The organism is Pseudomonas sp. NCIMB 10586, from assembly GCF_023127895.1.
GTDB classification, from domain to species: domain Bacteria; phylum Pseudomonadota; class Gammaproteobacteria; order Pseudomonadales; family Pseudomonadaceae; genus Aquipseudomonas; species Aquipseudomonas synxantha_A.
This window is the reverse complement of record NZ_SPKQ01000007.1, coordinates 55,960-111,996: the sequence shown is the minus strand read 5'-3', so window position 1 is coordinate 111,996 and position 56,037 is coordinate 55,960. Positions and strand designations below refer to the sequence as shown.

The window sequence follows — 56,037 nt, the reverse complement described above, 5'->3', positions numbered from 1 at the left end:
GCTCGTTGGGGCGAAAGGGTTTGCTGACGTAATCATCTGCGCCGCTGTTCAATGCGGTGACGATATCGCTCTCGGCATCGCGACTGGTGAGCATGATTACCGCGGGGGGCGATTCCATGTGTTCGCGGGTCCAGCGCAACAAGGCAATGCCCGAGATATCCGGTAGTTGCCAGTCCAGGATCAGCAGGTCAAAGGTTTCCCGCCGCAGTTGGCGCAGCAGGTCTTCGCCGCGCTCAAAGAAATGCAGCGACCATGGCTGTTCCGCAGTGCTGGGAATCTGTCGCAGTGTCTGTTCCACCCGTCGCAACTCGGCGGGCTCGTCATCCAGTATTGCGACTCGCATGGGGGTCCTTCCTACAAAAAATACGACTGCTTTAATGAGTGGCGACTGTGCAAAGCCAGCCTCTGAATCTGAACAATTATGGGCGGATTCTACGATCCTTGTATCTCTCGATACGCTGATAAGATCCCGTGATGCTCAAAGCAAAGATACCGGCTCCTGTCTGTGAGGAAAAGGACTCGCTCATACCCCTGCCCTGCAACAAGGTGAGGTATGGTTTGTTGCACGGTTCTGGGTAAAGTCCTCAACTGAGACCGAAATAAGCTTCACTGGTTTCAGAACACTGTTGAACGTCACCACATGGAAGGGAGCGGGCCTATGACACCTTTATCCGATGACCATCAATGCCTTCGCATACTTTCGGCGGTAGCCCTGTGAAACTATGGCGCAAAGCCGAGAAACGCCAACCCTCCCAGGCACAGCTGTTATTCCACGGGTTGGTCCGTGAATGGTTGTTGATCGGGCTGGTGTTACTGCCCTTTACCGTTTACCTGTCCTTGAGCCCGGGCCTGGCACTGAATAACCCTCTCTACGACAGCCTGCGCCGCCTGACACCTTTACCGGTGGATCCACGGATTCTGCTGGTCACCATTGATGCGCCCAGCCTGGAAGTACTCGGCCCATGGCCGTGGCCGCGCAGTGTGCATGCAGATCTGATTGAACGCCTTAGCGCCGCCCAGCCGGCAGGCATTCTGTTTGACGTAGTCTTCAGCGAACCTAGCAAGGGGGCCGATGGACGACGGTTGGCTGATGCGGTCTGCAATGCTGGCAATGTACTGCTGCCCATCGTCGGTGATAGCAGCGTAAGTCCCAGCCTGCCAGGAGAGCCGCTGTCACCGTTGCTCAAGTGCGCCAAGGGCGTGGGGCATATCAACGTCGAAGCGGATAGCGACGGCATCGTACGCAGCGTGTATCTGCGTGAAGGCCCACCGGGAAGCACGCTCCCTCAATTGGCATGGCTGGCGTTCGCGCTGAGTGAGCAAGCACCGGTAATGCCGGGCCTTGCCCAGGAGCCCAGCAGCCAGCAGTGGCATCAAGAGCATGAAATCCGCGTGCCTTTCACCTCGGAAGATGACCACTTTCCCAGCGTGTCCTACCTCAGCGTATTACGCGGCGAGGTAGCTCCCGAGACACTGCGCGGCCGGCTGATTCTGATAGGTGCCACGGCGTATGGAATGGCCGATCGTTTTGTGACACCGCTCTCCTCCACCGTCGGCACGACCGCAGGAGTGGAGATCCAGGCCGATATCCTCAATGGTCTGTTGCAGGGACGCAGCATTGTCGACCTGCCCGGATGGCTTGCCGCCCTGTTGGCGACATCCCTGGTGACCTTGCTGCTGGGCCTTCTGCTGTATCGCCCTCGCTACGCCCTGTGGATGACCCTGGGTGGCATGACCGCGGCGCTGGTGGGCTCATGGGCATTGCTGCGCCTTGGGCATTGGTGGTCTCCCGCCGCGTGTTTGATCGGGCTGTTACTCAGCTATCTCATCTGGAACTGGCGGCGCCTGAGCGTCATCCTGGCCTACTTTGGTTGGGAACTGGCGCGGCTGGATAACGAGCCCAAGGTGCTGCCGGAGCGTCGTCGTGCGCCCGCCAGCAAGGGTGATGTGTTGCAGGGGCGGATCTTTGCCCTTGAGCAGGCAGTCAGTCGTACGCGTGATACGCGGCGCTTTATGGCTGACGGGTTGGAGTGCCTGCCGGTGGCTACGCTGATAACCGACCCACAGGGCAATATTCTGTTGGCCAACCGTGTAGCCCGTGATGTGTTCGGTAACGACCTAGTCAATTCAAACCTCATCGAACAACTCGCCGATCTGGGTTATCCCCCGCTGCATAACGGCGTACGCCCTGCCCTGTCAGCACTGGAATTGGTTGAGTTCCGCGATATCCACCAGCGCAGTCTGCGGATGGAGCTTGCGCCCTTGCTTCCGGCCGAAGGTGACTTCGCCCTCGGCTGGTTGTTGAGCCTGACGGACCTGAGCAAGGAGCGAGAAGCCCAGCAGCATCGCGAGACCATGCTGCGTTTCCTCTCCCACGACCTACGCGCACCCCATTCGGCGATCCTCGCCCTGCTGGATGTGCATAACGGCGAATCGCCAGTCTTTGCCCAGGTCGAGCAACAGGTCCGACGGGCCTTGAGCCTTACCGAATCCTTTGTGCAATTGGCCAAGGCCGAGGCTGACGGTTACCAGTTCCAGCCTACCTTGTTCGCCATGCTGGTGATGGACGCCTTTGATCAAGTGGCGGTGATTGCGCAACTCAAGGGCATCCACCTGGTCCACGACCTGGATGAGGCGGATGAAGCCATGATCCATGCCGATCAATCACTGCTCACCCGTGCGTTGTTCAACGTGCTGGAGAATGCGATCAAATACTCCCCTTCCGGCACTACCGTCAGGTTAAGACACGGCAGTGCACAGGGGTGGTTGGAATGCCGCATCAGCGATCAGGGGCCGGGGATTGCCCCCGAGGATTTACCGGAACTGTTCAGCCAATACCGGCGTTTCGATTCGGCCCAGGGCAGTGACGGTCTTGGACTGGGGCTGACGATGGTTAAGGCCGTGGTGGAACGGCACGGTGGACGCATCGTTTGTGAAAGTGAGCTGGGCAAGGGCTCGACATTCATCCTGTTATTGCCGCAGTTGGAAGACTAAAAAACCGACTTTTCTGCTGTGCATAAAAAACCGGTCACAAGGACCGGTTTTTTTATGAAGAAAAAACTTATGCACGTTTTTCGAGATTTTATGATCTTCAGAAATATGCAGCTAAATCAGAAGGTTATGAATCAAAAAAGCCAATTCGCCAACAAAGCGTGCACAGGTTATCCACAGATCCTCAAATCGCCGGGGTCTCGACTACCAAGGGCTCAGGAGGCAGGGAACTCATGGCTCGCTGCTGTGCTTCATTCCATGCAGCGGCGCGGTCGTTCAGTGCAGCAATCGCACGCGGCCCCTCGCCTTCTGCGTACATCGGCTCGCCTATAACCACGGTGATGGTGCCAGCGCGTTTGGCCCAGCCGGTCTTCGGCCAGAACTTGCCGGCATTGTGGGCAATGGGCAGCACCGGCAGGTTGGCGTTGACCGCCAATGCCGTACCGCCCCGTGAGAACTTACCTACGGTGCCGTAGGGCACACGCGTACCTTCGGGGAAGATCAGTACCCAGACGCCGTCCTTGAGCAACTCGTCGCCCTTCTTGGCCACGTGCTTGAGCGCCGCCTTGGGGTTGTCACGGTCAATGGCGATCGGGCGCAACATGGCCATGGCCCAGCCAAAGAACGGTACGTACAACAGTTCACGCTTAAGCACCTGGCTCAGGGGCGAGAAGTACGCGGAAAGAAAGAAGGTTTCCCAAGTGCTTTGGTGGTTCGACAAAATCACGCAGGGTTGGTCCGGGACGTTTTCTGCGCCCTTGACCTCAAAACGGATGTTCAGGAACACCTTGCTCAGCCACAACGCGCAACGGCACCAATAAACGTTGATGAAGCGATAACGCGCCTTGAACGGCAGGAAGGGGGCAATAAAAAAGCTCAGGGTGCACCAGAGAAACGAACTGGTGCCCAGCAGCAGGTAAAAGAAAAAGGTTCTGATGGCCTGCAAGATCGACATGGCGGCATTTACCGTTGCGGGACACGGCCCGCCTGTTAAAAGCGCACTCCCGAACAATCCTTGGTCAGGAAGTCGAGGGCGGCTAGTTGTTAATAAGTTCTGCGGCAACCGCCGCCAGATCGTCAAAAATCAAAGTGCCTACCGGCAGGTTTTTCGCCTGGGTCTTTTCGCCTTTTCCGGTCTTTACCAAAACTGGCTGAGAGTCGACGGCTTTGGCCGCCTCCAGGTCACCGAGGCTGTCCCCGACGAACCATATCCCAGCCAAGGGCACCTTGTAATGTTCTGCAATAGTTTTCAACATGCCAGGCTTGGGCTTGCGGCAATCGCAGCCCTCATCCGGCCCGTGAGGGCAGTAAACCACCAGCCCCACCTCACCTCCCTGTTCGGCCACCAACGTGCGCAAGCGCGCGTGCATGGCGTTCAGGGTGGCGATGTCGTAGTAACCGCGGGCGATGCCGGACTGGTTGGTGGCGATGGCCACCGTCCAGCCGGCTTTGCTCAACTGCGCGATGGCCTCGATCGAGCCGGGCAAGGGGATCCACTCCTGTACCGACTTGATGTAAGCGTCGGAGTCGTAGTTGATCACCCCGTCCCGATCGAGAATCAGCAGTTTCAACATGATCAACCCAATACGGAAATGTCAGCGATATTGATGAACAGGCCACGCAGACGCGCGAGCATGGCGTAACGGTTTTTCCGCACACCGGCATCGTCGGCATTGATCATCACCGCTTCGAAGAACGCGTCTACCGGCTCACGCAGAGACGCCAGGCGCGCCAACGCTTCAGCGTAGTTACGCTCCGCGATCAGCGGTTTCACAGCGTTCTCGGCCTTGGCGATGGCCGAGTTCAGCGAGAACTCCTTGGCATCGGCAAACAGGCTTGGGTCAACGTCGGCATTGCCGAGGTTGTCGGCCTTGCTCAGCAGGTTCGACACACGCTTGTTCACGGCCGCCAGGGCATCGGCTTCCGGCAGCTTGCGGAACGCTTGTACGGCTTGTACGCGCTGGTCGAAGTCCAGTGCCGAACCCGGTTGCAGGGCACGTACCGACAGGTAGACGGAAACGTCCACGCCTTCGTCTTCGTAACGCGCACGCAGGCGGTCGAACACGAACTCCAGCACTTGCTCGGCCAGGCCGGCTTGCTTGACCTTGGTCCCGAATTGGCCGACGGCGAACACCACGGCCTGGGTCAGGTCGAGATCCAGCTTCTTGTCGATCAGGATTCGCAGCACGCCCAATGCCGCACGGCGCAGGGCATACGGGTCTTTGCTACCGGTGGGCAACATACCGATACCGAAGATACCCACCAGCGTATCGAGCTTGTCGGCGATGGCCACGGCCGCACCCGTCAGGGTGGTCGGCAATTCTGCACCGGCACCGCGTGGCATGTACTGCTCGTTCAGGGCCAGGGCGACGTCGTCCGGCTCGCCGTCGTTGAGGGCGTAGTAGTAACCGGCGACACCTTGCATCTCAGGGAACTCGCCAACCATCTCGGTGGCCAGGTCGCACTTGGACAGCAAGCCGGCACGGGCGGCCCAGGCTGCGTCGCCGCCGATGCGTGGTGCAATGTAGGCCGCCAGCTTGGAAACCCGCACGGCCTTGTCGTAGACACTGCCGAGTTTTTCCTGGAACACCACGTTTTGCAGGCGCAGGTTGAAGTCTTCGAGCTTCTGTTTCTTATCTTGCTTGAAGAAGAACTCGGCATCGGTCAGGCGCGGGCGAACGACTTTCTCGTTACCGGCGATGATCTGCTGCGGGTCCTTGCTTTCGATGTTGGCCACGGTGATAAAGCGCGGGAGCAACTTACCGTCTGCGTCCAGCAGGCAGAAATACTTCTGGTTGTCCTGCATGGTGGTGATCAACGCTTCTTGTGGCACGTCGAGGAAACGCTCTTCGAACGAGCACACCAGCGGCACCGGCCACTCCACCAGAGCGGTCACTTCGTCCAGCAGGCTTGGCGGCACGATGGCGGTGCCTTCCTGCAGGCGGGCCAATTCTTCGGTGCGCTTGCTGATCAGCTCGCGACGCTCATTGGCATCGGCCAATACGTAAGCGGCGCGCAGGTCGTTGAGGTAGTTGGCCGGCGAAGTGATGCGCACGCTTTCGGGATGATGGAAGCGGTGACCACGGGAATCACGACCAGCCTTCTGGGCGAGGATGGTGCAATCAATGACCTGGTCACCGAGCAGCATTACCAGCCATTGGGTCGGACGTACGAACTCTTCCTTGCGCGCACCCCAGCGCATGCGCTTGGGGATAGGCAGGTCGTTCAGGGAGTCTTCAACGATGGTCGGCAGCAGGCTGGCGGTCGGCTTGCCGGTGATGACCTGGCTGAAACGCAGTTTCGGGCCGCTCTGGTCGATCTCGCTCAGCTCTACGCCACATTTCTTGGCAAAGCCAAGGGCGGCTTGTGTCGGGTTGCCGTCGGCATCGAAAGCTGCCTGGCGCGGTGGGCCGTCCAGGTTGATGTTGCGGTCCGGCTGCTGGGTTTCCAGCGCGGTCAGCAGCACAGCCAGGCGGCGCGGCGCGGCGTAGACTTTTTTGGCTTCAAACTTCAGGCCGGCAGTCTGCAGGCCTTTTTCGATACCGGCCAGGAATGCATCGGCCAGGGTATTGAGTGCCTTGGGTGGCAGCTCTTCGGTGCCCAGTTCAACCAGGAAATCTTGAGCACTCATTGTGCAGCCTCCAGCTTAGCCAACACTTCATCACGCAGGTCAGGGGTTGCCATCGGGAAGCCCAGCTTGGCGCGAGCCAGCAAATAGGCTTGGGCGACGGAACGTGCCAGCGTGCGCACACGCAGGATGTATTGCTGGCGCGCAGTTACCGAGATGGCACGGCGGGCGTCCAGCAGGTTGAAGGTATGGGACGCCTTCAACACCATTTCATAGCTTGGCAACGGCAGCGGCTGGTCGAGTTCGATCAGGCGCTTGGCTTCGCTTTCATAGAAGTCGAACAGTTCGAACAGCTTCTCGACGTTGGCGTGTTCGAAGTTGTAGGTGGACTGCTCCACTTCGTTCTGGTGGAACACATCGCCGTAGGTCACTTTGCCGAACGGGCCGTCAGCCCATACCAGGTCGTAGACCGAATCCACGCCTTGCAGGTACATGGCCAGACGCTCCAGGCCGTAGGTGATCTCGCCGGTCACCGGGTAGCATTCGATGCCGCCGGCTTGCTGGAAGTAAGTGAACTGCGTCACTTCCATGCCATTGAGCCAGACTTCCCAGCCCAGGCCCCAGGCGCCCAGAGTTGGCGATTCCCAGTTGTCTTCGACGAAACGGATGTCGTGCACCAGTGGGTCCAGGCCCACATGCTTGAGCGAGCCCAGGTACAGTTCCTGGAAGTTGTCCGGGTTGGGCTTCAATACCACCTGGAACTGGTAGTAGTGCTGCAGACGGTTCGGGTTTTCGCCGTAGCGGCCGTCAGTCGGGCGACGACTGGGCTGCACATAAGCGGCGTTCCAGGTTTCCGGGCCGATGGCCCGCAGGAATGTAGCGGTGTGGAAAGTGCCGGCGCCTACTTCCATATCGTAGGGCTGAAGTACCACACAACCTTGCTCGGCCCAGTATTGCTGGAGGGCGAGGATCAAGTCTTGGAAGGTACGCACGGCTGGCGTAGGCTGGCTCACGAAATTCACCTGTTACTTGGGCTGCGATTTAAAGAGCGGGAGTATACCCGATTCGGCCCCGCCACCACTCCCTGGAGCCTTATGCCACGCTGCTTTTGGTGTTCTGAAGATCCGCTGTACATGGCTTATCACGATCAAGAGTGGGGAACGCCGCTGCGCGATGCGCAGGGTTTGTTCGAGTTGCTTTTGCTCGAAGGGTTCCAGGCGGGTCTGTCCTGGATCACTGTTTTACGCAAACGCGAGCATTATCGAAAGGTCTTGTTCGGCTTTGATGCGCAGCGTCTGGCGCGGTTAAGCGATGAAGAAATCGAGGCGCTGATGCAGGATCCGGGCATCGTGCGCAATCGCTTGAAGCTCAATGCTACCCGGCGCAACGCCGCGGCCTGGCTGGCGCTGGAAGACCCGGTGGGGTTGCTGTGGTCATTTGTCGGCGGCAAACCCAAGGTCAATCACTTCAAGGATCGCAGCGACGTCCCGGCCATTACACCCGAGGCTGAAGCCATGAGCCGCGCCTTGAAAAAAGCCGGTTTCACCTTCGTCGGGCCGACCATCTGCTACGCCTTCATGCAGGCCTCGGGCATGGTCATGGACCACACTCAGGACTGTGACCGTTACGCGGACTTGGTCAACGCCGGTTAGAATGCCGGTTTTGCGCACCACACACGATCAGGAGTGACCTGTGGAAAAGTTTAAAGGCGCCTTGCTGGTAGGCGCTCTCCGGTTGTTTGCCCTGCTGCCCTGGCGCGCCGTCCAAGCCGTTGGCACGGGCATCGGCTGGATCATGTGGAAAACCCCCAACCGTTCCCGCGACACCGTGCGGATCAACCTCTCCAAATGCTTCCCGGACATGGACCCGGCCGAGCGCGAGCGCCTGGTGGGCCGCAGCCTGATGGACATCGGCAAGTCCCTGACCGAAAGTGCTTGCGCGTGGATCTGGCCAGCCCAGCGCTCCATCGACCTGGTGCGGGAAGTCGAGGGCCTGGAAGTGTTGCACCAAGCCCTGGCCTCGGGCAAAGGCGTGGTGGGTATCACCAGTCATCTGGGCAACTGGGAAGTGCTGAACCACTTCTATTGCAGCCAGTGCAAACCGATCATTTTCTATCGCCCGCCCAAGCTCAAGGCGGTGGACGAACTGCTGCGCAAACAACGCGTGCAATTGGGCAACCGCGTGGCGGCGTCGACCAAGGAAGGCATTCTCAGCGTGATCAAGGAAGTGCGCAAAGGCGGCCAGGTAGGCATTCCTGCCGACCCGGAACCAGCCGAGTCCGCCGGCATCTTCGTACCGTTTTTCGCCACCCAGGCCCTCACCAGCAAATTCGTGCCGAACATGCTCGCGGGCCACAAGGCTGTTGGCGTATTCCTGCACGCGTTGCGCCTGCCGGACGGCTCAGGCTACAAAGTGATCCTGGAAGCGGCGCCGGAAGACATGTACAGCACCGACACCGCCACCTCCTGCGCGGCGATGAGCAAAGTGGTGGAGCGCTATGTCGGCGCCTACCCGAGCCAGTACATGTGGAGCATGAAGCGCTTCAAGAAGCGCCCGCCGGGTGAGGCGCGGTGGTACTGATTCACACCTGACTCAAGACCGATATAGAAACAATGTGGGAGGGGGCTTGCTCCCGATAGCGGTGGTTCAGTCAAATATGCATTGGCTGACACACTGGCATCGGGAGCAAGCCCCCTCCCACATTTAGTCCTGTATCAAGCCTGTCGATCGAGTTTCTTCAGGAACACGGTCATCTCTTTTTCGGCCTGCTTGTCGCCGTGGGCCTGGGCCGCTTCAATGCCTTTTTCCCACGCCTGTCGTGCTGAGGCACTGTCACCCTGCGCCTGGTGCGCCTTGCCCAACAGCTTCCACGCCGCCGAATACTTCGGATCGAACTCGAGGCACTTGCCCAGATGCTCGGCGGCTTTGGCGTTGTCTTTCAAGTCCAGATAACCCTTGCCCAAGCCGAAACGCAGCAGCGAATTATCCACACCCTTGGCGAGCATTTTTTCCAGGGATTCGAGCATGTCGGTCACTCCGTTTGATCAGAAAAAGCTCAAGCCCACGTGGAACAGCTTCTCTACATCGCGGATATGTTTTTTATCCACAAGGAACAAAATCACATGGTCTGCGGTGGCGATCACCGTGTCGTCGTGGGCGATGATCACTTCTTCATCGCGGATGATTGCGCCAATGGTGGTACCCGGCGGCAGGCCGATATCGCGGATGGCCTTGCCAATCACCTTGCTCGACTTCGAATCACCGTGGGCAATCGCCTCGATGGCTTCCGCCGCACCCCGGCGCAGGGAGTGCACGCTGACAATATCGCCACGCCGCACGTGGGCGAGCAAGGTACCGATGGTCGCCAGTTGGGGGCTGATGGCGATGTCGATATCGCCGCCCTGGATCAGGTCCACATAGGCCGGGTTGTTGATGATGGTCATCACCTTCTTCGCCCCCAGCCGCTTGGCCAGCAACGACGACATGATGTTGGCTTCGTCATCGTTGGTCAGGGCGAGGAAGATATCGGCGTCGGCGATGTTTTCTTCCATCAGCAGGTCGCGGTCCGAGGCGCTGCCTTGCAGTACGACAGTGCTGTCGAGGGTGTCGGACAAATGCCGGCAACGCGTCGGGCTCATCTCGATGATCTTCACCTGGTAGCGGCTTTCGATGGCCTCGGCCAACCGCTCGCCGATCTGCCCGCCGCCTGCGATGACGATGCGTTTGTAGCTCTCGTCGAGCCTGCGCATTTCGCTCATGACCGCACGAATATTCGCCTTGGCGGCGATGAAAAACACTTCGTCGTCGGCCTCGATCACCGTGTCGCCCTGGGGCAGGATCGGCCGGTCACGACGGAAAATCGCGGCCACGCGGGTTTCCACGTTTGGCATGTGCTCACGCAGCTGGCGCAGTTGCTGGCCAACCAACGGCCCGCCGTAGTACGCCTTTACCGCCACCAGTTGCGCCTTGCCCTCGGCGAAGTCGATCACCTGCAAGGCGCCAGGGATTTCGATCAGGCGCTTGATGTAGTGGGTGACCACCTGTTCCGGGCTGATCAATACGTCCACCGGAATGGCGTCATTATCGAACAGGCCGGCGCGAGTCAGGTAGGCCGCTTCGCGCACCCGGGCGATCTTGGTTGGGGTGTGGAACAACGTATGAGCGACCTGGCACGCGACCATGTTGGTCTCGTCGCTGTTGGTCACCGCCACAAGCATGTCGGCATCGTCGGCACCCGCCTGACGCAGCACCGTTGGAAACGACGCCCGGCCTTGTACCGTGCGAATGTCCAGGCGGTCGCCCAGGTTGCGCAGGCGCTCGGCATCGGTGTCGACCACGGTGATGTCGTTGGCTTCGCCGGCCAAGTGTTCGGCCAGCGTGCCTCCGACCTGCCCTGCCCCAAGGATGATGATTTTCATCCGGTCACTCCCTTAAACCCATTCAGCCGCGTGCGGCGGCGATCTTGATCAGTTTGGCGTAGTAGAAGCCATCGTGCCCGCCTTCCTGCGCGAGCAGTTGGCGGCCGTGGGGCTGCTTGATGCCGGCGCTGGTAGCGAGGTCCAGTTCGCGCGCGCCGCTGGTGCGGGCGAGGAAGGCTTGGATGACCTCAGTATTTTCGGTGGGTAGCGTGGAGCAGGTGGCGTACAGCAGGATGCCGCCGACTTCCAGGGTTGGCCACAGGGCGTCAAGCAATTCGCCTTGCAGCACCGCGAGGGCGGCGATGTCGTCGGGCTGGCGGGTCAGCTTGATGTCCGGGTGCCGACGGATCACGCCGGTGGCGGAGCAAGGTGCGTCCAGCAGGATGCGCTGGAATGGCTTGCCGTCCCACCAGGTCGCTGTGTCGCGGCCGTCGGCGGCGATCAGGTCGGCGCTGAGGCCCAGGCGTGCAAGGTTTTCCCGCACGCGCACCAGGCGTTTGGCTTCAAGATCCACAGCCACTACACCGGCCAGGTCTTTTTCAACCTCAAGGATGTGACAGGTCTTACCGCCTGGCGCGCAGCAGGCGTCGAGTACGCGCTGGCCGGGGGCCAAATCGAGCAGGTCGGCCGCCAATTGCGCGGCCTCGTCCTGCACACTGATCCAGCCTTCGGCAAAGCCCGGCAGGCTGCGTACATCGGTGGCGGCTTCCAGCACGATGCCGTCGGTGCTGTACACGCACGGGGTGGCGTTGATGGCCGCGTCGGCCAGTAATTGCAGGTACGCGTCACGGCTGTGGTGGCGGCGGTTGACCCGCAGGATCATCGGCGGGTGCGCGTTGTTGGCCGCGCAGATAGCCTCCCATTGCTCGGGCCAGAAGGCTTTCAGGGATTTTTGCAGCCAGCGCGGGTGGGCGGTGCGCACCACCGGATCATGTTCCAGCTCGGCCAGCAGTGCTTCGCTTTCACGCTGGGCCCGGCGCAGTACGGCATTGAGCAGGGCCTTGGCCCAGGGCTTTTTCAGCTTGTCGGCGCAACCGACGGTTTCACCGATGGCGGCGTGGGCCGGTACGCGGGTGTAGAGCAATTGATACAGGCCCACCAGCAACAGCGCCTCGACATCAGCGTCTGCCGCCTTGAACGGTTTTTGCAGCAGCTTGGCTGCCAGTGCCGACAACCTTGGCTGCCAGCGGGCGGTGCCAAAGGCCAGGTCTTGGGTGAAACCGCGATCCCGGTCTTCGACCTTATCCAGTTGTGTCGGCAATGAACTGTTCAGCGAAGCTTTGCCGTTGAGCACGGCGGCGAGTGCCTTGGCGGCGGCCAGACGTGGGTTCATTGAGCGGCCACCCCGAGGATCGTGCCCAAGGCAAATTTCTCACGGCGGCTATTGAACAAATCGCTGAAGTTCAGCGCTTTGCCGCCGGGCAATTGCAGACGTGTCAGGCACAGCGCCTGCTCACCGCAAGCGACCAACAGCCCGTCTTTGCTGGCGCCGATAATCTCGCCGGGGGCGCCTTTGCCGTCGGCCAGGGTCGCGTTCAACACCTTCAAGGCTTCGCCGTTCAGGGTGCTATGGCAGATTGGCCATGGGTTGAAGGCACGTACCAGGCGCTCCAGCTCCACGGCCGGGCGGCTCCAGTCGAGGCGCGCTTCGTCTTTGTTCAATTTGTGCGCGTAGGTGGCCAGGCTGTCGTCCTGTACCTCGCCTTCCAGGGTGCCTGCTGTGAGGCCGGCGATGGCCTGGATCACGGCAGGTGGGCCCATTTCGGCAAGGCGGTCGTGCAGGCTGCCACCGGTGTCTTGCGCGGTGATCGGGGTGGTGACCTTGAGCAGCATCGGTCCGGTGTCCAGGCCCGCCTCCATGCGCATCACGGTCACGCCGCTTTCGCTGTCGCCCGCCTCCACGGCGCGCTGGATCGGCGCCGCACCACGCCAGCGAGGCAGCAGCGAAGCATGGCTGTTGATGCAACCCAGGCGCGGGATATCCAGCACCGCCTGGGGCAGGATCAAACCGTAGGCCACCACCACCAGCAGGTCCGGTTTCAGCGCGGCCAGTTCGGCCTGGGCTTCGGCGTTACGCAGGGTCGGCGGTTGCAGCACCGCTATGTTGTGTTCAAGCGCCAATAGCTTGACCGGGCTCGGCATCAGTTTTTGCCCGCGACCGGCCGGGCGATCCGGCTGGGTGTACACCGCGACGATGTCATAAGGGCTGGCAAGCAGCGCCTTGAGGTGTTCGGCGGCGAATTCAGGGGTGCCGGCAAAAACAATGCGCAATGGCTCGGTCATGGGAGTTCTCGGTTAAAAACAGTCACAAAAGAAAAAGGCTTGCCGCAGCAAGCCTTTGGAAGAAGGGCATCAAGCTTGCTGGCGATGCTTTTTTTCCAGCTTCTTCTTGATCCGGTCCCGCTTGAGCGTGGACAGGTAATCGACAAACAGCTTGCCGTTAAGGTGGTCGCATTCATGTTGGATGCACACTGCCAACAGACCTTCGGCAATCAGCTCAAAAGGCTTGCCGTCACGGTCCAGGGCCTTGATCTTCACGCGCAGCGGGCGTTCGACGTTCTCGTAGAACTCCGGCACCGACAGGCAGCCTTCCTGGTATTCGCCCATCTCATCGGTCAGCGGTTCGAACTCGGGGTTGATGTACACCCGGGGTTCGCTGCGATCTTCCGACAGGTCCATGACCACGACACGCAGATGCACGTTGACCTGGGTAGCGGCGAGGCCAATGCCCGGAGCTTCATACATTGTTTCAAACATGTCATCGACCAACTGACGAACCTTGTCGTCCACTACGGCCACCGGCTTGGCGATCGTGCGCAGGCGCGAGTCGGGAAATTCGAGGATGTTCAAAATAGCCATAAGCGTAATTGCTGCACATGTGAGGTAAAGACCAATCGGCGGTGGGATGGACCCACACGGCCGGTGTGAAACGCTCAGAAGCCACGAGGGCCAAGGCATTTCACGCGAACGCACATAATAAAGGAGATTCACCCCATGAGGAAATCGCTACTCGTCTTGCTGCTGTGGGCCCCCGTCGCCATGGCGTTGATTCCCAAGCCCACTGAACGCTTGGATCACGCGACGCAACAGGCCATCCAGCACTTTTTACTGCATAACCGGATTGTCGATACGCCCCAGGACCTGGACAACGCGCCTTATATCGTCGCAGCGCAAGGCGGTCGCGTGCTGGGGGCCAACGGTGAGCGCGTGCATGCTCGCGGTCAGCTGGACCCGGCCCAGCCAAGCTACGGAATCTTTCGTCGAGGCAAGGTCTACACCGACCCAGGCACCCAGGAGCTACTGGGCATCAATGCCGACGATATCGGCACCGCACGCTTTGTACTCGCCGACGACCTCACCACCCTGGCGGTGCAGCGGGTTACCCAGGAAATCCGTCCAGGTGACCGCTTGCTTGGTGCCCAACGTCCGGTCGCGCTGAACACCCTGGAGTCAGCCAAATCCACGGCTTTCATCGCAGGGCACATCATCGACATCCCCAGGGGCGTCACTCAGATTGGTGTTCTGGACGCCGTGACCCTGAACAAGGGCCGCCGCGACGGATTGATCGAAGGCCAGTTACTGACGGTGATCAAGGCGGGTGCCACGGTGCGAGACGTCCTTACCGGCACGCCAACACAACTCCCGGAAGAACGGGCCGGCACTCTTCTGGTGTTTCGCACCTATGAAAAACTCAGCTACGCCTTGGTGCTCAGTGCTTCACGCGCGCTGGCTGTAAAGGATCGTTTCGAGACCCGTCAACAAGCGCAATAAATAGCCTGCTAAATAAGTTACCAACAGAGTTATCCACAGCTTGTTCCGGTCAAGGATGATCAAATGAATCCGATAAACAGTAGCGAAATTTCTCCGGCAGAGCTGGAAGCCCGACTACGCTTGCACAGGCTGCCAGAACTGGGTCCCAAGCGTTTTCACGTATTGATCCAAGCGTTCGGCTGCGCCTCCAAGGCCCTCAGTGCCCCCGCCAGTGCCTGGCGTTCCCTCGGGTTGCCCGCCATCAGCGCCGATGCCCGGCGTAGCCCGCAAATCCGTGATGGCGCCAGTACGGCATTGGCCTGGTTAGAGCGTCCGGCCCAGCATTTGCTGATGTGGGACCAACTTGAGTACCCGGCCTTGCTCGCTCAGATCGACGACGCACCGCCGCTGTTATTCGTTGCGGGCGACCCGGGCATTCTGGAAAAACCACAGTTGGCCATGGTCGGTAGCCGGCGTGCTTCCCGCCCCGGCATGGACACGGCCGCCGCGTTTTCCCGCAGCCTGGCGAGCGCCGGTTTTGTCATCACCAGTGGTTTGGCGCTGGGCATTGACGGCGCAGCACACCAGGCAGCGCTGGAGGTGGGCGGTCGTACAGTCGGGGTGCTTGGCACCGGGCTGGAAAATTTTTATCCACAGCGCCACCGCAAGCTCGCTGCCGCGATGATTGCCCAAGGCAGCGCGGTGGTTTCTGAGTTTCCGTTGGACGCGGGGCCCCAGGCCGGTAATTTTCCACGGCGCAATCGGATTATCAGCGGGCTCTCGCTGGGGGTTCTGGTGGTGGAAGCCAGCATGGCCAGCGGTTCGCTGATCACCGCACGGCTGGCCGCAGAGCAAGGGCGCGAGGTGTATGCGATCCCTGGCTCCATTCACCATCCCGGTGCCAAGGGTTGCCATCAACTGATCCGTGATGGCGCGGTGCTGGTGGAAACCATCGAACACATCCTTGAGGCGCTGCGCGGTTGGCAGGCGTTATCGCGCCCTGCGCCGGTGCCGATCACCCACCCACTGGTGGCACTGCTGCATGCTGCGCCGCATACCAGTGAAGCCCTGGCGATTGCCAGTGGTCGGCCGTTGTCCCAGGTGCTGGCGACTCTTACGGAGCTGGAGCTGGAAGGCCAGGTCATCTGCGAAAGCGGGCGCTGGCTGGCGCGTTGCCAGGTTTAGGTGCTGCCGGTTTTTGGCGCTGGGTTTTGTAACGAAGATCGGTAAACTGCCCAGAGCTTTAGTCCGGAGATTAAATAATGGTCAACAGGTGGCGTGTGCTGCAAGCCGCACGGGAAATTCGCGCAGGCGCGGTGATTGCCTATCCGACCGAGGCGGTCTGGGGCCTGGGTTGCGACCCGTGGAATGAAGAAGCGGTGGATCGGCTATTGGCGATCAAGAACCGCTCGGTGGACAAGGGCCTGATTCTGGTAGCGGACAACATTCGTCAATTCGACTTCCTGTTCGAAGACTTCCCGGACACCTGGATCGATCGCATGGCCAGCACCTGGCCCGGGCCGAATACCTGGCTGGTGCCCCACCAGGACTTGTTGCCCGAATGGGTCACCGGTATGCATGACACTGTGGCGTTGCGGGTCACTGATCACCCGTTGGTGAGGGATTTGTGCGCTCAGGTCGGGCCGTTGATCTCCACGTCGGCCAACCCTCAGGGGCGCCCGGCGGCACGCACGCGTATTCGCGTGGAGCAGTATTTCCGCGGGCAAGTGGACTTGGTGTTGGGTGGCGCGCTGGGTGGGCGCAAGAACCCAAGCCTGATTCGGGACCTGGTGACAGGTGAGGTTGTGCGTCCCTCCTGAGATCGAGGCACGGCCATCGCGGGCAAGCCCGGCTCCCACATTTGATCAGTCATCGCGGTCAAATGTGGGAGCTGGCTTGCCTGCGATGACGCACTCAAGGCAACAGAATGGTTGAGCCAGTCGTGCGTCGCGCCGACAACTCGGTCTGCGCTTTGGCCGCATCCGCCAGCGGGTAGCGCTGGTTGATATCAATGCGCACCTTGCCGCTCTTGATCATCGAAAACAGATCGTCCGCCATCGCCTGCAAGTTCGCCGGATTGTTGGCGTAGGTCGCCAGCGTCGGGCGGGTCACGTACAGCGAGCCCTTGGCCGACAGAATGCCCAGGTTCACCCCGTCCACCGCGCCCGACGCGTTGCCAAAGCTTACGACCAAACCCCGTGGCGCCACGCTGTCCAGAGAGGTCAGCCAGGTGTCCTTGCCGACGCCGTCGTACACCACCGGCACCTTTTTACCGTCAGTCAATTCCAGCACACGTTGTGCGACATTCTCCTTGCTGTAGTCGATGGTTTCCCAGGCGCCGAGGGATTTGGCCAGGGCGGCCTTTTCCGGCGAACTCACGGTGCCGATCAGCTTCACGCCCAGGGCCTTGGCCCATTGGCAGGCCAGGGAGCCCACGCCACCGGCAGCCGCGTGGAACAGGATGGTTTCGCCGCCTTTCAATTCGTAGGTCTGGCGCAACAGGTATTGCACGGTCAGGCCCTTGAGCATGGCCCCGGCGGCCTGCTCGAAACTGATGTCATCCGGCAGGTGCACCAGGTTGGCGGCGGGCAACACATGCAACTCGCTGTAGGCACCCAGCGGGCCGCTGCCGTAGGCCACGCGGTCGCCGACTTTGAACTGGGTGACTTCACTGCCCACGGCATCGACGACACCAGCGCCTTCAGCGCCCAGGCCGGATGGCAGCGCGGGCGGTGCGTAGAGGCCACTGCGAAAATAGGTGTCGATGAAGTTCAGACCGATGGCCTCGTTACGCACCCGCACCTGTTGTGGGCCAGGCTCCGCTGGCGTGTAGTCCACATACTCAAGTACTTCGGGGCCGCCGTGGGCGCTGAACTGGATACGTTTGGCCATCTGCACTTCTCCTTGGGTTCGAATCTGCGTAGCCCCCTATCGGACTCCTAAGCTTGATCTTCGTCAACTGCCGCGCACCTAAGTGCAGTGGCATGTGGGCGCAGTGGTATCCTGTGCGCCCATTTGCCGCCGACGCCCAATGGCCTCGCGTAGCTTTGCCCGATTCAAGGTGATGCCATGACTACCCGCACCGAGGCCGTTAAAGCCTACCTGCTTGACCTGCAAGATCGCATTTGCAACGCCCTGGAAACCTTCGAGACGGACGCTCGCTTTATCGAAGACGCCTGGACCCGGCCTGCCGGTGGTGGCGGTCGCACCCGTGTGATCGAGAACGGTTCGGTGATCGAAAAAGGCGGCGTTAACTTTTCCCACGTGTTTGGCAGCGGTTTGCCACCGTCCGCCAGTGCCCATCGGCCTGAGCTGGCTGGTCGGGGGTTTGAAGCCTTGGGCGTGTCACTGGTGATTCATCCGCATAACCCGCATGTGCCGACATCCCACGCCAATGTGCGCTTTTTCATCGCTGAAAAAGAAGGCGAAGAACCGGTGTGGTGGTTCGGTGGCGGCTTTGACTTGACCCCGTATTACGGCAACGAAGAAGACTGCGTCCACTGGCACCGTGTGGCCGAGCAAGCTTGTGCGCCCTTTGGCCCGGACGTGTACGCACGCTATAAAGCCTGGTGCGACGCCTATTTCCACATCAAGCATCGCAATGAACCTCGCGGTATCGGTGGCCTGTTCTTCGATGACTTGAACGAATGGGGCTTCGACACCTGTTTCGCCTTTATCCGTGCCATCGGCGATGCCTATATCGATGCCTACCTGCCGATTGTGCAACGTCGCAAGGCCATGGCGTATACCGAGCAGCAGCGTCAGTTCCAGGAGTTCCGCCGGGGCCGCTACGTCGAGTTCAACCTGGTCTATGACCGTGGCACCCTGTTCGGTCTGCAGTCGGGCGGGCGTACAGAATCGATCCTGATGTCGCTGCCGCCCCAGGTCCGTTGGAGCTACGACTGGAAGGCCGAGGCCGGTAGCGAGGAGGCGCGCCTCACCGATTATTTCCTGCAAGACCGCGACTGGCTCGGCGTCGTTGCAGCCAAGGCGGCGGTGTGATGGACCGTTATGTCGTGTTCGGCAACCCCATCGGCCACAGTAAATCGCCGCTGATCCACCGTATGTTCGCCGAGCAGACCGGCGAACAACTGGACTACAGCACGTTGCTCGCGCCGTTGGAGGATTTCACCCACTGCGCCCGTGAGTTTTTTCGCCAGGGCCGTGGCGCCAACGTGACCGTGCCGTTCAAGGAAGACGCCTATCGTTTGGCCGATACCTTGACCGAACGCGCCCAGCGCGCTGGAGCCGTGAACACCCTGAGCAAACTGGCGGACGGTACGTTGTTGGGAGACAACACCGACGGCGCCGGCCTGGTGCGCGACCTGACGGTCAACGCCGGGCTGAACCTGCAAGGCAAACGCATCCTGTTGTTGGGAGCCGGTGGCGCGGTGCGCGGTGCACTTGAGCCGTTGCTGGCACAGCAACCCTCTTCGTTGATCATTGCCAACCGCACCGTGGAAAAGGCCGAGCTGCTCGCTGAGCTGTTCGACGACCTGGGCCCGGTGTCTGCCAGTGGTTTCGACTGGCTACGTGAGCCGGTGGACGTGATCATCAATGCCACGTCCGCCAGCCTGTCAGGCGATGTACCGCCGATTGCCGGCAGCCTGATCGAGCCGGGCAAGACGTTCTGCTACGACATGATGTACGCCAAGGAACCTACCGCGTTCTGCCGCTGGGCTGCGGAACACGGCGCTGTGGTGGCGATGGATGGTTTGGGGATGCTGGTGGAGCAGGCAGCGGAAGCCTTCTTCCTGTGGCGTGGTGTGCGCCCTGATTCAGCACCGGTGTTAGCCGAACTACGCCGTCAATTGGCCTGATCGTGTTCAATCTTGGAAATGGAGGGGGCAACTCTTGGCCCCTTCCAGTTTTCTTAACTCTTCGATTACTTGCGGCCTGGCCCCACGCAAGGTCAGGCTACGCCCCAACCGCGCCAACCGTCGCGCCTCCTGATGCAGCATCTCCACCCCGGAGTAGTCGATAAAATTGATCTGCTGCGCTTCGATCACCACCCGTGTGCCCTGCAGACTTTGCAGGCGTACTTGCAGGTAATGGCTGGCGCCAAAAAAGATCGAGCCACCCACTCGTAATACATCCTCGTCCCCATCGCGCCATTGCTGAACCCGTGGTTGCGAAGTGCGCTTGAGGTAGAAAAACAGCGATGCCAACACCCCGGCATAAATCGCCGTTTGTAGCTCCAGCAGCAAGGTGGCGACACACGTCAGGCCCATCACCACGAATTCGGCGCGGCTGACACGAAACAAAGCACGAATCCCTCGATGATCCACCAAACCCCAGCAAATCAGCAGGATGCTGGCGGCCATGCTGGGGATGGGAATATGCGCGATCAACGTCGCGCCGAACAACGCAAATAACGCCACCCACAGCGCGGAAAACACCCCAGCCAGGGGCGAACAAGCACCCGCCTCGTAACTGAGGCCCGAACGGGTGAACGAACCGGCTGACAGGTAGCCGGAGAAAAATCCGCCAACGATGTTGGATAAACCCTGGGCGCGCACTTCCTGGTTGGCGTCGAGTAATTGTTGCGAGCGAGCCGACAGTGAGCGTGCAATCGACAGGCTGGTCACCAACCCCAGCATCCCCACCGCCACCGCGCTGGGCAACAGGCGCAGTACCAGGTCCAGGTCCATCGGCAATGGACTGAACGGCGGCAACTGGCCGATAAACGAACTGACCAGCGCCACATGCCCGAACATCGTCGGCCACAGCCATGCCGTCAGGCTACCCAAGACTAAAGCGATCAACAGCGTCGGCCAGCGTGGCACCAGAGACTTGAGCAGCGCGCCCACCAGCAAAGTGCCGAGCCCGAGGATCACGGACGCACGATCCCACTCACCGCCATGGTCGACCAGCGCCAGCAGGCTGTTGAGGGCGGTGGCCTGGCTCGGCAAGTCCAGCCCCAGCAGGTTCGGCAACTGCCCCAGGGCAATCACCACCGCGGCGCCCAGGGTGAAACCCAGCACCACCGAATGGGAGACAAAATTCACCAGCGCGCCAAAGCGCAGAAGGCCGAGCAACCACTGGAACACCCCGGCGAGGAAGGTCAGCAACAGGATGAGGGTGATGTAGTCCTGGGAACCTGGCACGGCCAATGGGCTGATACTGGCGTAAAGCACGATGGAAATCGCCGCCGTGGGCCCACAGATCAGGTGCCAGGAAGAGCCCCACAGGCAAGCGATCAAGACCGGGATGATCGCCGCGTAGAGCCCGTATTCCGGTGGCAGGCCGGCGATCAGTGCGTAGGCAATCGACTGTGGCAGGGCCAGTACGGCGCCACTGAGGCCGACGATCGCATCCCGGCCGACGCTGGCGCGGGTTTGGCGCGGGAGCCAGCTGAGGAAGGGGAAGAGTGTGTGGCGGTTGGGCCGGGGCATCGCAGGCTCGGGTAGAAGGTTTGGCTTAGAGTATCAGTACACACCGGCTCCCTGTGGGAGGGGGCTTGCTCCCGATAGCGGTGTTTCAGCCAATACATTCATAGCTGATAGGCCGTCATCGGGGGCAAGCCCCCTCCCACATTTGGATCCAGGCGCATCTTAGAGTTGGGCTTTGACCGCGGGCAACGCATCCTGGCCATCCAGGGTTTTCACGCCGTCGAGCCACTTGTCCAGCACCGCGGGGTTGGCCTTGATCCACGCTTTGGCCGCCTCGGCATTGCTGACCTTGTTGTTGGCCACCTGCGCCATGATGCCGTTCTCCATCTCCTGGGTGAAACTCAGGTTGGTCAGCAGTTTGGCGACATTCGGGCAGGCTTGGGCGTAACCCTTGCGGGTCAAGGTATACACGCTACCGGTGGCGCCAAAATACTGCTCGCCGCCCTTGAGGTAATGCATCTTCAACTGCACGTTCATCGGGTGCGGCGTCCAGCCGAGGAAGGTGACGAAGCGCTGTTTCTTCACCGCTCGCGACACCTCGGCGAGCATCGCCTGCTCGCTGGATTCGATCAGCTTCCACTGGCCCAGGTCGAAGTCATTCTTTTTGATGATCTCCTGCAACGAGATATTTGCCGGCGCGCCGGAGCCGATGCCGTAGATCTTCTTGTCGAACTTGTCGGCAAACTTGTTCAGGTCGGCAAAGTCACGTACGCCGGCGTCCCATACGTAGTCCGGCACCGCGAGGGTGAACTCGGTGCCGTCGAGGTTCTTCGCCAGTTGCACCACATCGCCGTTGGCCACGAACTTGTCATAAAAACCTTGTTGCGCCGGCATCCAGTTGCCGAGAAACACATCCACCTGGCCGTCCTTGAGCCCGCCAAAGGTGATCGGCACCGCCAGGGTATCGACCTTGGCTTTGTAGCCCATGCCCATCAGCAAAAAGCCGGTAATGGCATTGGTGGCGGCAATGTCGCTCCAGCCTGGATCGGCCATCTTTACCGTTTCACAGCGAGCGTCTGCGTACACATTGGCGCTGCCCAGCGCCAATATGCTCAGTACCACGGTCAACTTTTGCATGGCCTTCCCTCTGTCTGCTTATTGGTTTTGGCAGGGTTGTGGATAACGTGCCTTGCGCTCCAGGTCGTCGAGGTCGATATGGTTGCGCATGTACTGCTGACTGGCATCCACCTGTGGCTGGTGGTCCCAGCTCTTGAGCGTGCCTTGAGTCAGTGCCTCAAACACCAGGCGGCGGCGACGCTGGCTGGCAAGCACTTGCTGATGGATCGCCGGGATGTCCCATTTGGCCCGCGCCTCATGCAAAAAGGCCTCGAACAGCGAGCGATGTTCTGCTGACAGGCTGAGGTTCTCCCGCTCGTGCGGGTCGTTGCGCACATCAAACAGTAGGCAAGGGTCGTCTTCGCTGTAGATAAATTTGTAGGCGCCCCGGCGAATCATCATCAATGGGCTGATGGTGCCTTCGGCCATGTATTCGCCAAACACTTCGTCATGCCCGCCCTGCCCTTGCAAGTGCGGGACCAGAGAGCGACCGTCCAACGGCAAGTGCGGGTCCAGCTCGCCGCCGGCCAGCTCCACCAGGGTCGGCAGCAGGTCGGCGGTGGACACGGCCTGAGTGACCCGCCCAGCCGCGAATTGGCCCGGCGCGCTGATCAGCAGCGGCACGCGGGCGGCCATTTCAAACCAGTGCATTTTGTACCAGAGGCCACGCTCGCCGAGCATGTCACCGTGGTCGCCGGAGAAGATGATCAGGGTGTCGTCAGCCAGGCCGGTGTCTTCCAGGGTTTGCAGGAGTTTGCCGACATTGCTGTCGATGTAACTGCACGCACCGAAGTAGGCGCGACGGGCATCGCGGATCTTGTCCACAGGCAGCGGTTTATCCCACAAGTCATAGACCTTGAGCAGACGCTGGGAGTGTGGGTCCAGCTCTGCTTGCGCCGGCGTTGCAGGCAAAGGGATGTCGGCGTCGTCGTACAGGTCCCAGAACGGCTTGGGAATGGTGTAAGGGTCGTGGGGATGGGTCATCGATACGGTCAGGCAGAAGGGCCGATCACCGTCCTCGCGGATATGATCGAACAGGTATTGCTGCGCCTTGAACACCACCTCCTCGTCGAAGTCCAGCTGGTTGGTGCGCACGCACGGGCCCGCTTGCAGCACCGAAGACATGTTGTGGTACCAGGTGGGGCGTACGTCGGGCTCATCCCAATTCACCGCCCAGCCATAATCCGCGGGGTAGATATCGCTGGTCAGGCGTTCTTCATAGCCGTGCAACTGGTCGGGGCCGCAGAAATGCATCTTGCCCGACAACGCGGTGCGGTAGCCGAGGCGACGCAGGTAGTGGGCATAGGTCGGCACATCGGCGGGGAAATCGGCAGCGTTGTCGTAGGCGCCGATCTTGCTCGGCAACTGGCCGCTGACCAGAGTGAAGCGCGAAGGCGCACACAACGGACTGTTGCAATAGGCGGCCTCGAATACCACGCCTTGGGCGGCGAGGCGGCTGAGGTTGGGCAGCTTGATCGAGGAAGGCCCGTAGAACGGCAGCATGGGCGCGGCCATTTGATCGGCCATGATGAAAAGAATGTTCTTGCGCTTCATGGTTTCTCGGCATTCCATAGTAAGTGTTTATGCCAATGAGAATGCGGCCCATGGAAATCAGGGTAAAGCCCATGACAAGCAATGCCTAGGATAACGACAGCTTATGTATGAAGCGCTGGGTAACCTCTCTCTCGATCTGCTGCGAGCCTTCGAAGCGGCGGCGCGCCACCGCAGTTTTACCGCCGCGGCGATGGAGCTTGGCACCACCCAGCCGGCGGTCAGCCAGCAGATCAAGCGTCTTGAAGAACAACTGGCAATCCGCCTGTTTGACCGCATCTATCGCGGTATCGAACTGACCGACGCCGGCGTGCTGTTGTTCGAGCACGTACAGGGCGCCCTGCAAAGCATCAATCAAGGGCTCAGCACCATCACCCAACAGGACCAGCACGAAGTACTGCAAGTGGCTACCGACTTCGCCTTCGCCGCCTATTGGCTGATGCCGCGCCTGCATCGCTTTCACCAGGCCAACCCGCAGGTGGATGTGAGCCTGGTTACCAGTGAGCGCAACCACGCCAGCCTGCGCAGCGATATCGATGTGGCGGTGCTGTTCGGCGATGGCCGTTTCAAGCAGGGCGACAGCCTGTGGTTGTTCAATGAGGAAGTGTTCCCGGTATGCAGCCCGCAGTGGCTCAAGGCTCAGGCCGCGCCGATGACGGTGCAATCCTTGCCCGAGTACCCGTTGCTGCACCTGCGTCAGGAAAACAACAGCCAATGGTTCGACTGGAGCGGGGTGTTCCGCCAATTGGGTATATCCGCTGCGCCAACTCCCGGGCAATTGCGCTTCGACAACTACACCTTGCTGATTCAGGCTGCGATTGCCGGCCAGGGCGTTGCCATCGGCTGGCGCCATTTGGTGGATAACCTGCTGGAACAGAACTGGCTGTGCCGACCGATCAGCCCCACGGTGACCTCGCGTTTCGGTTATTACGTGGTGCAACCCCAGCGCAAACGCCGCGGGCAGTTGGTTGAGCGTTTTGTCCAATGGCTGATGGCGGAACAGGCCAGCAGTGCGCAGTCGTTGACCGGGCTGGCCCTGCCTTCGATTGCGGTCTAGGATCGGCACATCGTGGATCCGGAGTCCGTCATGCAACGTATCAAGGGCTATCACGCCCATATCTACTTCGACGCCAGCACCATCGACCAGGCGCGCACGCTGTGTGAGGACGCCGCCAGGCTGTTCCCGTTGCGCATGGGCCGTGTGCATGAGCGGCCGGTGGGCCCGCATCCGGATTGGAGCTGCCAGCTGGCATTCGAGCCGGAATACATCGGCGTGGTGTTGCCGTGGCTGGCGCTGCACCGCGATGGCCTGGTGGTCTTCCTGCACCCTGAAACCGGCGATGACCTGAAGGACCACACCGACTACGCGATCTGGATGGGTGCGATGCGCGAGCTGAATCTGTCGGTTTTTTAACTTTCCTTATCAGATAACGCCTTGCCTTTCCCTAAGTAAAAACAGGGAACGGTGTAGGATTAATCTTGCTTCGTCTCATTATGTGGGATTGATATTTATATATTGAGATATTCCGGCGCGTAGGTTTATATTCGCCCATCTGCTTTTTTCAGCACCCACTCATTTCAGGTGAAGCGATGCAGGCGCAATTGATCGCGCTCGATTGGGGGACCAGCTCCCTTCGTGCTTACAAACTCGGCTCGGCGGGCGTTGTGCTGGAACAGCGCGCGCAAGCCTGGGGCATCATGCATTTGCCCTGCGAGCCACGGGACATCAACGGTATTCATTGCACTGACGGCTTCGAGTTGGCGTTCGATAGCGCTTGCGGCGATTGGCTCGACGCCCAGCCTGAATTGCCAGTGATTGCCTGCGGTATGGTTGGCAGCGCGCAGGGTTGGAGCGAGGCGGCTTATTGCGCCACGCCTGTGGATGTCGCCAGCCTGGGCTTGGCGTTGCACCGCGTGCGCAGCCTGCGCGGGGTGGATGTGCATATTGTGCCGGGGGTGATCGAGCAAGCGGGTTTACCCAATGTGATGCGCGGCGAAGAAACCCAGGTACTCGGCGTGCTGCAGGGGCTTGGGGCCCAAGTGTTGATCGGGTTGCCCGGCAGCCACTCTAAATGGGTCGAGGTGAGTGAAGGCCGCATTACGCATTTCGACACCTTCATGACCGGTGAACTGTTCGCGGTATTGAGCAAGCACAGCATCCTGGGCCGCACTCAGCAGCCGAGCGAACAATTCCAGGCCGAGGCCTTTGACCGTGGCGTGCACGTGGCGCTTTCAAAGGATGGCAGGCGTGGCGTGCTGTCGACCTTGTTCAGTGCCCGTACCCTGGGCCTGACGGCTGAGCTTGCACCCAACCAGCAGCCCGACTACCTGTCCGGCCTGTTGATCGGCCACGAACTCGCCGGTTTGCCAGACAGCGCCAAAACCAAGCCGATCATCCTGGTTGGCGCCGCCCCACTCTGCGCCCGCTATCAACGCGCTCTGGCCCTTTGCGGCTTCGCCCACGTCAGCCTGGCGCAGGAAGCCACCGAGCGCGGCCTGTGGCAATTGGCCGTGGCGGCTGGGCTCACTCAACCTGTAACGGAGGCCTGACATGCTCAAGCAAGCACTCGCGCAAAACGGTTTGATCGCAATCCTGCGTGGCATACGCCCGGACGAAGCCCAGGCCATCGGCCAGGTGCTGTACGACGCGGGTTTTCGTGTGATCGAAGTCCCGCTCAATTCGCCGGAGCCGTACACCAGCATTCGCACCCTGCGCCACAGCCTGCCCGCCGATTGCCTGATCGGCGCCGGCACGGTGTTGACGCCTGAACAGGTCGAGCAGGTGAAGGCGGCTGGTGGCCAAGTGATTGTCATGCCCCATAGCGATGCCAAAGTACTGCGCGCCGCCAAGGCCGCAGGCCTGTACTTGTCGCCTGGCGTGGCGACGCCAACCGAGGCGTTTGCCGCACTGGCCGAAGGCGCCGACGTATTGAAGCTGTTCCCGGCCGAGCAGATCGGTCCTTCGGTGATCAAGGCGTGGCTGGCGGTATTGCCGGCGGGCACGCTGCTGCTGCCGGTAGGCGGTGTTACGCCGGACAACATGCAGGTGTTTATCGACGCCGGCGCGAAAGGGTTCGGGTTGGGCTCCGGCTTGTTCAAGCCGGGAATGACAGTGGATCAGGTCGCGAGCCGTGCCCAGGCTTATGTCGCCGCCTGGAAAGCCCTGAGCTGATAGCAAGTTCCGCGCCCGCAGGCGCTGCATCCATAAGAGAGACAAGAGATGAAAATCACCAAATTGACGACCTTTATCGTCCCGCCGCGCTGGTGCTTCCTCAAGGTCGAAACCGACCAGGGCGTGACTGGCTGGGGTGAGCCCGTGGTCGAAGGCCGCGCTCACACAGTGGCCGCCGCCGTCGAAGAACTGTCCGACTACCTGATCGGCAAAGACCCACGCAATATCGAAGATATCTGGACGGTGCTCTATCGCGGCGGGTTCTATCGCGGCGGTGCCGTGCACATGAGCGCCCTCGCCGGTATCGACCAGGCGTTGTGGGACATCAAAGGCAAGGCGCTGGGCGTCTCGGTCAGCGATCTGCTGGGCGGCCAGGTGCGTGACAAGATTCGCGTGTACTCGTGGATCGGTGGCGACCGCCCCGCCGACACTGCCCGTGCAGCCAAAGAGGCCGTGGCTCGTGGCTTCACTGCGGTGAAAATGAACGGCACCGAAGAACTGCAGTTCCTCGACAGCTTCGACAAAGTCGACCTGGCACTGGCCAATGTCGCTGCCGTGCGCGATGCGGTGGGCCCTAACGTCGGTATCGGCGTCGACTTCCATGGCCGCGTGCACAAGCCCATGGCCAAGGTGCTGATGAAAGAGCTTGATCCTTACAAACTGATGTTCATTGAAGAACCGGTGCTCAGCGAAAACTACGAAGCATTGAAAGAACTGGCGCCGCTGACCAGTACGCCGATTGCCCTGGGCGAGCGCCTGTTTTCGCGTTGGGATTTCAAGCGTGTGCTCAGCGAAGGCTACGTCGACATCATCCAGCCGGACGCCTCCCACGCAGGCGGGATTACCGAAACCCGCAAGATCGCCAACATGGCCGAAGCCTACGACGTGGCCCTGGCCCTGCACTGTCCGCTGGGCCCGATTGCCCTGGCAGCGTGCCTGCAACTGGATGCGGCTTGCTACAACGCATTTATCCAGGAGCAAAGCCTGGGTATCCACTATAACGAAAGCAACGACCTGCTCGACTACGTGCGCGACCCGGGCGTGTTCGACTATGACCAGGGCTTTGTGAAGATCCCCAACGGCCCGGGCCTGGGCATCGAGATCAACGAGGAATATGTGATTGAGCGCGCGGCTATCGGCCATCGCTGGCGCAATCCGATCTGGCGCCACGCCGATGGCAGTTTTGCCGAGTGGTGATTTTTATCTGAAGGAATGCGCTCCCACATTGACCGCGTTCCTTCAACACGTTTTGTCCTCAACAAACATAAAAAGAGGCACCCCATGCACCCTGAATCCCTCACCGGGCAGGCACCCTTAGTCACGCCCAGCCGAAAGCGCTTTTTCATCATGGTGCTGCTGTTCATCACCGTGGTGATCAACTACCTCGACCGCAGCAACCTGTCGATTGCTGCGCCTGCGCTGACCAGCGAACTGGGGATCGACCCGGTGCAGGTCGGGCTTATTTTCTCCGCCTTCGGCTGGACTTACGCGGCCATGCAAATCCCCGGCGGCTGGCTGGTAGACCGGGTGCCGCCGCGCATTCTGTATACGGCCGCCCTGCTGCTGTGGTCGATTGCCACCGTGATGCTCGGTTTCGCCGCCAGCTTTATCGCGTTGTTCGTGTTGCGCATGGCCGTTGGCGCGTTGGAGGCACCGGCCTATCCCATCAACAGCCGTGTGGTCACCACCTGGTTTCCCGAGCGCGAGCGCGCCACTGCAATTGGCGTCTACACCTCCGGGCAATTTGTCGGCCTGGCGTTCCTCACCCCGGTACTGGCTTGGCTGCAACACCAGTACGGCTGGCACATGGTGTTTGTCGTTACCGGTGGCGTCGGCATCCTGTGGGCCGCGATCTGGTACGCGGTGTATCGCGAGCCCAAAGATTTCAAAGGCGCCAATGAGGCTGAAATCCAGTTGATCCGTGACGGTGGTGGGCTGGTGGACATGCAGGCGCAAACGGCCAAGGCACCCTTCAGTTGGGTCGACCTCGGTATCGTGCTGAGCAAGCGCAAACTCTGGGGCATCTACCTGGGGCAGTTTTGCCTGAACTCTACGCTATGGTTCTTCCTGACCTGGTTCCCGACGTACCTGGTGAAATATCGCGGCATGGACTTTATCCAGTCAGGTTTGTTGGCGTCGTTGCCGTTCCTGGCCGCTTTTGTGGGCGTGCTGTGTTCGGGGGTGTTTTCCGATTGGTTGATCCGTCGTGGTGCCTCGGTAGGCTTTGCCCGCAAGTTGCCGATCATCAGTGGGCTGCTGATTTCCACGGCGATCATCGGTGCCAACTACGTGGACTCCACGGCGTGGGTCATCGCGTTTCTGGCGGTGGCATTTTTCGGCAATGGCCTGGCGTCGATCACCTGGTCGCTGGTTTCGACCTTGGCGCCTGCGCGGTTGCTGGGGCTGACCGGAGGCGTGTTCAACTTCATCGGTAACCTGTCGGCAATCGCTACGCCCATCGTGATTGGCTTTCTGGCCAGTGGTTCGTCGTTTGCGCCGGCGATTACTTACATCGCGGTGCTGGCGTTGCTGGGAGCACTTTCCTACATATTGCTTGTAGGTAAAGTCGAACGGATCGAGCTGTAAAAAAGGGCGACCTTGGAGTCGCCCTTCTTTCGCGATTACGGCACCGACATCTCGTTATGGAAAATGTTGTGTGGGTCCCAGCGCTGCTTGGTACGCCGCAGGCGGCTTTCGATGATCAGGTCGGGAAAGAAGATCTTGTACCACTGTGGGTTTTTGCCATTGGCCGGATTGCCACCGATGTAGGTCATATCGAGGTCGGGGTAATTGATGTAACAACCTTCAAACTCGTCGTTGATCGGTACGCCCTGATCATCGGCGAACGCGTTGAAGTACAACCCTCGGATCCAGTCGGCATGGGCTTGATCCGAGGCGGCGCTATCGCCGCGCCAGTAACATTGCGGTTGCCACTTGAGGTATGACGAGCGCTGAGCGGCTGACGACTCCCTGCGCACTGGCTCGCTGGCGGCGTTGATCTGGCCGCCGAAAGACTGAATCTGAATGAGGCTTTGTGTCAGGTGGTTATCAGGGTCTGGCCAGGTCAATGTGGTCCAGATGGCGTCCAGCACTTGAGGGCTGAACACGCCCTTCTGATAAGCCGACTTATAACGTCCACGCTGGTTGTCCCCCGAGCCATTCAATGTCTGTTGGCATACCAGCCAATCCAGGCGTTGGGTAGCTTCCTCGGCGGATTCCAATGAATTGATGGTGCGTCCCGCGCAGCTACCACGCGGCTGATGGATGACGTGAAACGGCACCAGTGACTCGGTAGCAGGTAGCCCGATGGCTGTCAGCATCTTGTCGACAAAATCATCGAAAGGGGCTCGCTCGTTCAGTTCGCCATCCTTGTCCACATAGTGAATACCCAGGGTCACATTGCCTGTGTGCTGGTGGCGCATCTCCAGCTTGGTCGCCAGGCCCCAAGTGTCCGTGTTGCTTTGATTGCTGGCGAACCATGATTGATAGGCCACCAGCAGGTTATCGAGTGCAGGTTTGGTCAGTACGGACCAGTCCCATTCCAACACCAGCCACAGTACCTCTTTCGGTGCCGGTGGCAGGTCTTTGAAGTAATAGCTGGTGATGATGCCGAACTGTCCGCCACCGGCACCGCAACACGCGGCGAACAGGTCCAGTTCGTCCTGATTGGTGCTGTCGCGAGAAACGTGGCGCGGTTCGAGGCCTTTGCCAAGGCTGTCGGGCACCAGGATATCCACACCGCTGAGCCAGTCACATACCAGTCCATATTTGCGCGACAGCAGCCCATAGCCGCCCCCGCAAATATGTCCGCCAAGGCCCACTGAATAACACGAACCACCGGGCAGGGTTTTGTTGGCCAGCTTGTATAACGCGACATAGGCATCCCAGTTTTGTCCGCCGGCTTCCAGGCGAAAGCTATAGCGTTCAGCAGCGCTGGGGTCCAGCTCGGAGCCGATTTGCCCGCTGGCGTCGTAGACCACCTGGTTCAACGCACTGATATCCAGAATCGACAGTACCTCAAGTGGACTGTCGGGCATCTTGTTGGCGACAAAGCCTTCGTAGCAATGACCACCACTGCGTACGGTGATGCGCCCCTCGGGAAGGGCCAATGCCTGCGCGGCGGCGTCAATGATGTCTTGTGGGCTGCGGCAGAGATAGATCAGGTTGGCGCCATTTTGCGAAGACTGACCCTGCACATTGCCCAACGGCCAGCGCAGGTTGAAGCCCTTTTGCAAGGTTGAGTGACGGGAGTCTGAAGAGGTAATGAGATCAAAGGCCATGATGTACTCCTGAGAGCCAGGGATGACTTCTGATGCAACTAACTTAACGACCGGGAAGCAAGAAATGCGGGGGCTTGCGAGGGTGGTTAGACGGCAATAGGCATGGAAGTGCGTTGGGGTGACGTGGTGTCACCCCTCAGCGTAGCGCAAGTATCAAAACGCAGGTGCTTACTTGCGTGCGTTGCGCACACCTGCCGACAGCGCCGCGCAATGACTCAGCACGCCATCGATCGCTTGCTGGTCGCTGCCGGCATTGGCGATGTGATCGATCAGTGCCGAACCCACCACCACACCGTCGGCCAGGCGCGCAATGGCCGCAGCTTGTTCCGGTGTACGAATACCGAAACCGATGCTGATCGGCAGGTCGGTGTGGCGACGCAGACGCGTGACCGCTTCTTCGACGTGTTCCAGCGTGGCGGCGCCGGCACCGGTCACGCCTGCTACCGACACGTAATACACAAACCCGGAACTGCCGTTGAGCACCGTCGGCAGGCGCACGTCATCGGTGGTCGGCGTGGTCAGGCGGATAAAGTCGATGCCCGCGGCCTGAGCCGGGTCGCACAACTCGCCGTTGTGCTCAGGTGGCATGTCGACCACGATCAGGCCGTCGACGCCGGCTGCCTTCGCATCGGCGATAAACTGCGGCACACCGTATTTGTGAATGGGGTTGAAGTAGCCCATCAACACCAGGGGGGTGTCGCTGTCGTCGGTGCGGAACTCGCGGACCATTTGCAGGGTTTTCGCCAGGTTTTGCTTGGCGTCCAGCGCACGGATATTAGCCAGTTGAATCGCCGGGCCGTCTGCCATCGGATCGGTGAAGGGCATGCCCAGCTCGATCACGTCGGCGCCGGCGGCCGGCAAGCCCTTGAGGATCGCCAGCGAGGCGTCATAACCCGGGTCGCCAGCGGTGACGAAGGTCACCAGGGCGGCGCGGTTTTGTTCCTTGAGTTGCGCAAAGCGGGTTTGCAGGCGGCTCATTTAGTGTTTCTCCTGCTTGGACTGTTCCATGTGATGCATCACGGTCTGCATATCTTTGTCGCCACGGCCCGAGAGATTGACCACCATCAGATGATCCTTGGGCAGGGTGGGTGCGCGCTTGAACACTTCAGCCAGGGCGTGGGCGCTTTCCAGCGCAGGAATTATCCCTTCCAGGCGGCAGCATTTGTGGAATGCATCCAGGGCTTCGTCATCAGTTACCGAGGTGTACTGGACGCGGCCGATGTCATGCAACCAGGCGTGCTCAGGGCCGATGCCGGGGTAGTCGAGGCCGGCGGAAATCGAATGGGCGTCGATGATCTGGCCGTCGTCGTCCTGCAGCAGGAAGGTGCGGTTGCCGTGCAGCACGCCGGGTACGCCGCCGTTGAGGCTGGCGGCGTGCTTGCCGGTTTCGATGCCATGGCCCGCTGCTTCGACGCCGATGATTTCGACGCTGGTGTCATCCAGGAACGGGTGGAACAAGCCCATGGCGTTGGAGCCACCGCCGATGCACGCCACCAGGCTGTCCGGCAGGCGGCCTTCCTGGGCTTGCAGTTGGGTGCGGGTTTCCTTGCCGATCACGGCCTGGAAGTCGCGCACCATGGCTGGGTAAGGATGCGGGCCGGCCACGGTGCCGATCAGGTAGAAGGTGCTGTCGACGTTGGTCACCCAGTCACGCAGGGCTTCGTTCATGGCGTCTTTGAGGGTGCCGGTGCCGGCGACCACCGGGATCACTTCGGCACCCAGCAGCTTCATGCGAAACACGTTGGCCTGCTGGCGCTCGATATCGGTGGTGCCCATGTAGATCACGCATTGCAGGCCGAAGCGTGCGGCAACGGTAGCGGTGGCTACGCCGTGCATACCGGCACCGGTCTCGGCGATGATGCGTTTCTTGCCCATGCGCCGTGCCAGCAGGATCTGGCCGATGCAGTTGTTGATCTTGTGCGCGCCGGTGTGGTTCAGCTCTTCGCGCTTGAGATAGATCTTGGCGCCGCCACAGAACTCCGTCAGGCGTTCGGCGAAGTACAGCGGGCTTGGGCGTCCGACGTAATCGCGCTGGAAGTAGGCCAATTCTTCATTGAACGCTGGATCCACTTTGGCCGCTTCGTATTCACGGGCCAGGTCGAGGATCAACGGCATCAGCGTTTCAGCCACGTAGCGGCCGCCGAACGCACCAAACAGGCCGTTGGCGTCAGGGCCGTTGCGTAGATCGGTCTGGGACTGGGTCATGGGGCGCTCCAGGAATGAATGTGTGTTGAGAGGCAATGACGGCCACTCTACCCCTGACGCTTTGGCCTGAAAACCGATAAGATCGCCGTAACCTGTCAGGAAAACTCACAGATGAGCCGCGACCTTCCACCCCTCAATGCCTTGCGTGCTTTTGAAGCCACCGCCCGCTTCAGTAGCGTCAGCCAAGCCGCTGAGCAACTGCACGTGACCCACGGTGCGGTCAGCCGGCAGTTGAAAGTCCTGGAAGAACATTTGGGTGTGAGCCTGTTCGTCAAGGATGGACGTGGCCTTAAACTCACAGATGCAGGCGTTCGGCTTCGGGATGCCAGCGTGGAGGCTTTCGAGCGGTTGCGGGACGCGTGCGCCGAACTTACCCAAAGCAGCGCCGACGCACCCTTTGTGCTCGGCTGTTCGGGTAGCTTGCTGGCGCGCTGGTTTATCCCTCGGCTGGGGCGCTTGAATGCCGACTTGCCCGATTTGCGCCTGCACCTGTCGGCGGGCGAAGGCGATCTGGACCCCCGGCGGCCTGGCCTGGACGCCTTACTGGTATTCGCCGAGCCGCCGTGGCCGGCCGATATGCAAGTGTATGAGCTGGCCAGCGAGCGAATCGGCCCGGTGTTGAGCCCTCGTTTCGCAGGTTTTGAACAGTTGCGTCAGGCTCCAGCAACGGCATTGCTAAGCGAAGCGTTGTTGCACACCACCTCACGACCCCAAGCCTGGCCCAGCTGGGCGCGGCAACACGGCATCGAGCCCGGCGCGTTGAAACTCGGCCAGGGGTTTGAGCACTTGTATTATTTGCTGGAAGCGGCAGTAGCAGGATTGGGAGTGGCGATTGCGCCAGAACCACTGGTGGCAGAGGACCTGCGAGCGGGTCGCCTGGTGGCGCCGTGGGGCTTCAGCGAAACCCCGGCGCACCTGGCTTTGTGGCTACCCAAGCGCGCCGCAGACGGGCGCGCCGGGCAGTTGGCGCAATGGCTCAAGGCTGAGCTGTTGCGTCAACCGGTGTAACCGGTCAATCAGTCACCGCGCTTGCACAGCAGGTAAGCCGCCAGCAGGCCCAGCGCGCCCACGGCGACGCCAGCGGTCGTCCATGGGTGCTCTTGTGCGTAGTCACGGGTGGCGGCACTGGTTTCGCGGATTTTGACTTTGCTTTCTTCATAGGCGTCGCTGATCAGGTGGCGAGAGTGCTTGAGGGCGTTCTCGGCATTGCTTTTCAGGGCCTTCAGCGTTTTGCGCGACTCATCGGACGCGTCGTCCTTGAGGCTCTCCAGAGATTTGAGCAGGCTCGAAATTTCGGCTTCCATGCTTTCCAGCGACGCTTTGCGTAAAGAAGTGTTGGCCATGTGGACATCTCCTGAAGTGATTGAGTGGCGTGTGTAGATACCGACTGCGCCGGTTTCAGAAAGTGCAGTAATTCTGAACTTTCACCTCCAAGCGGTCGCCAGAAGCAGTAAGCACATTCGCTGCTAGTCTTGATTGACGACCTATAGGAGAAACGCCATGAGTGATCATCACACCTACAAAAAAGTCGAACTGGTGGGCTCTTCCACCACCAGCATCGAAGACGCAATCAACAATGCTCTGGCTGAAGCCAACAAAAGCATCAAGCACTTGGAGTGGTTCGAGGTGACTGAAACCCGTGGTCACATCAAGGATGGCAAGGCCGCGCACTTCCAGGTCACGCTGAAAGTGGGGTTCCGAATTGCAAGTAGTTAATCCGCTCAGTTGAACTTTGCCCGCTGGCCGATTGCCATAACCTGCGCTACAACGTATGCGTGCCGATGCGATGAGCATTGGCACGCTCTTTTTGATCAGCGCAAGGAAAGTAACGGATGAAGAAGTTTCTGTTGGCGGTGGGTTTGTTGAGCATTGCGGGTACGGCGATGGCAGCCAAGAACTGTGAGGAGCTGAAAAGCGAGATCGCAGCGAAAATCGATGCCAAGGGCGTACCGCATTACTCTTTGGAAATCGTAGATAAAGGCGCCGCAGCGGATGGTGACGTCGTAGGGACGTGCGGCGGCGACACCAAGGAAATTGTCTACAAGCGCGGTTGATTCCGTGCTCCAGACATAAAAACCGACGCAAGTGCGTCGGTTTTTTTCGCTTGGATTTCAGCCCTTCATCACCTGTGCCAGCAGCTCGTAGGAATGAATCCGGTCGGCGTGCTCATAAAGGTCACTGGTAAAAATCAGCTCATCGGCGCCGGTTTGCTCGATCAACACCTCCAGCTTGGCGCGAATCTTCGCCGGGCTACCCACCATCGCCAGGCCAAGGAAGCTACCCACCGCGTCTTTTTCATGGGGCAGCCACACGCCGTCCATGGTTTTTACCGGTGGGCGCTGCACCAGGCTCTGGCCGCGCATCAGCGCGAGGATGCGTTGGTACATCGAGGTGGCCAGGTAATCGGCCCGTTCATCGGTATCGGCTGCCACCAGTGGAATGCCGAGCATCACGTAGGGCTTGTCCAGTACCGCCGAAGGCTTGAAGTGATTGCGGTACACACGAATCGCCTCATGCATCAGGCGCGGTGCGAAGTGGGAGGCGAAGGCGTAGGGCAAGCCACGCTCACCGGCCAATTGCGCGCTGAACAGGCTCGAACCCAACAGCCACACTGGCACATTGGTGCCCGTGCCCGGTACGGCGATCACCCGTTGGTCGGGCGTACGCGGGCCCAGGTAGGCCATGAGTTCGGCTACGTCTTCGGGGAAGTCATCGGCACTGCCGGAACGTTCACGGCGCAGGGCGCGAGCGGTCATCTGGTCAGAACCGGGCGCGCGGCCCAGGCCCAGGTCGATACGGCCTGGGTAGAGGCTTTCCAGAGTGCCGAACTGTTCGGCAATCACCAAGGGCGCGTGGTTAGGCAGCATGACGCCGCCGGAACCGACACGAATGGTCGAGGTGCCGCCAGCCAGATAGCCGAGCAATACTGAAGTGGCAGAACTGGCGATGCCGTCCATATTGTGGTGCTCAGCTACCCAAAAGCGGTTGTAGCCGAACTTTTCCACGTGTTGGGCCAAGTCCAGGGAATTGCGCAGCGATTGCGCCGGGCTGCCATTGGCACGCACGGGCACCAGGTCGAGGGTCGAAAACTTTACGTCGGACAGCGATTTCATCAGCCTGCTTCTCCAATAGGGCGTACAGGCTTTTTTAAACGAGCTAAAACCTGCCGCTGCATGTGCATACTTCATGCAATAAGGGCATATACCCGAGATTCAATAGGTGGCTCAGAAATTTCCTACTGTATCGCTAGGTTTTTCCGACAAGGTGAACTTTGCCCACGGGTCTATCCTCAGAACCCTTACTGACGCAAAACCACCGTTCGAGGAGAAAGCTATGAGTATCGTTAAAAAGGCATCCGCGCATTGGGAAGGTGATCTGAAGACAGGCCTGGGTTCCATATCCACTGAAACCGGCGTGCTGCGCGAAGCGCCCTACGGCTTCAAGGCCCGTTTCGAAGGCGGCAAGGGCACCAACCCTGAAGAGCTTATCGGCGCAGCTCACGCCGGCTGTTTCTCCATGGCGTTTTCCATGATTCTCGGCGATGCCGGGCTCAAGGCTGACAGCATTGATACCCAGGCCGAAGTGACCCTGGACCAGGTCGAGGGCGGATTCGCGATCACTGCCGTGCACCTGATCCTTAAAGCCAAGATCCCGGGCGCGAGCCAGGCGCAGTTCGATGAACTGAGCAAAAAGGCCAAGGAAGGGTGCCCGGTGTCCAAAGTGCTGAATGCAACCATCACCTTGGATGCCACGCTGGTCAACTGACACAGCAGTACTCTTGTGTGGGAGCGGGCTTGCTCGCGAATGCGGTGGATCAGCCGATATCTCGGTGACTGACACTCCGTATTCGCGAGCAAGCCCGCTCCCACATTTTCAGTTGTGCGTTAAATCAGAACTCGTGTTTGTAAAATGTGGTCGAATAGCCCATGCAGCCTAGGCGCACACTCGTGCGCAGCGCATTCAGGGAGCTACACACATGAAACGTTTTGCCTTGGCAATCATCTGCGGTGTATTGGCCACTTCGGCCGTGGCCGCGCCAAAAGATTGTGAAGAGCTCAGGAAAGAAATCGAAGTGAAGATCCAGGCCAAGGCGATTCCGTCCTACACCCTGGAAATCATCACTGCCGAAGAAGCCAAGAACCATGACGAAGCCATGATCGTCGGTTCGTGTGAAAACGGTACCAAGCGCATCATCTATCAGAAAAACAACGACTGACTCAGATGCAGTTGACGCTGCGTTCTTCGGCCAGCAACTGGCGCGCTGAGTCATACAGCCGGATGTTGGGCGTGAACGCCAGCGAGCGACCTTCGAGCACATAGCGTTGGCCGGCCTGGAAATGGTCGTACTGCAGGGTCATGAAACAGGTGCGATACATCATCTGGCTAAGGCCCCCCAAACCGCCGCCGGCGGGCACTTCAAAGTCAAAGCGCACCATCAGCTCGTGAGGGCCGGGAGGCATTTGGAAGAAGCGCCCGTCGTTGAGGTTTTTCCCGTCCAGGCGCTGAGCCATGACCAATTTGGAGCCCGGCGTCGGCGTGGTGAAATCCACCCAGGCCTGTTGCGGGTCGACAGGCGGGATGGGGGCCGAAGTGCAAGCGCTGAGCAGGAGGGCGGCAACGGGCAATGGAAACTGACGCATGGCAGGTACTCAACGCGAGAAGAGCCTTGAGTATAAACATGCCGCGCCATGGAAAAATCCCGTTCAAGCGCGATAGTCTGGCGAATAAATCACCCAGGAGCAGTCGGGGCATGATCAGGTGTTTTCTTCCAGGGTTGATGGTTGTGCTACTCAGCGGTTGTTCCAGCGTCAGTTATTACAGTCAGTTGGCGAGCGGTCAGTGGCAGTTATTGCGGGCCCGGGAGCCGGTTGCCGAAGTTATCGCCGACCAGACTCGCCCTCAACTATTGCGCGAGCATCTCGTGCAATCGCAAAAAGCTCGCACCTTTGCCAGTGAGCACTTGCATCTGCCTGATAATCAAAGCTACCGGTTATACGCCGATATCGGCCGGCCCTATGTGGTCTGGAATGTCTTCGCCACGCAGGAATTTTCTCTGGCTCCTGAAAACCACTGCTTTCCCATCGCCGGTTGCGTTGCCTATCGCGGCTACTACAACCAAGGCGCGGCGCGTGGCGAGGCGGCGCTGTTGCGGCAACAAGGCATGGACGTGTCGATCGGTGGCGTCGAAGCCTATTCCACCCTGGGGTGGTTCAACGACCCGATCATGAGTTCGATGATGAGTTGGGGTGATGAGCGCCTCGCGACTCTGATCTTCCACGAACTGGCCCACCAGCGTTTCTACGTGAAGGATGACACCGAGTTCAACGAGTCATTCGCCACGTTCGTCGAGCAGGAAGGCACCCGTCAGTGGCGGGCGGCACGGGGCCTGGCGCCTGTCAGCGATGCGGCGTTGAAGCAGCGTGATCAGTTCATCCGACTCATTCTCGATACCCGCAAGCGCCTGGAAGCGTTGTATGCGCAGCCGTTGGCAGCGGACGCGATGCGCCGGGCCAAAGCGGCGCAATTCGAGCAGTTGCGCAGCGAATACCGGCAACTGCGTGATAGCCAATGGGGTGGTGACAAGCGTTATGACGCCTGGATCAACCAGCCGATGAATAACGCTCGGCTTTTGCCGTTTGGGTTGTATGACCAGTGGGTACCGGCGTTTGCGGCGTTGTTTGCGCAGGAAGGTGGGGATTGGGTGAGGTTTTATGCGGCGGTGGAGAAGTTGGGTGGGTTGCCGGTGGAGCAGCGTAAAGCGGCGTTGAGGCAGTTGGAGAAGGTTGGCCGTTAGGGCCTCATCGGGGGCAAGCCCCCTCCCACATTTTGATATGTGAACACATTCAAGTGTGGGAGCGGGCTTGCTCGCGAAAGCGGTTTCAAGAGCGCTGCAAAAATGCCTGGTGCATCTGTGCCAACGTCTCGAAGTGCCAGGTCGGCGCTTCGGCACTCAACTCTTCAAAACTGCCGAACCCATACCCTACCGCCGCCGAATCCAACCCATTGCTGCGTGCGCCGATCAGGTCATGCTTGCGATCACCGATCATCAAGGTTGTGGCCGGGTCCAGCCCTTCCTCACGGATCAAGTGGGCGATCAACTCGACCTTGTTGGTACGCGTGCCGTCCAGTTCGCTGCCGTAAATCACCTTGAAGTGCTTGGCAAAGTCGAAATGCCGCGCAATCTCGCGGGCAAATTCCCATGGCTTGGAGGTGGCCACGTACAGTTGGCGCCCTTGGCTGTTGAGTTCCTCCAGCAATGGCATCACGCCGTCGAACACGCGGTTTTCATACAGCCCGGTGACCTTGAAGCGCTCGCGGTAGAAATTCACCGCTTCCCAGGCCTTGGCCTCGTCGAAACCGTAGAAGTGCATGAACGCTTGCAGCAGAGGCGGGCCGATGAAGTGTTCAAGCTTGGTCAGGTCAGGTTCGTCGATGCCCAATTTGCCAAGGGCGTACTGGATCGAACGGGTGATGCCCTCACGCGGATCGGTGAGCGTGCCGTCCAGGTCGAAGAGGACCGTTGGGTGGTTGAGGGTCATTGATCGAATCCTTCTGCCAGGTGCAGGTCCTTGAGCTTCACGTAGTTCGCAGCGCTGTAGGTGAAAAAGGCGCGCTCCTTGTCAGTCAGCGCGCGGACCTGTTTAACCGGGCTGCCCACATACAAAAAACCACTGTCGAGTTTCTTGCCGGGTGGCACCAGGCTGCCGGCGCCGATGATCACGTCATCCTCGACCACGGCGCCGTCCATCACGATGCTGCTCATGCCAATCAAGACGCGGTTGCCCACCGTGCAACCATGCAGCATGACCTTGTGGGCGATGGTCACGTCGTCGCCGATCAGCAGCGGGAAACCATCAGGATTGAACGGCCCTGCATGGGTAATGTGCAACACGCAGCCGTCCTGCACACTGGTGCGTGCGCCGATGCGGATGCGGTGCATGTCGCCGCGAATCACGGTCAGCGGCCAAACCGAGCTGTCGGGGCCGATTTCGACATCGCCGATCACCACCGCCGAAATATCGACAAAAGCCCCGGCGCCCAGGGTTGGCGTGTGGTTCTGATAGGTGCGAAGGGTCACGATAGCCTCTCTCTCTTCTGCTGATAGCTGCGGTGGGTGTTGATTGTAATTAAGATGGCCCCATCTTTGTTCTTACATGTTTCTTCAGCCAAGGTGCCAACCGTGAGCGCGAACAACCCTCTTTTGCAGTCCTACGACCTGCCGCCGTTCTCGGCGATCCGTGCCGAGCACGTCCAGCCGGCCATCGAACAGATCCTCGCCGACAACCGTGTGGCTATCGCAGACATCCTGCAAAGCCAGGGCAAAAATCCGACATGGGCCGGTCTGGTCCTGGCCATGGATGAACTGAACGACCGCCTTGGCGCTGCCTGGAGCCCGGTCAGCCACCTCAATGCAGTGTGCAACAGCGCCGAGTTGCGTGAAGCCTACGAGGCTTGCCTGCCCGCCTTGAGTGCCTACTCCACCGAGATGGGCCAGAACCGTGAACTGTTCCAGGCTTTCGACGCCTTGGCCAACAGCCCCGAGGCCGCCGGTTTCGACGTGGCGCAAAAAACCATTCTGGAACACTCCCTGCGCGATTTCCGCCTGTCGGGTATCGACCTGCCGCCGGAGCAGCAAAAGCGCTACGCCGAAGTGCAAAGCAAGCTTTCCGAGCTGGGCAGCAAATTCTCCAACCAGTTGCTGGACGCTACCCAGGCCTGGACCAAGCACGTCACCGATGAAGCCACCCTCGCCGGCCTGACCGACTCGGCCAAGGCGCAAATGGCTGCCGCCGCCCAGGCCAAGGGCCTCGACGGCTGGCTGATCACCCTGGAATTCCCCAGCTATTACGCCGTGATGACCTATGCCCAGGACCGCGCCCTGCGTGAAGAGGTCTACGCGGCCTACTGCACCCGTGCGTCGGACCAGGGCCCGAATGCCGGTCAGAACGATAACGGCCCGGTGATGGAACAGATTCTCGACCTGCGTCAGGAACTGGCCCAATTGTTGGGTTACGCGTCCTTCGCCGAGCTGAGCCTGGCGACCAAGATGGCCGACTCCAGCGACCAGGTGCTGAGCTTCCTGCGGGACCTGGCCAAACGCAGCAAGCCGTTCGCCACACAGGATCTGCAACAGCTCAAGGCTTACGCCGCCGAACAAGGCTGCGCCGACCTGCAAAGCTGGGACAGCGGTTTCTATGGCGAAAAATTGCGTGAGCAGCGCTACAGCGTGTCCCAGGAAGCCCTGCGTGCTTACTTCCCGATCGACAAGGTGTTGGGCGGCCTGTTTGCCATTGTGCAACGCCTGTACGGCATCGAGATTGCCGAACAGAAGGGCTTCGACACCTGGCACCCGGACGTTCGCCTGTTTGAAATCAAAGAAAATGGCGAGCACGTCGGGCGCTTCTTCTTCGACCTGTATGCCCGCGCCAACAAGCGTGGCGGTGCCTGGATGGACGGTGCCCGCGATCGTCGTCGCACCGTCGATGGCGTGCTGCAAAGCCCGGTCGCCAACCTGGTGTGCAACTTCACGCCAGCCGACAGCGGCAAGCCTGCGCTGCTCACCCACGATGAAGTCACCACCCTGTTCCACGAATTCGGCCACGGCCTGCATCACCTGCTGACTCGCGTCGAGCACGCCGGTGTATCCGGGATCAACGGCGTGGCGTGGGATGCGGTGGAATTGCCGAGCCAATTCATGGAGAACTGGTGCTGGGAGCCCGAGGGCCTGGCGCTGATCTCTGGCCACTATGAAACCGGCGAGCCCCTGCCCCAGGATCTGCTGGAAAAAATGCTCGCGGCGAAGAATTTCCAGTCCGGCCTGATGATGGTGCGTCAGCTGGAGTTCTCGTTGTTCGACTTTGAGCTGCACGCCACTCATGGCGATGGCCGCAGCGTGGCGCAGGTGCTTGAAGGTGTACGTGATGAAGTCTCGGTGATGCGTCCGCCGGCCTACAACCGCTTCCCCAACAGCTTCGCACACATCTTCGCCGGTGGTTATGCGGCGGGTTACTACAGCTACAAATGGGCCGAAGTGCTTTCGGCCGATGCCTTCTCCAAGTTCGAAGAAGACGGTGTGCTCAATGCCCAGACCGGGCGTGCGTTTCGCGAAGCGATCCTGGCGCGTGGCGGTTCCCAGGCGCCGATGGTGCTGTTCGTCGACTTCCGCGGACGGGCGCCATCGATTGACGCACTCTTGCGCCACAGCGGCCTGAGTGAGGACGCGGCAGCATGAGTGAAGCGCCTGTGATTACCAAAAAGCAATTTATCGCCGGGGCGGTCTGCCCGGCGTGCAGTGAGCCGGACAAGTTGAAAATGTGGACCGAAGACAGCGTGCCGCACCGCGAATGCGTGGCCTGCGGGTATACCGATACGTTGAATGATCAGGGGCTTTCGGTGCCCAAGGAGTTGGGCACGCGGGTCAATACATCGGCATTGAAAGCGCCGGCGGATCCAAAAGTGCAGGCGGTGCAGTTCTTCCCCAATCCCAAGCTCAAAAAAGACTAAACCGGACTCACTGTAGGAGCGAGCTTGCTCGCGAAAAACGTTAACGATAACGCGGTTTCCCTAAGTAAACGCGGTGTCATTCAGTTATTCGCAAGTAAGCTCACGCCTACAATTTTTTCTCTTCCTGGCCCGTTGTGGTGATCCAGTCTTTCATTGAGCACAACGCGAACGCGCTGGTGCTGCAATCGCCATTCGCCAAAGCTGTACGCAACTTGTCGACATCGGCTTTCATCATGTAGCGAACCCCGTCCTTGAAGCCATTGCTGCTGCCGAAGCCGCCCAAGGTCATCTCGTTCAGCGCGTCCTCCTTGCTCCATCCCTGAACCACCACCCGATACATCGCTGCCATCAGGCCAGTCCGGTCGGCGCCGTGCTTGCAGTGCATCAACACCGGGCCATCTGCTTCTGCTGTCTGAATCGCTCTGATCGCCGCCAACACGTCGGAATCGTCGACATGGTTGGTGCGATAGCTCAACTGCACCTGTTTGATATCAGATGATTTAAGCCACTGCGCATCAGATTCCGGCAAAAAGTTGATGACGGTAGCGATCTTGAGTTCTTCCAAAATGGGCAGTGCATCACCGTCTGGCAATGCGCTGCGATAGAGCGTGGGCGTCATTTGATGCAGGTTGTACTGGTCACCCACTGGTTGGGCACATTCCGGCGAGCGGATCGAGATCGCGTCATCGGCCTGGGCTTGAAGCGTGTTGAACAGGGCCATGACCGCCAAGCCGAGGATAGGCAGTAATCGTGTGTTGAACATGGACAGTGTGACCGAATAAGGAAGTGGCTGATGGGCCGTAGATTCGCTTAGGGGCGGTCAATGTCGCGTGAGGTCTTCGTCAAAGAATTGTGATTCATCCGATCTGATCCGGTGTTTTTCTCGCTGAATCGACTCTTCTCAATTCTTAGCCTGCTATCATTTGTAACTATTGTTTGCCAATGTGTTCTATGTTTTTGGATCCCATTGCTTGGCAAGCCTTCACGCTGCTCCCAGAAGCGGCGGATAAACCCGTGACCACATGATGAGGTGTATCCATGTCTGATCAAGATCAAGACAACCCCCGGCGTGACTTTTTACGCAAATCCTTGACCTTGATCCCGGTGGTCACGGTTGCCAGCACCGGCCTGGGTGGTTCGATGCTGATGGCCACGCCGGAGCCTGCCCAAGCGGCGCCGGCCAAACCTGCGACGAGCGATAAAGCCTATGAGCCGAGCTATTTCACGGCCGAGGAATGGGCGTTCATCAACGCCGCCGTCGAGCGCTTGATTCCGGCTGATGCCCAAGGCCCTGGCGCACTGGAAGCTGGCGCGCCGGAATATATCGACCGCCAGATGAACACCCCTTACGCCAGCGGCGCCCTGTGGTTCATGCAAGGTCCCTTCAACGCCGATGCGCCGCCGGAAATGGGCTGGCAGAGCAAATTGGTACCCAAGGAAATCTATCGCCTGGGTATCGCCGCAACGGACGCTTGGTCGAAAGCGTTCAACGGCAAGGCTTTTGCTGCGCAAGACAGCGCTACCCGAGACGATATGCTACGCCGTCTGGAGGCCGGCGGCAGCGAAGTTGCCGCGCACTTCGACGCCGTGCCGCCAAAGATGTTCTTTAACCTGTTGCTGCAAAACACCAAGGAAGGTTTCTTCTGCGACCCGATCCATGGCGGCAATAAAGGCATGGTCGGCTGGACCATGATCGGCTTCCCCGGCGCCCGCGCCGACTTCATGGATTGGGTGGAACGCAACGAGCAATACCCCTTCCCGGCTGTTTCCATTCGCGGCGAGAGGGCATAAACGTGGCGACCATCATGAAGAAAGTGGATGCGGTGATTGTAGGCTTTGGCTGGACCGGCGCGATCATGGCCAAGGAGCTGACGGAAGCAGGCCTCAACGTGGTAGCGCTGGAGCGCGGCCCGATGCAGGACACTTATCCGGACGGCAACTATCCCCAGGTCATCGACGAATTGACCTACAGCGTGCGTAAGAAGCTGTTCCAGGACATTTCCAAAGAGACAGTAACCATTCGCCATAGTGTGAATGATGTGGCCTTGCCCAACCGTCAACTCGGTGCGTTCCTGCCGGGTAATGGCGTGGGCGGCGCGGGGCTGCACTGGTCGGGCGTGCATTTTCGTGTCGATCCGATCGAGTTGCGTATGCGCAGCCATTACGAGGAACGCTACGGGAAGAACTTCATTCCCAAGGACATGACCATCCAGGATTTCGGCGTCAGCTATGAAGAGCTGGAGCCGTTTTTCGACTATGCGGAAAAAGTCTTCGGTACCTCCGGGCAGGCCTGGACGGTCAAAGGTCAGTTGGTAGGCGAAGGCCGTGGGGGCAACCCTTACGCGCCGGATCGTTCCAACCCGTTCCCGTTGGAGGCGCAGAAGAATACGGTCTCCGCACAACTGTTTCAGAAAGCAGCTACGGAGGTGGGTTACAAGCCTTACAACCTGCCGTCGGCCAATACGTCGGGGCCATACACCAACCCCTACGGCGCGCAGATGGGACCGTGCAATTTCTGCGGCTTTTGCAGTGGCTACGTGTGCTACATGTATTCCAAAGCGTCGCCGAACGTGAACATCCTGCCGGCCCTGCGCCAGGTGCCCAACTTCGAGTTGCGGCCCAATTCCCACGTACTCAAGGTCAACCTCGACAGCACCAAGAAAAAAGCCACTGGCGTGACCTATATCGATGCCCAGGGCCGCGAATGCGAACAGCCGGCAGACCTGGTGATTCTGGGCGCGTTCCAGTTCCATAACGTGCGCCTGATGTTGCTGTCGGGCATCGGCAAACCCTACGACCCGATTACCAATGAGGGCGTGGTAGGCCGCAACTTCGCTTACCAGAACATGGGCACCATCAAGGCGTTCTTTGATAAGGACACCCACACCAACAACTTCATTGGCGCGGGCGGCAATGGCGTGGCCATCGACGACTTCAACGCCGACAACTTCGACCACGGCCCCCACGGCTTCGTGGGGGGCTCGCCGATGTGGGTCAACCAGGCGGGCAGCCGGCCGATTGCCGGTACTTCCAACCCGCCGGGCACGCCGGCCTGGGGCAGCGCCTGGAAGCGTGCCACCGCCGATTACTACACCCACCAGGTGTCGATGGATGCCCACGGTGCCCATCAATCCTACCGGAGTAACTATCTGGATCTGGATCCGGTTTACCGCGATGCCTACGGCCTGCCGCTGCTGCGCATGACGTTCGACTGGCAGGAAAACGACATCAAGATGAACCGCTTCATGGTCGAGAAAATGGGCAAGGTCGCACAGGCGATGAACCCCAAGGCCATCGCCGTGTTGGGTAAAAAAGTCGGTGATCACTTCAATACCGCCTCTTACCAGACCACCCACCTCAACGGCGGCGCCATCATGGGCACCGACCCGAAAACCAGTGCGTTGAACCGCTACCTGCAGTGTTGGGATGTGCACAACGTGTTCGTCCCGGGCGCGTCTGCTTTCCCACAGGGCTTGGGCTATAACCCTACCGGCCTGGTGGCAGCTTTGACCTATTGGTCAGCTCGAGCAATCCGCGAGCAGTACCTGAAAAACCCCGGCCCACTGGTTCAGGCATAAGGAGCGATGACCATGAAAGCACTCGTTATCGCCTCCCTGGCGCTCTTCAGCAGCTGCTCGGTGAGCGCTGCGGAATCTGACTTGATCAAGCAGGGTGAATACCTGGCACGTGCCGGCGACTGCGTGGCTTGCCACACCGCCAAAGGCGGTAAACCCTTCGCCGGTGGCCTGCCGATGGAAACACCCATCGGCGTGATCTACTCCACCAACATCACCCCAGACAAGACCGGCCTGGGCGACTACAGCTTCGAAGACTTCGACAAGGCCGTGCGCCATGGCGTCGCCAAGAACGGCAGTACGCTTTACCCGGCGATGCCCTATCCGTCCTACGCGCGTGTCAGCGATAGCGATATGCAAGCGCTGTATGCGTATTTCATGAAGGGCGTCGAGCCGGTCGCCCAAGAGAACAAGGACAGCGATATCCCCTGGCCTTTGAGTATGCGTTGGCCGCTGGCCGCGTGGCGCTGGATGTTTGCGCCGGCGGTCGAGACGCAACCGTCACCAGCCGCAGCGGATCCGGTGATCAGCCGTGGCGCGTACTTGGTGGAAGGCCTGGGACACTGCGGCGCCTGCCATACGCCGCGTGCCCTGACCATGCAGGAAAAAGCCCTGAGCGCCACTGACGGCAACGACTTCCTGTCCGGCAGCGCACCGTTGGAGGGCTGGATTGCGAAAAGCCTGCGTGGCGACCACAAGGACGGCCTCGGCAGCTGGAGCGAAGAGCAACTGGTGCAGTTTCTCAAGACCGGTCGCAGTGACCGCAGTGCGGTGTTCGGTGGTATGAGCGATGTTGTCGTCCACAGCATGCAGTACATGTCAGAAGATGACTTGACCGCTATCGCCCGTTACCTCAAGAGCCTGCCGGCGGTGGACCCCAAGGATCAGCCGCACCAGTACGACAAGCAGGTGGCCGAGGCGCTTTGGAAAGGTGATGACAGCAAGCCGGGCGCCTCGGTGTATATCGACAACTGCGCGGCCTGCCACCGCACCGATGGTCATGGCTATACGCGGGTGTTCCCGGCGCTGGCGGGTAACCCGGTCGTGCAGACGGCGGACGCCACGTCGTTGATCAACATTGTGTTGAACGGCGGCACCTTGCCGGCGACGCATTCCGCGCCGTCCACCTTCACCATGCCGGCATTCGCCTGGCGCCTGTCGGACCAGGAAGTGGCCGATGTGGTCAGTTTTATCCGTGGCAGCTGGGGCAACCAAGGGGCGCCGGTAAACGCCAGCGATGTGGCAGGCCTGCGCAAAAGCGATATGCGCACCACGTCGGGCGATGATCTGGGGCAGGTGACGCAAAAGCACTGATCCCACTCTAGCCGCCCAACGGCACTGGTCAGCAACCCCGCGCCTCGATACTGTATATAAAAACAGTATCGAGGCGTTTTCATGACTACTGCGCTGCCGCCCCGGGGTCGGGGCACGGCCACCAACCTGCACAACCGGTTTGCACCTACGGTCAGCGTGGCCGAGGACGATGGCTGGTACCAGGAGGTGCCGCCCACTCAAGGCACCGAAGTGCGTATCGAAACGGCCAAGACCATCATCACCCGCAACAACTCGCCGGACTTGCCGTTCGATCGCTCGATCAACCCTTACCGCGGCTGTGAGCATGGGTGCATCTATTGTTATGCACGGCCCAGCCATGCCTATTGGGACATGTCCCCGGGGCTCGACTTCGAGACCCGGCTGATTGCCAAGAGCAATGCGGCCGATGTGCTGGAGCAGCAGCTGTCCAAGCCTGGCTATGTGTGCGCGCCGATCAACCTGGGCTCTAACACCGATCCGTACCAGCCTATCGAACGCGAATACAGGATCACGCGGCAAACCCTTGAAGTGCTGCTACGCTACCGTCACCCGGTGACGATCATCACCAAGGGCTCGCTGATCCTGCGTGATCTGGACCTGCTCACCGAGTTGGCCCGTCAGCGCCTGGTGGCGGTGATGATCAGCCTGACCAGCCTGGATGACGAGCTCAAGCGCATCCTGGAGCCACGCACGGCGGCGCCCAAGGCGCGTTTGCGGGCCATTCGGGTGATGCGCGACGCGGGTATTGCGGTGGGTGTGTTGTGCTCGCCGATGATTCCGATGATCAACGACAGTGAGCTGGAAAACCTGCTGACCGAGGCTCATGCGGCCGGTGCGCAAAGCGCGGCGTACATGATGCTGCGCCTGCCGTTGGAAGTGGCGCCGCTGTTCGAGGAGTGGCTGGCGGCACACTACCCGCAGCGTGCGGCTCATGTGATGAGCCTGGTGCGTCAGGTACGCGGTGGTGAGGTGTATGACAGCCGCTTCGGTGTGCGCATGCGGGGTGAAGGGCCCTTTGCCGATTTGCTGGCTCAACGCTTCAGCAAGGCGATCAAGCGTTTGGGGCTGAACCGACGCGAAGGATTCAACCTGGATTGCACCGCATTCTGCCCACCGGGCAGACAGATGACATTGTTGTAAACTGAAGAAGATGGCGGTGAATTTACCGTAGGAATAGTCGCCTTTTGATATCACTGAAACCCGCGATCTAGAGCGTTTCATTCAGTTTGAGTTAAGTTTCAGCGGTTACCTTGTTCAGCGAGTGACTGACGAGTCGGTGCCCTGTTCTGCGGTGGTTTTACAACTATTTCACCGCCCTGGCGTCGAACTGACCTGAACCCTCCCCTGCATTGATCAAGAGGATGAATCATGAGTGACAAGGATAAACAGCCGTTGGCTGCGTCGGCTTCAGCCCCTGTGGCGGAGTCCGCCGATGCAGCGCTGCAACACATCGTTGACGGTTTTTTGCATTTCCATCACGACGTCTTCCCTCAGCAGGAAGAACTCTTCAAGAAACTTGCCACGGCCCAGAGCCCGCGGGCAATGTTCATTACCTGCGCCGACTCGCGCATCGTGCCCGAGCTGATTACCCAAAGCTCCCCGGGCGACCTGTTCGTGACCCGTAACGTCGGTAACGTGGTGCCTCCCTACGGCCAAATGAACGGTGGTGTCTCCACGGCCATCGAGTATGCGGTGCTTGCCCTTGGTGTACAGCACATCATTGTGTGCGGGCACTCCGACTGCGGCGCGATGCGCGCGGTACTCAACCCAGACAGCCTGGAAAAGATGCCGACGGTCAAGGCATGGCTGCGTCACGCCGAGGTCGCCAAGACCATGGTCCATGACAACTGCGACTGCGCCAACGAAGGCGAGAGCATGGCGGTGCTGACCGAAGAAAACGTTATCGCCCAACTGCAACATTTGCGCACCCACCCTTCCGTGGCTTCGCGCATGGCCAATGGTCATTTGTTTATCCATGGCTGGATCTACAACATCGAGACCAGCGAAATTCGGGCCTACGATGCGGACAAAGCGGCGTTCCGACCGCTGAACGGCACCGAGCCGATCCCTTCAGCGACGCCTAAAGCGCGCTTCTAAAACACTTCCCTGCCGGGTAACGCGGTGGCTGCCATGGACGCAGCCAGGCTTTACCGCGCCCGGCGAATGCCTCGGGAGAGTCATCATGCGTGCTGCTCAATTGAAAGCTGTTTTGCCACGAGAGCTGCTCGCCTCGGTGGTTGTTTTTCTGGTTGCCTTGCCGCTGTGCATGGGCATTGCGATCGCATCCGGTATGCCGCCGGCCAAGGGGCTGATCACCGGGATCATCGGTGGCCTGGTGGTGGGCTGGTTGGCGGGGTCGCCGCTGCAAGTCAGCGGCCCGGCGGCGGGTTTGGCGGTACTGGTGTTCGAACTGGTGCGCCAACACGGCATGATGATGCTGGGGCCGATCCTGCTGCTGGCCGGCTTCCTACAACTGGTGGCCGGGCGTTTGCGCCTGGGTTGCTGGTTTCGTGTCACGGCGCCGGCGGTTGTCTACGGCATGTTGGCGGGGATCGGCGTGTTGATTGTGCTTTCGCAGATCCATGTGATGCTTGATGGGGCGCCCAAGCCATCCGGGCTGGATAACCTGGCAGGCTTCCCGGCGGCGGTGGCTGAAGCGCTTCCGACCTTGGGTGGCGGGCTCGGGTGGCAGGCCGGCCTGCTCGGTCTGTCGACCATGTTGGTCATGTACCTGTGGGACAAATTCCGCCCGCGGCAATTGCGTTTTGTGCCGGGCGCCCTGCTGGGGGTGGGGCTGGCGACCGTCACCAGCCTGGTGCTGGCCCTGCAGGTCAAGCGCGTGGAGGTCCCGGAAAATCTCGCGGATGCCATTGACTGGCTGCGCCCCAGCGATCTGCTCAACCTGGCTGACCCACAGCTGTTGATCGCAGCTTTCGCCGTAGCGTTTATCGCCAGCGCCGAAACCCTGCTGTCTGCCGCAGCGGTGGATCGTATGCACAGCGGCCAGCGTTCCGATTTCGATAAGGAATTGTCTGCCCAAGGTGTCGGCAACATGCTCTGCGGCCTGGTGGGTGCCCTGCCGATGACCGGCGTGATCGTGCGCAGCTCGGCCAACGTCCAGGCCGGGGCTACCACTCGCTTGTCGGCGATGTTCCATGGCCTGTGGTTGCTCGGCTTCGTGCTCTTGCTGTCGAGCGTGCTGCAAAGCATTCCGGTCGCGAGCCTGGCGGGTGTGCTGGTGTACACCGGGATCAAGCTGGTGGACGTCAAGGCGTTCAAGGCGCTGGGACGTTACGGGCGGATGCCGATGTTCACCTATGCGGCCACGGCACTGGCGATCATCTTCACCGACTTGCTGACCGGTGTGCTGGTGGGCTTCGGACTTACGCTGCTCAAACTGGCCTTCAAGGCTTCGCGGCTGAAAGTCAGCTTGATCGACCTGCCTCAAGAGGGGGAGATGGAGCTGCGCTTGACGGGTGCGGCGACCTTTCTGAAAGTGCCGGCGCTGACTCAGGTGCTGTCGGCGGTGCCTGCGGGGACCACGTTGCATGTGCCGCTGAGTAACTTGAGTTACATCGACCACTCTTGTCTGGAATTGCTGGAGGAGTGGGGACGGGCCAATGCGGCCAAGGGCTCGACGCTGGTGATCGAGGCACGGGGATTGAAGCGCCGGCTGGAAGGCCGAGTGCGTACGACGGTGGGGATCGGATCAGCGCCGCCTGTTACCTGACGAAACCCGATCATAAAATGTGGGAGGGGGCTTGCTCCCGATAGCGGTGGACCAGTCAAAATCTGTTTGGCTGATACACCCCAATCGGGAGCAAGCCCCCTCCCACATTTGATCGCCGTAAAATGGCAGTTTTATGCAGGCTGATCCAGCGTCAGTTCAACCCCAAGCTGGCGCGACAGGCATGGCCAGCGTTTCCATGCCGCTTCGGTGCTCGGGCTCTTCAGGGTCTCGCGGTACGCCTCGACCGACTCCAGCGCAAAACTGTCTTCGTTGAGCATTTCATCCACTGCGTGGTGTACGGCTTCATCCAATTGGTTGGCGAATGTTTCGCCGATCAATTGATGGGCAATCACGTTGGCCACGGTGGTATCCGCCGGAATCAACGGCTGGCCGAAATGCTTGATATACAGATCGTTGACCTCCTCCACCAAGCGATGGGCCAGGTAAGCTTCGTCCAGCAGGCCGTCCAGACCTTCGTGGCCGGCCAGGATTGCGGGGGGTTGCAGGAAGAAGTGTTCGGCGATTTTCAGCACCGGCTTGATCTGGCTTTCAATTCCGGCCTCGCGGGCCACGTCATTGGCAGCGTCCAGCAAATCGGGAACCAGGTCGATGTAAGCGGTGACAAAGCGCGTCATAACGATGTTGCGATCACCGTCAGCCAGGGAAATGGCCGAGTGCAGGTGCGGCAATTGTTGTCCCAACTGAGTGGCAAGTTGGCCGGTGCTGGCTTCGTGTTGATGGGCACGGGAAATCTGCTCGCGCAATGCGGCGGTGTTCATGAAGGCTCCAGTGAAACAGGCGTAGGAAAAGGGAGAGGATAAGGTAGTTCGTTTATACGAGCGCCTAAGACGCATTTGTCATAATTATTTCATGGTTATAGGCAGGCGTTATATCGAAATGCCATCGTTCGTCGGATAAACGATTCCGCCGCCCATTTTACGGGGTCCGTCTGTCTGTTTCTATTCATTTGCCCCCACACATTGCGGGGTTGCTAGGGCTGTCTATACTCGGTTTTGTACGCAATTAGCTGATGACGCCCAACTGCATGGCGCAGGCAAGGCTTGGCGGTTGTAAGCAGTATGGAAGCCGCTCCCTTGGCCGCAGGTGCAAACCGGCGGGATAACAAGAAACATAAAGGGGAACCCGCAATGACGCGACATCCACACGTATGGATGGGCCTCCTGTTGTGGTCGGTATTCGGCCAGGCGCACGCCGCCTGGACAACGAATATGGCGCCAGGGGCTACTGAAGTCAGTCACGCCGTGTTTGACCTGCACATGACCATTTTCTGGATCTGTGTGGTGATCGGCATCGTCGTGTTTGGCGCGATGTTCTGGTCGATGATTTTGCACCGGCGATCCACGGGCCAGGTCGCGGCCAAGTTTCACGAGAGCACCACGGTGGAAATTCTCTGGACGGTCGTGCCCCTGCTGATCCTGGTGGCCATGGCGATTCCGGCGACCAAGACCCTGATCAACATCTACGACAGCAGTGAGTCGGATATCGATATCCAGGTCACCGGCTACCAGTGGAAGTGGCACTACAAATACCTGGGCCAGGATGTGGAGTTCTTCAGCAACCTGGCCACGCCCGCCGAGCAGATTCATAACCAGGCCACCAAGGGCGAACATTACCTGTTGGAGGTCGACCAGCCGCTGGTGCTGCCGGTGGGTGCCAAGGTGCGCTTTCTGGTGACCGCCGCCGACGTGATCCACTCCTGGTGGGTGCCGGCCTTTGCGGTCAAGCGCGATGCCATCCCGGGCTTCGTCAACGAGGCTTGGACCCGTGTCGAGAAACCCGGCATCTACCGCGGCCAGTGCGCCGAACTTTGCGGCAAAGACCACGGCTTCATGCCCATCGTGGTCGAGGTCAAGTCCAGGGCCGACTACGACACCTGGCTCGGCGAGCGCAAGGAAGAAGCGGCCAAGCTCAAGGAACTGACCTCCAAAGAGTGGACGCTGGACGAACTGGTGGCCCGTGGCGACAAGGTCTATCACACCACCTGCGTTGCCTGTCACCAGGCTGAGGGCCAAGGTTTGCCGCCGATGTTCCCGGCGCTCAAGGGCTCGAAAATCGCCACCGGCCCCGCCGCCGATCACCTGGGCATCGTCTTCCACGGTAAGCCCGGCACCGCGATGGCAGCCTTCGGCAAACAACTCTCGGAAGTGGATATCGCCGCCGTGGTGACTTACGAGCGTAACGCCTGGGGCAATAACAAAGGCGACATGGTCACGCCCAAAGACGTGCTGGCTTTGAAACAGGCCGAAAGCAAATGACTACTTTCAACGCCAATACCCTGAATCGCCCCGCTCACTCGCTTGCAGGAGAACGGCCATGAGCACTGTGATCGACCACGGTCATGCCGACCATGCCCACGGCCCCGCCAAAGGCTTGATGCGCTGGGTGCTGACCACCAACCACAAAGACATCGGCACGATGTACCTGTGGTTTGCCTTCACCATGTTCCTGCTCGGTGGCTCGTTTGCCATGGTGATCCGCGCCGAGCTGTTTCAGCCAGGCCTGCAGATCGTGCAGCCGGCGTTCTTCAACCAGATGACCACCATGCACGGCCTGATCATGGTGTTCGGCGCGGTGATGCCGGCCTTCGTCGGGCTGGCCAACTGGATGATCCCGCTGATGATCGGCGCGCCGGACATGGCCCTGCCGCGCATGAACAATTTCAGCTTCTGGCTGCTGCCGGCGGCGTTCCTGCTGCTGGTCTCCACCTTGTTCAGCCCCGGTGGCGGGCCGAACTTCGGTTGGACTTTCTATGCGCCGCTTTCCACCACCTATGCGCCGGAAAGCGTGACGTTCTTTATCTTTGCCATCCACCTGATGGGCATCAGTTCGATCATGGGCGCGATCAACGTGGTCGCCACCATCCTCAATCTGCGTGCCCCCGGCATGACCTTGATGAAGATGCCGCTGTTCGTGTGGACCTGGCTGATCACCGCGTTCCTGCTGATCGCGGTGATGCCGGTGCTGGCGGGCTGCGTGACCATGATGCTGATGGATATCCACTTCGGTACCAGCTTCTTCAGCGCGGCCGGTGGCGGTGATCCGGTGCTGTTCCAGCATGTGTTCTGGTTCTTTGGCCATCCCGAGGTGTACATCATGATTCTGCCGGCCTTTGGCGCCGTCAGCTCGATCATCCCGACCTTCTCGCGCAAGCCGCTGTTTGGCTACACCTCGATGGTCTACGCCACGGCGAGCATCGCGTTCCTGTCGTTCATCGTCTGGGCGCACCACATGTTCGTGGTGGGCATTCCGCTGGTGGGTGAGTTGTTCTTCATGTATGCGACCCTGCTGATCGCCGTGCCCACGGGGGTGAAGGTATTCAACTGGGTCAGCACCATGTGGCAGGGCTCGCTGACGTTCGAGACGCCGATGCTGTTTGCGGTGGCCTTCGTGATCCTGTTCACCATTGGCGGCTTCTCCGGGCTGATGCTGGCGATTGCCCCGGCGGACTTCCAGTACCACGACACCTACTTTGTGGTGGCGCACTTCCATTACGTACTGGTGCCCGGCGCGATCTTCGGGATCTTCGCTTCGGCCTACTACTGGCTGCCGAAATGGACTGGCCACATGTACGACGAAACCCTGGGCAAGTTGCATTTCTGGCTATCTTTCGTGGGCATGAACATGGCGTTCTTCCCCATGCACTTTGTAGGGCTGGCGGGTATGCCGCGGCGGGTGCCGGACTACAACCTGCAATTCGCCGACTTCAACATGGTTTCGTCCATTGGTGCCTTTATGTTCGGCGCCACACAGATCTTCTTCCTGTTCATTGTCATCAAGTGCATCCGTGGGGGTACGCCGGCACCGGCCAAGCCCTGGGATGGCGCCGAGGGCCTGGAATGGAGCGTGCCCTCGCCTGCGCCGTATCACACCTTCACCACCCCGCCGGAGGTCAAATGAATACCTCTGTGTGTTGCGAACGCGGTCCATGTGGGAGGGGCGCACCAGCCTTGGGTGGGTGTCATGTCTGACTCCGTGCCGATCAAACGCTTGGTCACCCGCCTGCTGATCCTGGTACTGGCGATGTTCGCCTTCGGCTTCGCGCTGGTGCCGATCTACGACGTGATGTGCAAGGCCTTCGGCATCAACGGCAAGACCGCCGGGCAGTACGAGGGCGAGCAAATGGTCGACCCCTCACGTCAGGTTCGGGTGCAGTTTCTGTCCACCAACGCCATCGACATGGTCTGGGAATTTCATTCCAAGGCCGATGAGATTGTGGTCAACCCGGGGGCGGTCAACGAGATGCTGTTCGTGGCCTACAACCCCACCAATAAGCCGATGACCGCCCAGGCGATCCCGAGTATTTCCCCGGCCGAAGCGGCCATGTATTTCCACAAGACCGAATGCTTTTGCTTCACCCAGCAAGTGCTTCAGCCGGGTGAGCGCATCGAGATGCCGGTGCGTTTTATCGTCGACCGCGCGATGCCCAAGGATGTGAAGCATTTGACCCTGGCGTACACGCTGTTCGATATCACTGCGCGCCAACCGCCCGTGGCCGCGAGGACCGGGGGCT

Annotated in this window: 55 protein-coding genes (2 of these 55 cut by a window edge); 31 read left to right on the top strand and 24 right to left on the bottom strand. The window is 60.1% G+C overall.

Annotation, left to right across the window (positions count from 1 at the left end):
- On the bottom strand, positions 1-343 hold the 5' end (the start) of the coding sequence (locus E4P01_RS02645; protein ID WP_005783372.1) for a response regulator transcription factor. The gene continues 380 nt to the left of window position 1, outside the view; only the first 343 of its 723 coding nucleotides appear in the window; the start codon lies at positions 341-343; its stop codon lies beyond the left edge, outside the window.
- Between the two features lie 371 nt (positions 344-714).
- Between E4P01_RS02645 and E4P01_RS02640 the strand changes: the two genes are divergently transcribed.
- Entirely contained in the window at positions 715-2,994 is a 2,280-nt protein-coding gene (locus E4P01_RS02640) for a CHASE2 domain-containing protein (protein ID WP_216092212.1), read from the top strand.
- A gap of 181 nt (positions 2,995-3,175) precedes the next feature.
- Here the strand turns inward: E4P01_RS02640 and E4P01_RS02635 are convergent, their stop codons facing one another.
- The 4 genes from E4P01_RS02635 to glyQ all read right to left on the bottom strand — a co-directional run bounded on the left by E4P01_RS02635 (position 3,176) and on the right by glyQ (position 7,572).
- Positions 3,176-3,946 carry a lysophospholipid acyltransferase family protein gene (locus E4P01_RS02635; RefSeq protein ID WP_216090509.1) on the bottom strand — a complete coding sequence of 257 codons (771 nt, stop codon included), beginning with the start codon at positions 3,944-3,946 and terminating at the stop codon, positions 3,176-3,178.
- Positions 3,947-4,028: 82 nt separating this feature from the next.
- Entirely contained in the window at positions 4,029-4,568 is a 540-nt protein-coding gene (gmhB, locus tag E4P01_RS02630; protein WP_216092213.1) for a D-glycero-beta-D-manno-heptose 1,7-bisphosphate 7-phosphatase, read from the bottom strand.
- Positions 4,568-6,622 carry a glycine--tRNA ligase subunit beta gene (gene glyS, locus E4P01_RS02625; protein WP_078822694.1) on the bottom strand — a complete coding sequence of 685 codons (2,055 nt, stop codon included), beginning with the start codon at positions 6,620-6,622 and terminating at the stop codon, positions 4,568-4,570. The genes gmhB and glyS overlap by 1 nt, the downstream gene beginning before the upstream one ends.
- Positions 6,619-7,572 (bottom strand): glycine--tRNA ligase subunit alpha, encoded by a 954-nt coding sequence (gene glyQ, locus E4P01_RS02620; RefSeq protein ID WP_003213601.1) that lies wholly within the window; start codon positions 7,570-7,572, stop codon positions 6,619-6,621. The genes glyS and glyQ overlap by 4 nt, the downstream gene beginning before the upstream one ends.
- A gap of 81 nt (positions 7,573-7,653) precedes the next feature.
- Here glyQ and tag point away from each other — a divergent pair, with 81 nt between their 5' ends.
- Together tag and E4P01_RS02610 are read left to right on the top strand one after the other, a co-directional pair.
- Positions 7,654-8,211: a DNA-3-methyladenine glycosylase I gene (tag, locus tag E4P01_RS02615; protein WP_005783377.1), complete on the top strand. Its 558-nt coding sequence runs from the start codon at positions 7,654-7,656 to the stop codon at positions 8,209-8,211.
- A 40-nt stretch (positions 8,212-8,251) separates the two neighbouring features.
- A complete protein-coding gene (locus E4P01_RS02610; RefSeq protein ID WP_005783378.1) occupies positions 8,252-9,139 on the top strand; it encodes a lysophospholipid acyltransferase in 888 nt (295 codons plus the stop codon).
- Between the two features lie 134 nt (positions 9,140-9,273).
- Here the strand turns inward: E4P01_RS02610 and E4P01_RS02605 are convergent, their stop codons facing one another.
- The 5 genes from E4P01_RS02605 to def form a co-directional block, all read right to left on the bottom strand.
- Positions 9,274-9,585 (bottom strand): tetratricopeptide repeat protein, encoded by a 312-nt coding sequence (locus tag E4P01_RS02605; protein ID WP_032878603.1) that lies wholly within the window; start codon positions 9,583-9,585, stop codon positions 9,274-9,276.
- An 18-nt stretch (positions 9,586-9,603) separates the two neighbouring features.
- Entirely contained in the window at positions 9,604-10,977 is a 1,374-nt protein-coding gene (gene trkA / locus E4P01_RS02600) for a Trk system potassium transporter TrkA (RefSeq protein WP_032878602.1), read from the bottom strand.
- 22 nt (positions 10,978-10,999) lie between these two features.
- Entirely contained in the window at positions 11,000-12,310 is a 1,311-nt protein-coding gene (gene rsmB, locus E4P01_RS02595) for a 16S rRNA (cytosine(967)-C(5))-methyltransferase RsmB (protein ID WP_032878600.1), read from the bottom strand.
- A complete protein-coding gene (fmt, locus tag E4P01_RS02590; RefSeq protein ID WP_216090510.1) occupies positions 12,307-13,260 on the bottom strand; it encodes a methionyl-tRNA formyltransferase in 954 nt (317 codons plus the stop codon). Before fmt ends, rsmB begins: the two co-directional genes overlap by 4 nt.
- Before the next feature lie 69 nt (positions 13,261-13,329).
- Positions 13,330-13,836, bottom strand: a complete 507-nt coding sequence (def, locus tag E4P01_RS02585) for a peptide deformylase (RefSeq protein WP_005783383.1) — start codon at positions 13,834-13,836, stop codon at positions 13,330-13,332.
- A 135-nt stretch (positions 13,837-13,971) separates the two neighbouring features.
- Between def and E4P01_RS02580 the strand changes: the two genes are divergently transcribed.
- The 3 genes from E4P01_RS02580 to E4P01_RS02570 all read left to right on the top strand — a co-directional run bounded on the left by E4P01_RS02580 (position 13,972) and on the right by E4P01_RS02570 (position 16,547).
- Positions 13,972-14,748 carry a peptidoglycan-binding protein gene (locus E4P01_RS02580; protein WP_078822696.1) on the top strand — a complete coding sequence of 259 codons (777 nt, stop codon included), beginning with the start codon at positions 13,972-13,974 and terminating at the stop codon, positions 14,746-14,748.
- A gap of 63 nt (positions 14,749-14,811) precedes the next feature.
- Entirely contained in the window at positions 14,812-15,912 is a 1,101-nt protein-coding gene (gene dprA / locus E4P01_RS02575) for a DNA-processing protein DprA (protein ID WP_216090511.1), read from the top strand.
- A 77-nt stretch (positions 15,913-15,989) separates the two neighbouring features.
- Entirely contained in the window at positions 15,990-16,547 is a 558-nt protein-coding gene (locus E4P01_RS02570; protein WP_032878595.1) for an L-threonylcarbamoyladenylate synthase, read from the top strand.
- A 94-nt stretch (positions 16,548-16,641) separates the two neighbouring features.
- Here the strand turns inward: E4P01_RS02570 and E4P01_RS02565 are convergent, their stop codons facing one another.
- Complete coding sequence (locus tag E4P01_RS02565; RefSeq protein ID WP_032878594.1) at positions 16,642-17,619, bottom strand: quinone oxidoreductase; 978 nt, start codon at positions 17,617-17,619, stop codon at positions 16,642-16,644.
- A 177-nt stretch (positions 17,620-17,796) separates the two neighbouring features.
- Here E4P01_RS02565 and hemF point away from each other — a divergent pair, with 177 nt between their 5' ends.
- Together hemF and aroE are read left to right on the top strand one after the other, a co-directional pair.
- Entirely contained in the window at positions 17,797-18,729 is a 933-nt protein-coding gene (gene hemF / locus E4P01_RS02560) for an oxygen-dependent coproporphyrinogen oxidase (protein WP_032878593.1), read from the top strand.
- Positions 18,729-19,547 (top strand): shikimate dehydrogenase, encoded by an 819-nt coding sequence (gene aroE, locus E4P01_RS02555; protein WP_032878592.1) that lies wholly within the window; start codon positions 18,729-18,731, stop codon positions 19,545-19,547. The genes hemF and aroE overlap by 1 nt, the downstream gene beginning before the upstream one ends.
- Before the next feature lie 6 nt (positions 19,548-19,553).
- Here aroE and E4P01_RS02550 read toward each other — a convergent pair whose 3' ends face one another.
- The 3 genes from E4P01_RS02550 to betC all read right to left on the bottom strand — a co-directional run bounded on the left by E4P01_RS02550 (position 19,554) and on the right by betC (position 23,729).
- Positions 19,554-21,122 (bottom strand): SulP family inorganic anion transporter, encoded by a 1,569-nt coding sequence (locus E4P01_RS02550; RefSeq protein ID WP_078822699.1) that lies wholly within the window; start codon positions 21,120-21,122, stop codon positions 19,554-19,556.
- Positions 21,123-21,281: 159 nt separating this feature from the next.
- Positions 21,282-22,196 (bottom strand): choline ABC transporter substrate-binding protein, encoded by a 915-nt coding sequence (gene choX / locus E4P01_RS02545; protein ID WP_216090512.1) that lies wholly within the window; start codon positions 22,194-22,196, stop codon positions 21,282-21,284.
- Between the two features lie 18 nt (positions 22,197-22,214).
- Complete coding sequence (gene betC / locus E4P01_RS02540; protein ID WP_005783394.1) at positions 22,215-23,729, bottom strand: choline-sulfatase; 1,515 nt, start codon at positions 23,727-23,729, stop codon at positions 22,215-22,217.
- Between the two features lie 103 nt (positions 23,730-23,832).
- Between betC and E4P01_RS02535 the strand changes: the two genes are divergently transcribed.
- From E4P01_RS02535 to E4P01_RS02510, 6 genes are all read left to right on the top strand, one after another.
- Complete coding sequence (locus tag E4P01_RS02535) at positions 23,833-24,783, top strand: LysR family transcriptional regulator (RefSeq protein ID WP_032878587.1); 951 nt, start codon at positions 23,833-23,835, stop codon at positions 24,781-24,783.
- Positions 24,784-24,813: 30 nt separating this feature from the next.
- Positions 24,814-25,140 (top strand): DOPA 4,5-dioxygenase family protein, encoded by a 327-nt coding sequence (locus tag E4P01_RS02530; RefSeq protein ID WP_078822701.1) that lies wholly within the window; start codon positions 24,814-24,816, stop codon positions 25,138-25,140.
- A 176-nt stretch (positions 25,141-25,316) separates the two neighbouring features.
- Positions 25,317-26,276 carry a 2-dehydro-3-deoxygalactonokinase gene (locus E4P01_RS02525; RefSeq protein WP_216090513.1) on the top strand — a complete coding sequence of 320 codons (960 nt, stop codon included), beginning with the start codon at positions 25,317-25,319 and terminating at the stop codon, positions 26,274-26,276.
- 1 nt (position 26,277) lies between these two features.
- On the top strand, positions 26,278-26,898 hold the full coding sequence (locus E4P01_RS02520; RefSeq protein WP_216090514.1) for a 2-dehydro-3-deoxy-6-phosphogalactonate aldolase: 621 nt from the start codon (positions 26,278-26,280) through the stop codon (positions 26,896-26,898).
- A gap of 48 nt (positions 26,899-26,946) precedes the next feature.
- Complete coding sequence (gene dgoD / locus E4P01_RS02515) at positions 26,947-28,095, top strand: galactonate dehydratase (protein WP_005783400.1); 1,149 nt, start codon at positions 26,947-26,949, stop codon at positions 28,093-28,095.
- 84 nt (positions 28,096-28,179) lie between these two features.
- Positions 28,180-29,484 (top strand): MFS transporter, encoded by a 1,305-nt coding sequence (locus tag E4P01_RS02510; protein ID WP_216090515.1) that lies wholly within the window; start codon positions 28,180-28,182, stop codon positions 29,482-29,484.
- 35 nt (positions 29,485-29,519) lie between these two features.
- On the opposite strand, the gene E4P01_RS02505 is transcribed toward E4P01_RS02510, so the two are convergent.
- The 3 genes from E4P01_RS02505 to trpB form a co-directional block, all read right to left on the bottom strand.
- Positions 29,520-31,178: a BBE domain-containing protein gene (locus tag E4P01_RS02505; RefSeq protein WP_216090516.1), complete on the bottom strand. Its 1,659-nt coding sequence runs from the start codon at positions 31,176-31,178 to the stop codon at positions 29,520-29,522.
- 168 nt (positions 31,179-31,346) lie between these two features.
- Entirely contained in the window at positions 31,347-32,156 is an 810-nt protein-coding gene (gene trpA, locus E4P01_RS02500; protein ID WP_005783403.1) for a tryptophan synthase subunit alpha, read from the bottom strand.
- Complete coding sequence (trpB, locus tag E4P01_RS02495; RefSeq protein ID WP_005783404.1) at positions 32,157-33,383, bottom strand: tryptophan synthase subunit beta; 1,227 nt, start codon at positions 33,381-33,383, stop codon at positions 32,157-32,159.
- A 111-nt stretch (positions 33,384-33,494) separates the two neighbouring features.
- Here trpB and E4P01_RS02490 point away from each other — a divergent pair, with 111 nt between their 5' ends.
- Positions 33,495-34,391: a LysR family transcriptional regulator gene (locus E4P01_RS02490; protein ID WP_078822706.1), complete on the top strand. Its 897-nt coding sequence runs from the start codon at positions 33,495-33,497 to the stop codon at positions 34,389-34,391.
- Between the two features lie 8 nt (positions 34,392-34,399).
- On the opposite strand, the gene E4P01_RS02485 is transcribed toward E4P01_RS02490, so the two are convergent.
- Positions 34,400-34,726, bottom strand: a complete 327-nt coding sequence (locus E4P01_RS02485) for a DUF883 family protein (protein ID WP_003187304.1) — start codon at positions 34,724-34,726, stop codon at positions 34,400-34,402.
- Between the two features lie 157 nt (positions 34,727-34,883).
- Between E4P01_RS02485 and E4P01_RS02480 the strand changes: the two genes are divergently transcribed.
- Both E4P01_RS02480 and E4P01_RS02475 read left to right on the top strand, forming a co-directional pair.
- Complete coding sequence (locus tag E4P01_RS02480) at positions 34,884-35,099, top strand: dodecin (protein WP_005783406.1); 216 nt, start codon at positions 34,884-34,886, stop codon at positions 35,097-35,099.
- Between the two features lie 116 nt (positions 35,100-35,215).
- Positions 35,216-35,437 carry a DUF1161 domain-containing protein gene (locus tag E4P01_RS02475; protein WP_078822707.1) on the top strand — a complete coding sequence of 74 codons (222 nt, stop codon included), beginning with the start codon at positions 35,216-35,218 and terminating at the stop codon, positions 35,435-35,437.
- 57 nt (positions 35,438-35,494) lie between these two features.
- Here the strand turns inward: E4P01_RS02475 and E4P01_RS02470 are convergent, their stop codons facing one another.
- On the bottom strand, positions 35,495-36,496 hold the full coding sequence (locus E4P01_RS02470) for an LLM class flavin-dependent oxidoreductase (protein ID WP_216090517.1): 1,002 nt from the start codon (positions 36,494-36,496) through the stop codon (positions 35,495-35,497).
- Positions 36,497-36,716: 220 nt separating this feature from the next.
- Here E4P01_RS02470 and E4P01_RS02465 point away from each other — a divergent pair, with 220 nt between their 5' ends.
- Together E4P01_RS02465 and E4P01_RS02460 are read left to right on the top strand one after the other, a co-directional pair.
- On the top strand, positions 36,717-37,148 hold the full coding sequence (locus E4P01_RS02465) for an OsmC family protein (RefSeq protein WP_003187311.1): 432 nt from the start codon (positions 36,717-36,719) through the stop codon (positions 37,146-37,148).
- Between the two features lie 211 nt (positions 37,149-37,359).
- A complete protein-coding gene (locus tag E4P01_RS02460; protein ID WP_003187312.1) occupies positions 37,360-37,599 on the top strand; it encodes a DUF1161 domain-containing protein in 240 nt (79 codons plus the stop codon).
- Position 37,600: 1 nt separating this feature from the next.
- Here E4P01_RS02460 and E4P01_RS02455 read toward each other — a convergent pair whose 3' ends face one another.
- Positions 37,601-38,023 carry a hypothetical protein gene (locus E4P01_RS02455; RefSeq protein WP_005783410.1) on the bottom strand — a complete coding sequence of 141 codons (423 nt, stop codon included), beginning with the start codon at positions 38,021-38,023 and terminating at the stop codon, positions 37,601-37,603.
- A gap of 110 nt (positions 38,024-38,133) precedes the next feature.
- Between E4P01_RS02455 and E4P01_RS02450 the strand changes: the two genes are divergently transcribed.
- Positions 38,134-39,177 (top strand): aminopeptidase, encoded by a 1,044-nt coding sequence (locus tag E4P01_RS02450; RefSeq protein WP_032878578.1) that lies wholly within the window; start codon positions 38,134-38,136, stop codon positions 39,175-39,177.
- Positions 39,178-39,262: 85 nt separating this feature from the next.
- On the opposite strand, the gene E4P01_RS02445 is transcribed toward E4P01_RS02450, so the two are convergent.
- Entirely contained in the window at positions 39,263-39,922 is a 660-nt protein-coding gene (locus E4P01_RS02445) for an HAD family hydrolase (RefSeq protein ID WP_103734086.1), read from the bottom strand.
- Positions 39,919-40,461: a gamma carbonic anhydrase family protein gene (locus tag E4P01_RS02440; protein WP_005783413.1), complete on the bottom strand. Its 543-nt coding sequence runs from the start codon at positions 40,459-40,461 to the stop codon at positions 39,919-39,921. The genes E4P01_RS02445 and E4P01_RS02440 overlap by 4 nt, the downstream gene beginning before the upstream one ends.
- A gap of 102 nt (positions 40,462-40,563) precedes the next feature.
- On the opposite strand from E4P01_RS02440, the gene prlC reads away from it, so the two are divergent.
- Both prlC and E4P01_RS02430 read left to right on the top strand, forming a co-directional pair.
- The gene (prlC, locus tag E4P01_RS02435) at positions 40,564-42,615 is read left to right on the top strand and encodes an oligopeptidase A (RefSeq protein WP_032878576.1); all 2,052 of its coding nucleotides are present in this window, start codon (positions 40,564-40,566) and stop codon (positions 42,613-42,615) included.
- A complete protein-coding gene (locus E4P01_RS02430; protein ID WP_032878575.1) occupies positions 42,612-42,887 on the top strand; it encodes a YheV family putative zinc ribbon protein in 276 nt (91 codons plus the stop codon). The genes prlC and E4P01_RS02430 overlap by 4 nt, the downstream gene beginning before the upstream one ends.
- 106 nt (positions 42,888-42,993) lie before the next feature.
- On the opposite strand, the gene E4P01_RS02425 is transcribed toward E4P01_RS02430, so the two are convergent.
- Positions 42,994-43,650, bottom strand: a complete 657-nt coding sequence (locus E4P01_RS02425) for a dual specificity protein phosphatase family protein (RefSeq protein ID WP_216090518.1) — start codon at positions 43,648-43,650, stop codon at positions 42,994-42,996.
- 275 nt (positions 43,651-43,925) lie between these two features.
- Here E4P01_RS02425 and E4P01_RS02420 point away from each other — a divergent pair, with 275 nt between their 5' ends.
- The 6 genes from E4P01_RS02420 to E4P01_RS02395 all read left to right on the top strand — a co-directional run bounded on the left by E4P01_RS02420 (position 43,926) and on the right by E4P01_RS02395 (position 51,506).
- The gene (locus tag E4P01_RS02420) at positions 43,926-44,678 is read left to right on the top strand and encodes a gluconate 2-dehydrogenase subunit 3 family protein (protein WP_032878573.1); all 753 of its coding nucleotides are present in this window, start codon (positions 43,926-43,928) and stop codon (positions 44,676-44,678) included.
- A gap of 2 nt (positions 44,679-44,680) precedes the next feature.
- Positions 44,681-46,465, top strand: a complete 1,785-nt coding sequence (locus tag E4P01_RS02415; protein ID WP_005783418.1) for a GMC family oxidoreductase — start codon at positions 44,681-44,683, stop codon at positions 46,463-46,465.
- A gap of 12 nt (positions 46,466-46,477) precedes the next feature.
- On the top strand, positions 46,478-47,776 hold the full coding sequence (locus E4P01_RS02410) for a cytochrome c (protein WP_078822712.1): 1,299 nt from the start codon (positions 46,478-46,480) through the stop codon (positions 47,774-47,776).
- An 81-nt stretch (positions 47,777-47,857) separates the two neighbouring features.
- Entirely contained in the window at positions 47,858-48,916 is a 1,059-nt protein-coding gene (locus tag E4P01_RS02405) for a PA0069 family radical SAM protein (RefSeq protein WP_032878571.1), read from the top strand.
- 228 nt (positions 48,917-49,144) lie between these two features.
- Complete coding sequence (locus E4P01_RS02400) at positions 49,145-49,873, top strand: carbonic anhydrase (RefSeq protein WP_005783421.1); 729 nt, start codon at positions 49,145-49,147, stop codon at positions 49,871-49,873.
- A gap of 85 nt (positions 49,874-49,958) precedes the next feature.
- Positions 49,959-51,506 (top strand): SulP family inorganic anion transporter, encoded by a 1,548-nt coding sequence (locus E4P01_RS02395; RefSeq protein ID WP_216090519.1) that lies wholly within the window; start codon positions 49,959-49,961, stop codon positions 51,504-51,506.
- 131 nt (positions 51,507-51,637) lie between these two features.
- On the opposite strand, the gene E4P01_RS02390 is transcribed toward E4P01_RS02395, so the two are convergent.
- Positions 51,638-52,285 carry a hypothetical protein gene (locus E4P01_RS02390; protein WP_032878569.1) on the bottom strand — a complete coding sequence of 216 codons (648 nt, stop codon included), beginning with the start codon at positions 52,283-52,285 and terminating at the stop codon, positions 51,638-51,640.
- Positions 52,286-52,654: 369 nt separating this feature from the next.
- Here E4P01_RS02390 and coxB point away from each other — a divergent pair, with 369 nt between their 5' ends.
- The 3 genes from coxB to E4P01_RS02375 form a co-directional block, all read left to right on the top strand.
- Positions 52,655-53,782: a cytochrome c oxidase subunit II gene (gene coxB / locus E4P01_RS02385; RefSeq protein WP_005783424.1), complete on the top strand. Its 1,128-nt coding sequence runs from the start codon at positions 52,655-52,657 to the stop codon at positions 53,780-53,782.
- Positions 53,783-53,840: 58 nt separating this feature from the next.
- Complete coding sequence (gene ctaD / locus E4P01_RS02380; RefSeq protein WP_005783425.1) at positions 53,841-55,424, top strand: cytochrome c oxidase subunit I; 1,584 nt, start codon at positions 53,841-53,843, stop codon at positions 55,422-55,424.
- Between the two features lie 63 nt (positions 55,425-55,487).
- A protein-coding gene (locus tag E4P01_RS02375; protein ID WP_078822713.1) for a cytochrome c oxidase assembly protein crosses the window boundary here: on the top strand, positions 55,488-56,037 show its 5' portion. It continues 2 nt past the right edge of the window; 550 of the gene's 552 nt are visible here — the first part of the coding sequence; it begins with the start codon at positions 55,488-55,490; only part of the stop codon is in view: it crosses the right edge, with 1 base visible at position 56,037.

What these genes read in the sequence shown, in the direction of transcription:
- E4P01_RS02635 (WP_216090509.1), bottom strand. Translation starts at nt 3,946, where the DNA reads ATGTCGATCTTGCAGGCCATCAGAACCTTTTTCTTTTACCTGCTGCTG.
- glyS (WP_078822694.1), bottom strand. Translation starts at nt 6,622, where the DNA reads ATGAGTGCTCAAGATTTCCTGGTTGAACTGGGCACCGAAGAGCTGCCA.
- tag (WP_005783377.1), top strand. Translation starts at nt 7,654, where the DNA reads ATGCCACGCTGCTTTTGGTGTTCTGAAGATCCGCTGTACATGGCTTAT.
- E4P01_RS02605 (WP_032878603.1), bottom strand. Translation starts at nt 9,585, where the DNA reads ATGCTCGAATCCCTGGAAAAAATGCTCGCCAAGGGTGTGGATAATTCG.
- trkA (WP_032878602.1), bottom strand. Translation starts at nt 10,977, where the DNA reads ATGAAAATCATCATCCTTGGGGCAGGGCAGGTCGGAGGCACGCTGGCC.
- rsmB (WP_032878600.1), bottom strand. Translation starts at nt 12,310, where the DNA reads ATGAACCCACGTCTGGCCGCCGCCAAGGCACTCGCCGCCGTGCTCAAC.
- fmt (WP_216090510.1), bottom strand. Translation starts at nt 13,260, where the DNA reads ATGACCGAGCCATTGCGCATTGTTTTTGCCGGCACCCCTGAATTCGCC.
- def (WP_005783383.1), bottom strand. Translation starts at nt 13,836, where the DNA reads ATGGCTATTTTGAACATCCTCGAATTTCCCGACTCGCGCCTGCGCACG.
- E4P01_RS02580 (WP_078822696.1), top strand. Translation starts at nt 13,972, where the DNA reads ATGAGGAAATCGCTACTCGTCTTGCTGCTGTGGGCCCCCGTCGCCATG.
- dprA (WP_216090511.1), top strand. Translation starts at nt 14,812, where the DNA reads ATGAATCCGATAAACAGTAGCGAAATTTCTCCGGCAGAGCTGGAAGCC.
- E4P01_RS02570 (WP_032878595.1), top strand. Translation starts at nt 15,990, where the DNA reads ATGGTCAACAGGTGGCGTGTGCTGCAAGCCGCACGGGAAATTCGCGCA.
- E4P01_RS02565 (WP_032878594.1), bottom strand. Translation starts at nt 17,619, where the DNA reads ATGGCCAAACGTATCCAGTTCAGCGCCCACGGCGGCCCCGAAGTACTT.
- hemF (WP_032878593.1), top strand. Translation starts at nt 17,797, where the DNA reads ATGACTACCCGCACCGAGGCCGTTAAAGCCTACCTGCTTGACCTGCAA.
- aroE (WP_032878592.1), top strand. Translation starts at nt 18,729, where the DNA reads ATGGACCGTTATGTCGTGTTCGGCAACCCCATCGGCCACAGTAAATCG.
- E4P01_RS02550 (WP_078822699.1), bottom strand. Translation starts at nt 21,122, where the DNA reads ATGCCCCGGCCCAACCGCCACACACTCTTCCCCTTCCTCAGCTGGCTC.
- choX (WP_216090512.1), bottom strand. Translation starts at nt 22,196, where the DNA reads ATGCAAAAGTTGACCGTGGTACTGAGCATATTGGCGCTGGGCAGCGCC.
- betC (WP_005783394.1), bottom strand. Translation starts at nt 23,729, where the DNA reads ATGAAGCGCAAGAACATTCTTTTCATCATGGCCGATCAAATGGCCGCG.
- E4P01_RS02535 (WP_032878587.1), top strand. Translation starts at nt 23,833, where the DNA reads ATGTATGAAGCGCTGGGTAACCTCTCTCTCGATCTGCTGCGAGCCTTC.
- E4P01_RS02530 (WP_078822701.1), top strand. Translation starts at nt 24,814, where the DNA reads ATGCAACGTATCAAGGGCTATCACGCCCATATCTACTTCGACGCCAGC.
- E4P01_RS02525 (WP_216090513.1), top strand. Translation starts at nt 25,317, where the DNA reads ATGCAGGCGCAATTGATCGCGCTCGATTGGGGGACCAGCTCCCTTCGT.
- E4P01_RS02520 (WP_216090514.1), top strand. Translation starts at nt 26,278, where the DNA reads ATGCTCAAGCAAGCACTCGCGCAAAACGGTTTGATCGCAATCCTGCGT.
- dgoD (WP_005783400.1), top strand. Translation starts at nt 26,947, where the DNA reads ATGAAAATCACCAAATTGACGACCTTTATCGTCCCGCCGCGCTGGTGC.
- E4P01_RS02510 (WP_216090515.1), top strand. Translation starts at nt 28,180, where the DNA reads ATGCACCCTGAATCCCTCACCGGGCAGGCACCCTTAGTCACGCCCAGC.
- E4P01_RS02505 (WP_216090516.1), bottom strand. Translation starts at nt 31,178, where the DNA reads ATGGCCTTTGATCTCATTACCTCTTCAGACTCCCGTCACTCAACCTTG.
- trpA (WP_005783403.1), bottom strand. Translation starts at nt 32,156, where the DNA reads ATGAGCCGCCTGCAAACCCGCTTTGCGCAACTCAAGGAACAAAACCGC.
- trpB (WP_005783404.1), bottom strand. Translation starts at nt 33,383, where the DNA reads ATGACCCAGTCCCAGACCGATCTACGCAACGGCCCTGACGCCAACGGC.
- E4P01_RS02490 (WP_078822706.1), top strand. Translation starts at nt 33,495, where the DNA reads ATGAGCCGCGACCTTCCACCCCTCAATGCCTTGCGTGCTTTTGAAGCC.
- E4P01_RS02485 (WP_003187304.1), bottom strand. Translation starts at nt 34,726, where the DNA reads ATGGCCAACACTTCTTTACGCAAAGCGTCGCTGGAAAGCATGGAAGCC.
- E4P01_RS02480 (WP_005783406.1), top strand. Translation starts at nt 34,884, where the DNA reads ATGAGTGATCATCACACCTACAAAAAAGTCGAACTGGTGGGCTCTTCC.
- E4P01_RS02475 (WP_078822707.1), top strand. Translation starts at nt 35,216, where the DNA reads ATGAAGAAGTTTCTGTTGGCGGTGGGTTTGTTGAGCATTGCGGGTACG.
- E4P01_RS02470 (WP_216090517.1), bottom strand. Translation starts at nt 36,496, where the DNA reads ATGAAATCGCTGTCCGACGTAAAGTTTTCGACCCTCGACCTGGTGCCC.
- E4P01_RS02465 (WP_003187311.1), top strand. Translation starts at nt 36,717, where the DNA reads ATGAGTATCGTTAAAAAGGCATCCGCGCATTGGGAAGGTGATCTGAAG.
- E4P01_RS02460 (WP_003187312.1), top strand. Translation starts at nt 37,360, where the DNA reads ATGAAACGTTTTGCCTTGGCAATCATCTGCGGTGTATTGGCCACTTCG.
- E4P01_RS02455 (WP_005783410.1), bottom strand. Translation starts at nt 38,023, where the DNA reads ATGCGTCAGTTTCCATTGCCCGTTGCCGCCCTCCTGCTCAGCGCTTGC.
- E4P01_RS02450 (WP_032878578.1), top strand. Translation starts at nt 38,134, where the DNA reads ATGATCAGGTGTTTTCTTCCAGGGTTGATGGTTGTGCTACTCAGCGGT.
- E4P01_RS02445 (WP_103734086.1), bottom strand. Translation starts at nt 39,922, where the DNA reads ATGACCCTCAACCACCCAACGGTCCTCTTCGACCTGGACGGCACGCTC.
- E4P01_RS02430 (WP_032878575.1), top strand. Translation starts at nt 42,612, where the DNA reads ATGAGTGAAGCGCCTGTGATTACCAAAAAGCAATTTATCGCCGGGGCG.
- E4P01_RS02425 (WP_216090518.1), bottom strand. Translation starts at nt 43,650, where the DNA reads ATGTTCAACACACGATTACTGCCTATCCTCGGCTTGGCGGTCATGGCC.
- E4P01_RS02420 (WP_032878573.1), top strand. Translation starts at nt 43,926, where the DNA reads ATGTCTGATCAAGATCAAGACAACCCCCGGCGTGACTTTTTACGCAAA.
- E4P01_RS02410 (WP_078822712.1), top strand. Translation starts at nt 46,478, where the DNA reads ATGAAAGCACTCGTTATCGCCTCCCTGGCGCTCTTCAGCAGCTGCTCG.
- E4P01_RS02405 (WP_032878571.1), top strand. Translation starts at nt 47,858, where the DNA reads ATGACTACTGCGCTGCCGCCCCGGGGTCGGGGCACGGCCACCAACCTG.
- E4P01_RS02400 (WP_005783421.1), top strand. Translation starts at nt 49,145, where the DNA reads ATGAGTGACAAGGATAAACAGCCGTTGGCTGCGTCGGCTTCAGCCCCT.
- E4P01_RS02395 (WP_216090519.1), top strand. Translation starts at nt 49,959, where the DNA reads ATGCGTGCTGCTCAATTGAAAGCTGTTTTGCCACGAGAGCTGCTCGCC.
- E4P01_RS02390 (WP_032878569.1), bottom strand. Translation starts at nt 52,285, where the DNA reads ATGAACACCGCCGCATTGCGCGAGCAGATTTCCCGTGCCCATCAACAC.
- coxB (WP_005783424.1), top strand. Translation starts at nt 52,655, where the DNA reads ATGACGCGACATCCACACGTATGGATGGGCCTCCTGTTGTGGTCGGTA.
- ctaD (WP_005783425.1), top strand. Translation starts at nt 53,841, where the DNA reads ATGAGCACTGTGATCGACCACGGTCATGCCGACCATGCCCACGGCCCC.